The organism is Micromonospora sp. C41 (assembly GCF_018070485.1).
In the GTDB taxonomy this organism is placed as follows: Bacteria; Actinomycetota; Actinomycetes; order Mycobacteriales; family Micromonosporaceae; genus Micromonospora; species Micromonospora chalcea.
In genome coordinates, this window is record NZ_JAGPXP010000010.1 from 1 (window position 1) to 57,671 (window position 57,671).

Genomic DNA, 57,671 nt, shown 5'->3' on the forward strand with positions numbered 1-57,671 from the left:
GGGGCGGTGTGGGGGTGGGGGACATGGACCGGGGGCGGGCGGGCGTGCCAGCATGCGCGGATGCGCAGCGCACGGCTCACGGTCCAGGCCAACGGCATCACCCAGGCGGTCCGCGTGGCCGGTCCGCCGGACGGCGTACCGGTCCTGCTGGTGCACGGCAACGTCTCCTCCTCCGCCTTCTGGGAACCGCTGCTCGCCCGGCTGCCGGACACGCTCCGGGTGGTCGCTCCCGACCTGCGCGGCTACGGCGAGACCGACACCGCACCCGTTGACGCCACCAGGGGGCTCGACGACTTCGCCGACGACGTGGCCGCGTTGCTGGACGTCCCGGGGCTGTTCCCGCCCGGCGCCCGGCCGGTGGTGGCCGGGCACTCGCTCGGCGGCGGCGTGGCGATGCGGCTGCTCGTCGGCCACCCCGAGCGGGTATCCGGGCTGCTGCTGGAGGCGCCGGTGTCCCCGTACGGCTTCGGCGGCACGCGGGACCTCGACGGCAACCCCACCACGCCCGACTTCGCCGGGACCGGCGCCGGTGGCGCGAACCCGGACTTCGTGGCGCGGCTCGCCGCCGGTGACCGGAGCGCCGACGGCCCGACCAGCCCGCGGGCGGTGCTGCGCGCCGCGTACGTGGCCGACCCTGCCTCGCTGGGCGAGCACGAGGACCTGCTGCTGGACAGCATGCTGACCACCGCCACCGGGGACGACAACTACCCGGGCACCGCGGTGGCCTCGGCGCACTGGCCGGGGACCGCCGCCGGGCCGCGCGGCGTCCTCAACGCGTTGGCCCCGGCCCACTTCCGGCTCGCCGACGAGCTGGTCGCCGTGCCGGTCAAGCCGCCGGTGACCTGGGTACGCGGAGACGCCGACGTGATCGTCTCGGACACCTCGCTGTTCGACCTGGCGTACCTCGGTCAGCTCGGCGTGGTGCCCGGCTGGCCGGGCCCGCAGGAGTGCCCGCCGCAGCCGATGGTGGGGCAGACCCGCGCGGTGCTGGACCGGTACGCGGCGGCCGGCGGGACGTACCGTGAGGTGGTGCTGCCCGGGTGCGGGCACAGTCCGCACCTGGAGCGGCCGGCGGAGTTCGTCGCCGAACTGCTGGCGCTGGCCGGGGAGAACGCCACCGACTGAGGCGCGGTGCGTGAAATATCCCACGGCGTCTCGACAACACAGCGTCACGTGGCAGACTCCGGCGCATAACCTTAGCGGCCGTTCATGTCGCGGACGGCGGAGTCGAGCCAGGGGAGGCCGGTCGTGGCGCGGGAGTTCACCAGGGTGGGCGTGGTGGGTCTGGGCACCATGGGTGCCGGCATCGTGGAGGTGTTCGCCCGCAACGGCCTCGACGTCACAGCCGTCGAGATCTCCGAGGCCGCCCTGGAGCGGGGCCGGGTCACGCTGACCGGCTCCACCGACCGGGCCGTCGCCAAGGGCAAGCTCGCCGAGGCCGAGCGGGACGCGCTGCTGGCGCGCGTCGACTTCCGGGTCGGCCTGGACGCGCTGCACGACGTGGACCTGGTGATCGAGGCGGTGCCCGAGCACCTGGACCTCAAGCAGCGGATCTTCGCCGAGCTGGACCGGGTCTGCAAGCCCGAGGCGATCCTGGCCACCAACACGTCCTCGCTGAGCGTCACCGAGATCTCCGTCGCCACCTCCCGGCCCAACCAGGTCATCGGCATCCACTTCTTCAACCCGGCCCCGGTGATGAAGCTGGTCGAGGTGGTCCGCACGGTGGTCACCTCGGCCGACGTGGTCGCCGACGTGGAGGCGCTCTGCGAGCGGCTCGGCAAGGTCGACGTGACGATCAGCGACCGGGCCGGCTTCATCGCCAACGCGCTGCTGTTCGGCTACCTGAACCACGCGGTCGGTATGTTCGAGGCCCGCTACGCCACCCGCGAGGACATCGACGCCGCCATGAAGCTCGGCTGCGGCCTGCCGATGGGCCCGCTGGCGCTGATGGACCTGATCGGTCTGGACACCGCGTACGAGATCCTCGACACGATGTACCGGCGCGGCGGCCGGGACCGCCGGCACGCCCCGGCCCCGCTGCTCAAGCAGATGGTCACCGCCGGGCTGCTCGGCCGGAAGTCCGGTCGCGGCTTCTACACCTACGAGCGGCCGGGCTCGCCGAAGGTCGTACCCGACGAGTACACGCCGCCGGCCGGTGACGCCGCGCTCGCCGACGGCGCCCGCGCCATCGCGAAGGTCGGCGTGGTCGGCTCCGGCACCATGGCCACCGGCATCATCGAGGTCTTCGCGAAGGCCGGCTACGAGGTCATCTCGGTGACCCGGGGCGCGGAGAAGTCCGCGAAGGTCTGCGAAACGGTGAAGACCTCGCTCAACAAGGGCGTGGTGCGGGGCAAGCTCAGCGAGACCGACCGGGACGCCGCGCTGGGCCGGATCACCTGGTCCGCGACGCTGGACCACCTGGCCGACGTCGACCTGGTGGTCGAGGCCGTGATCGAGGAGCTGAGCGTCAAGAAGGCGCTGTTCGCCAGCCTCGACGAGATCTGCAAGCCGGGCGTCGTGCTCGCCACCACCACCTCGTCGCTGCCGGTGATCGACGTGGCGATGGCGACCCAGCGCCCGGCCGACGTGATCGGCCTGCACTTCTTCAACCCGGCGCCGATCATGCCGCTGGTGGAGATCGTGCGGACCATCCGCACCTCCGCCGAGACGTCGGCCACCGCCCGCGCGGTCTGCGCGACGCTCGGCAAGACCGGCGTGGTCTGCGGCGACCGGTCCGGCTTCATCGTCAACGCGCTGCTTTTCCCGTACCTGAACGACGCGGTGCGGATGCTGGAGGCCAGCTACTCGACCGCCGACGACATCGACTACGCGATGAAGCTCGGCTGCGGTTACCCGATGGGCCCGTTCGAGCTGCTCGACGTGGTCGGCCTGGACGTCTCGCTGGCCATCCAGCGGGAGCTGTACCTGGAGCTGCGCGAGCCCGGCTTCGCCCCGGCGCCGCTGCTGGAGCACCTGGTGACGGCCGGCTACCTGGGCCGCAAGTCCGGCCGCGGGTTCCGCGACCACACCCGGCGCTGACCGTCGTCAACAGCCGGGCCCGGTGACGGCGTCTTCGAGGTGTGACCTTCGAGGAGTACGTCGGCAGCCGCGGCCCGGCGCTGTTGCGTCTGGCCCGGCTGCTGACCGGCGACGCGCACCGCGCCGAGGACCTGACCCAGGACGTGCTGGCGCGCGCGTACGTGCACTGGCGCAAGATCGCCCGGGCCGACCGGCCCGACGTGTACGTGCGCCGGATGCTCGTCAACGCCAACACGTCCTGGTGGCGGCGGCGGTCCAGCCATGAGCTGGCCGTCGACACGTTCGCCGACCGGCCCGAACGCGGCGACCTCGGCGGCGAGGCGGCGGACCGGGACGAGATGTGGGGGCTGATCCGCGCCCTCCCGGACCGCCAGCGCGCCGTACTGGTGCTGCGCTACTACGAGGACCTGGACGACGCCACGATCGCCCAGATCCTCGACTGCTCCCCGGTCACCGTCCGCACCCACGCGATGCGGGCGCTCGCCCACCTCCGGGAGCGCTGCGGCGTCCCGATGACCAAGGGGAGCCGGCTGTGACCGACCTCGACCAGCGAATCGTCTCGGCGTTGCGGGAGCACGCCGAGGGCGAGACAGACACCGGACGCCTGCTGCGCCGCTCGCGCGCGCTCGGCCGGCGCCGGCAGGTACGCCGCCGACTCACCGCCGGCACCGCGCTCGCCCTTGTCGGCGTGCTCGGCTTCGTCGGCGTGGTACGCGCGGACGTGGGCGGGCTGGTCGGGCGGATGCCCTGGACGGCCGCGACGCCGGAGGTGGCGCCACCCCCGGTGCCGCCGCTCGCCGACGGGGTGCCCGGGGCGCTTCAGCGTCCCGATCTGGTCGGTACCGATCCGCAGGTGCTGCACCTGGGCGTCGACACCACCCGGGCCCGCTATCTGGGCTGGTCCGTCCACAGCTCGAACGCGGTCGAGTCGATTCGGTTCAGCGTCGGTGACGGGCACCCGGTCCTGCTCGAGGTGAGTCCGGTGGCGAAGGCGCTCGACGACACCTCGATCGAGGGTTTCCCGGTGCAGGCCGTCAGCGGCCGGCTGAAATTCGACGGTGGCGTGCTGCGCGTCGCCGGTACCGACGGTCTGGTCAAGTCATGGCAGCCCTTCCCCGGTCTCTACGCCCGGGCCGCCACGCTTCGCGGTGACGTGGCCGCCTTGGACCGGGTCGCCGGCCTGGTGCGCTGGGACGAGGCCCGGCGATGCACCGGGCCGGTGCGGCTGACCACGTTGCCGGCGAACGCGGCGGTGACGGCATGCGCGGTGGACGCGGCCGCCTTTCCGAAGGGCCTCACGGTTCAGCTCACCGTCGCCCGGGCGCCCTCCTCGACCATGTGGTTGCGGCTGATCTACGGGGCGGAGATGGGGGAGGACACGGGCCGCGCCAGCAACCGCGACCTGGGTGGCCGCCCGGGCTTCCGCTATCCGAACGGCAACCGCCTGGAGCTGCTCGGCCTGCCCAAGGTGCGCTTGACAGTCGACTTCGCCTGGCCCTTCCCCGGCGAGGGACCCCCGGGGCAGGTGAACTTCACCGAGGCCGACGCGGCGACCGTGCTGACCGGAGCGAAGGTGGCGGCAGACCTCACCCGTCCGCAGACCTGGCCCTGACCGGCCACCCGAGCGATCTTGGTACGGAACGGCCCTTGGAAGGGCGTACCCGTACCAAGATCGCTCGGGCCGGTCCGGCCGGCGGCCCGTACGCTTGGTGACCGTGAGCCCCCGTCGCAACCGCCCCCGCCGGGACGAGATCGCCGCCTTGGACGGCGAGCGTGCCCGCCACGGCGTACCGACAGTGCAGCAGTGGCGCGACGGCGACTGGCAGGTACGCGCGATCAGCGGCGGCGCATCGGTCAAGACGTACCGTTGTCCCGGCTGTGACCAGGAGATCCGGCCGGGCGTGGCGCACCTGGTGGCCTGGCCGGCCGACGACCGGGGCGACCTGACCGACCGCCGGCACTGGCACTCCGGCTGCTGGCGGGCCCGGGACCGGCGCGGCCCGAACCTCCAGCGCGGCCGGGGCGCCCCGCGCTACGGCTGAGCGATCTGGATCACCCGGTTCCCGTCCCACTGGGCGGCGGGGCCGCCGACGCGGGAGACTGGCAGGCGTGAGCACTCCGATTCGCGCGTCGTCGATCCTGCCCGGCCGCCGGGAGGACATCGAGCTGCACACCGCCGACGGGCTGACGCTCGTCGGTGAGCTGGCCCGGCCGCTGGAGGGCGAGCCTTCCGCAACCCTGGTCTGCCTGCACCCGCTGCCCACCCACGGCGGGATGATGGACAGCCACGTGTTCCGCAAGGCGGCGTGGCGCCTACCCGCGCTGGCCGGCCTGGCCGTGCTCCGGTTCAACACCCGGGGCACCAGCAGCGTCCGCGGCACCAGCGAGGGCGCCTTCGACGGCGCCGTCGGCGAGAAGTTCGACGTGGCCGCCGCGATCGAGTACGCCGAGTTCCACGAACTGCCGAACATCTGGCTGGTCGGGTGGTCGTTCGGCACCGACCTGGCGCTCAAGTACGGCTGCGACCCGGCGGTGGCCGGCGCGATCCTGCTCTCCCCGCCGCTGCGCTACTCCGCCCCGGAGGACCTGGCGGTCTGGGCCGAGACGGGCAAGCCGCTCACCGCGCTGGTCCCCGAGTTCGACGACTACCTGCGGCCGGAGGAGGCCGGGCAGCGGTTCGCCGCCGTCCCGCAGGCCGAGGTGGTCGGCGTGGACGGCGCCAAGCACCTCTGGGTCGGCGACGCGGAGAAGGTGCTGGACGAGATCGTCCGGCGGGTCGCCCCGGGTGTACCGCTGCCGCTGCCCACCACCTGGGACGGCCCGATGGAGACCGGCGACGTCAGCGCGTACGCGGACCGCACTGTCGCCGCGTTCGCCGACACCCCGGTGCCCGGCCCGGCCCAGCGGCGCGCCGAGTAACGGCTCAGCGGGCGTCCTGGCGGGGTAGCACCACCTCGCGCAGGATCAGCTGCAACGCGGCCACCGTGGGAATCGCGATGAGCGCGCCCACCACGCCCAGCAGCGCCACCCCGAGCAGCGCGGCCAGCAACGCGGCCACCTCGTTCACCGAGACCGCCCGACGCATGATCTTCGGGTAGATCAGGTAGTTCTCCACCTGCTGGTAGACCACGAAGAACACCAGGCAGGCGATGCCCACCGGCAGGTCGGTGGCGAGCCCGACGAGCGTCACCACCACCGCGCCCAGCGTCGCGCCGATCTGCGGGATCAGGTCGGTCACCGCGACCACCACGGCCAGGGCGAACGGGTACGGCAGGCCGACCGCCAGCGCGAACACGAACGTGCTGACCCCGGCCAGCACCGCGATGGCGAGCGCGCCCACCATGTACGCGCCGACCCGGGTCAGGATCTCGTCGCCGATCAGCCGGACCCGCTCCCGGCGCGAGCGCGGCACCAGCGCGTACCCGAGTTCGCGCAGCCGGTCGAAGTACGCCAGGAAGTAGATCGTCAGCACCAGCACGGTGAGCAGGCGGAAGAGCGTCCCGAAGATCAGTTGCGCGCCGCCGAGCACACCGCCGAGCGCCCGCCCGACGTTGTCCGCGTTCGCCGCCGCCTGGACCCGCTCCATCACGTCGTAGCGGATCACCAGATCGTTGACAGTGGGGTTGCGGCGCAGCTCCTCGACGTACCCGGGTAGCTGCTGGATGAACTGGCCGGACTGGGTCACCACCGGCGGCACCAGCGCCAGCAGCCCGGCGACGATCAGCAGCAGCAGGGTGAGTGTCACGACCGCCACCGCCAGCCCGCGCGGCAGGCCCCAGTTGCGCAGCCGGACCACCGCCGGGTGCAGGCCGACCGCGAGGAACAGCGCGATCACCACGAGCACCAGGATGCCGGCCGCGTTCCGCACGCCCAGGAACAGCGCGTACGCCAGCAGCACGCCGAGCGCGCCGGTGAAGCCGATCAGGAAGGCGCTGCGCCGTAGCGGGCGCCCCGGCACGCCGAACCGGCCGCTCGGCTCGAACTCGGCCGGCTCGACGTCGACGGGCCGCTCGCTGCCCGTGTCCGTGCCGGCTCGCGGGTTGCCGACGGCGGTCGTGGCGTCGCGTGCGGGTTCCGCCTCGCCGGTCGGGTTCACGGCCGCCGCCTCGTCATCAGGGGCGGCGGAGACCTCCTGCGACACCCGTGCCTCCCGGCTTCCGCGCTGCCGGCTCGCCCGCCGGTGCCGTCCACGGCCGACGCGCGGCCCTCTGCCCGCAGGGTAGTCCTCGCCGTCCGCCCCGACCATCCCACCACCGCTTCCGGCCGGGCCGTCCCGCCGGGTGCGGCGGGTGGGTCAGTCCTTGTCGACCGTCACCGTGCTGGGCTTGGCGCTGCGCTCGTCGGTGGTCGGCTTGGTCGGGCGCTTGCCGTTCTCACCGGTGCTGGTGATCTTCGTGGGGGTGGCGCCCCGCCCGCCCTCACCCGGCACGGCGGCAACAGTGGGCTCGCCGTCGACGCCCGCCCCGCCGGGGGAGTCCATCGTGGTCACCGGCTCGCCGACCGGCTTCGCCTTGCCCGCCTCGGCGGGCTCGCCGTCACCAGTGGCCGGCCCGGCGCCGTTGGGGACCGCGGTGGCGGTGCCCTTCGCGGCCACCGGCGCACCTCCGCCGGCCGGGGTGTCGCCGGCGCTCTCCGCGCCGCTGGTGACCAACGTGCCCTCGGCGGCCGGCGTGCCGTCGTCCGTGGACCGGCCGGTGGAAGCGGCGGCGAGGTCGTCCGGGTCGACCGGGGTGGCCGTGATGCCGGCCGAGTCGGCGTCGCGCCGCAGATCCGCGAGCTGCCGCTGCAGGTCGTCGGACTCCTGCCGCGACTTCCACGTCTCGGTACGCAGGTCGGCCAGCTCCTGCTGCGCCTTGGCGATCTCCAGCATCACGCCGGCGAGCTGCTGCCGGCCGGCGGCCACCTCCTGCTGGGTCGCGGCCAGGTGCTGCTGCGTCGTGGCGAGGTGCTGCTGGGTGGTGGCCGCGTACTCCTCGAACTGGCGGCGCGAGGCCGCGACGTGCTCGTCGGCCTTGCGGCGCTGCGCGGTGGCGTCCGCCTCGGCCCGGCGCAGCAGCTCGGCGGCCTCCAGCTCGGCCTGCTGCCGCATGCTCAGCGCGTCGGCCTCGGCGGCCTGCCGGACGTCGGCGGCGGTGCGCTCGATCTCGTCGCGGCGCGTGGTGTACGCCTGTTCCAGCTCCTCCTGCCGCTTGGCGTGCTGCTTGTCCAGCTCGTCGCGGCGCTTGGCGAACTCCTGCTCGGCGGCGGCCCGGCGCTGGGCCAGCTCCTTCTCGGCGCTGTCCCGCCGCTCGGCGACCTCCTTCTCCACCCCGGCCCGCCAGGCGCCCAGCTCCTGCTGGGTCTGGGCGCGGGACTGCTGCACGTACGCCTCGGTCTCGGTGCGCATGCGCTGCACGTACGCCTCGACCTCGGCGCGGTTGCGCTTGCCGGCCTCGGCGGCCTCGGTGGTGAGCCGGTTGGCCTCGGTGCGGGCCCGGCCGCGGGTGGCCTTGGCCGCCTCCTCCGCGTCGTCCACGATCTTCTTGGCCTCGGCGAGCGCCTTGGCGTGCGTGGCCCGGCCGGCCTCGGCGGCGGCGTCGGTGAGCCGCTTGGCCTCCTGCTGGCCCTTGGCGTGCACCTCCTTGGCCGCCTCGCGGAGCTGGTTCGCCTCCTGCTGGGCCTTCGCCAGCGCCTCCTTGGCCGTCTCGCGCAGCCGGGCGGCCTCCTGCTGTGCCCGGGAGTGGATCTCCTTGGCGGTGTCGCGGAGCTGGGTGGCCTCCTGCTGGGCCTTCGCCAGCGCGTCCTGGGCGGTCCGGCGCAGCTTCTCCGCCTCGTCCCGGGCGGCGGCGCGCATTTTCTCCGACTCGTCCTGCGCGCTCTTGCGCAGCGTCGCCGACTCGTCCTTCGCGGCCTTCAGCGTGGCCTCGGCCTCGGCCTTGCGGGCGGCGGTGTGCCGCTCCTCCTCGCTCCGGCGGGCGGCCAGCGCGATCTCGAAGTCCTTCAGCGCCTGGGCGGCCTGCTCCCGGGCCTCCTCGACGATGTGCTCGGCGGCGGCCCGGCGGGCCTCGATCTCCTCGTTGGCGGCGGCGAGGATGTCGTCGGCCTGCTCCTCGGCCATGGTGAGGATCTGCTCGACACGCGGGCCCAGGTGCCGGAACGACGCCCGGTCCACCACCGCCGCCTGCTTGCGCACCTGGGCCAGGTCGCGCTGGAGCACCTCGACCTGACCGGCCAGCTTGTGGATCTGCGTGTACGCCTGTTCCCGCTCGGTCGTCAGCGCCGCGATCTCGTGCTCCGCGCGAGCGACGTAGCGGTCGACCTGCCGTTTCTCGTACCCCCGCAGGGCGGACTCGAAGCTGGGCTCCGTCGTCACGTCCCCGCCGAGCGCGAACAGTTCCTCGCCGTGCGACATGACCCCATCCTCACACGCATCCGGCTCTGCTGGGGCGATACGGACGCCCCTTCTGGGAGCTACTTCACCCTCCCGGCGAAACGGGCCCGCACAGCATGACGGCGCGAGGCGACACCGGTCACCCGGTGTCACCCCGCGCCGTGGCTCATGCCCCCGACAGCGGGTGTAACGGTCAGCCGGCCGACTCGGCCGTCACCTTCTGCCCGGAGGCGTCGGCCTTCGGGGTGTCGCCCTTGCCGCCGGCCGGCACGCCCGGCACGATGCCGGCCAGGCCGGACAGCATCTGCCCGAGCTGCGAGGTGACCGCGTCCTTCTGGCGGGTGAGGTCCTCGACCTCGCGGCGGGCCGCCTGCGTGGTCAGCTCGGCCTCGGTACGGGCCTCGTTGAGCACCCGCTGCGCCTCGGCGCGCGCCTCGTTGAGCGTCTTGTCGGCCAGCGCCTTGGCCTTGTCGACGGTCTCGTTGGCGGTGCGCTCGGACTCGACCCGGCGGGCCTCGGCCCGCTGCTCGATCTCCTTGGCCCGCTCCTGCGCGGCGCGGGCGCGCTGCTCGGCCTCGTTCACCAGCTTCTGGGTCTGCGCGACCTGGGCGGCGTGCCGCTCCGACTCCTCGCGCTCGGCCTTCTCCCGCCGCTCGGCGAGCTGGAGCTCCAGCGCCTGCAGGTCCTTGTCGCGCTTGTCGCGCGCGTCGGTGAGCAGCTTGGTCGCCTCGGCGCGCTTCTCCTCGGCCTCCCGGGCGGCCTTGGCCCGCTGCTGGGTGATCTCCCGCTCGGCGGTGGCGCGTAGCGTGGCGACCTCGCGCTCGACAGTCGACTTCAGCTCGGCCACCTCGTGCGCGGTGACCGTACGCAGCTGCTTGGTCTCGCGGTCGGCGTCGGCGCGCAGCGTGTCGGCCTCGCGGCGGGCCTGCACCCGGACCTCGGCGGCCTCGCGCTCGGCGGCGGTACGGACGCTGCCGGCCTCGCGCTCGGCGGTCGCCTTCATGGCGGCGGCCTCGGCGCGGGCCTTGTCGGTGATCTCACGCGCCTCGAGGCGGGCGGCGGAGAGGATGCCCTCCGACTCGCGCTTGGCCTCGTTGCGGTGGTCGTTGGCCTGCTCCTCGGCCAGCCGCAGGATCTGCTCGACGCGAGTGCCCAGGCCGGACAGGGTCGGCCGGCTGTTCTCCTCGAGCTGCTTGTTGGTCTCGGTGAGCTTCTGCTCGAGCGCGCTCTGGCGCTGCTCGGCCTGCCGCAGCCGGCGCTGAGCGTCGTTCATCCGCTGCTCGGCCTCGGCGCGGGCCTGCTCGGACTGGCTCAGGGCGGCGGTGAGGCGGCCGATGAAGTCGTCCACCTGGTTGGTGTTGTAACCGCGCAGGCCAACGGTGAAATCGGGCTGTGAGTTCGCGTTATCGAAGAACGCAAGAGGGGAGGACTGCTGCTGGGGCATTGGGACATACTGGCAGACGCCCCAGGGTGGTTCGCAAGAGCGGTCGGCACCTTTCGCGTCCTGTTTACATGGTCAACTCGGCCGCCCGGCGGGACCGGACCAATAGGCGATCTTGGCAGCTCCCGGGCGGGTCGGGCGGGTCGGGCTTCTGCGGGGAAGGCGGCGCGAAAAGGGCCGCGGGTTCGGCACCCACGGCCCTTTGTGCGTACGCCGGTCGAATGGCGCCCGGGTCGTCCGAAAGGCAATCCGGGACGACCGTACGGTCAGTGACCGCGGAAGCGGTTGATCGCGCTTTCGTGCCGCGCGCGCATCTCGGTGTCCCGGACGCCCAGTCCGTCGGCGGGGGCGAGGCACCGCACGCCGACCTTGCCCTGGTGCGCGTTGCGGTGCACCTCGTACGCGGCCTGGCCGGTCTGCTCCAGCGCGTACGTCTTCGACACGGTCGGGTGCACCTTGCCGAGCGCGACCAGCCGGTTGGCCTGCCACGCCTCGTGGTAGTTGGCGAAGTGGCTGCCGACGATCCGCTTGAGGTGCATCCACAGGTAGCGGTTGTCGTACTGGTGCATGTAGCCGCTGGTGGAGGCGCAGGTGACGATCGTGCCGCCCTTCTTGGCGACGTAGACGCTGGCGCCGAACGTCTCCCGGCCCGGGTGCTCGAAGACGATGTCCGGGTCCTCGCCGCCGGTCAGCTCGCGGATGCGCTCACCGAAGCGGCGCCACTCGTCCTGGTCCTGGGTCTGCTCGTCGGACCAGAACTTGAACCCCTCGGCGGTACGGTCGATGACCAGCTCGGCGCCCATCTTGCGGCACAGCTCGGCCTTCTCCGGCGAGGAGACCACGCAGACCGGGATCGCGCCGCCGTTGAGCGCCATCTGGGTGGCGTACCCGCCGAGGCCGCCGGACGCGCCCCAGATCAGCACCACGTCGCCCTGCTTCATGTTCGCGCCGTGGTGCGAGACGAGCTGCCGGTACGCGGTGGAGTTGACCAGCCCCGGGCTGGCCGCCTCCTCCCAGCTCAGGTGGCGCGGCTTCGGCATCAGCTGGTTGGCCTTGACGATCGCCAGCTCGGCCAGGCCGCCGAAGTTGGTCTCGAAGCCCCAGATCCGCTGCTGCGGGTCGAGCATCGTGTCGTCGTGACCGGCGGAGTCCTCCAGCTCGACCGACAGGCAGTGCGCGACCACCTCGTCGCCGGCCTTCCACTTGGTCACGCCCGGCCCGGTGCGCAGCACGACGCCGGCGGCGTCCGAGCCGACCACGTGGTACGGCAGGTCGTGGCGGCGGGTCAGCTCGGAGAGCCGGCCGTAGCGCTGGAGGAACTTGAACGTGGGCAGCGGCTCGAAGATGCTCGTCCACACCGTGTTGTAGTTGATCGCGCTGGCCATCACCGCGACGAGCGCCTCACCCGGGCCCAGCTCGGGGGTGGGCACCTCCTGCACGTGCAGCGCCTTGCGCGGGTCCTTGTCGCGGGTGGCCATGCCCTCGAACATGCGGGTGTCCTCGGCGCGCACCACCACGCCCCGGTAGCTCTCCGGCACGGGCAGGCCGGCGAGCCCGGCGAGCTCCCGCTCCGGCTGCGACGAACCCTCCGCCGCCATGATCGCTTCGAGGATGTCCTGCACGGTGACCTCCCGTTTGTCCGCACCCGCACACCGCGGGCAGGGGTGCTGCCATCGTCGGCGCCGGTGCGACGGGACCGCCATGTCGGCAATCGACACATTCGGCACCGGTCGCCGCTGCTGTTCGGGCGGACGTTACTTAACGGTAGCTAAAGCAGGAACCCCTCTGTGAAAAACTGCATCGGCCGATGCGTGGAGGTGTACGTGGGAACGTGCAAGCGCGCACTGCCGCGCGCGTTCCCACTTGTTAGGAAGGGCCCCTTCTTAACAGACGTCTGTTAAGAAGGGGCCCTTCCTTGCGCATCAGGCGGGCTGGACCAGCTCGATCAGCACGCCGCCGGCGTCCTTCGGGTGCACGAAGTTGACCCGGGAGTTCGACGTGCCGCGCCGCGGAGCGTCGTACAGCAGCCGCACGCCACGCTCGCGCAGCGCCGCGCAGGCCACGTCGATGTCCGCCACCGTGTACGCGACCTGCTGGATGCCCGGACCGCGCTTGTCCAGGAACTTGCCGATCGTGGTGTCCGGGGACAGCGGCGCGAGCAGCTGCACCATGCCGCCGGACGCGTCCGGCCCGACCGCCAGCATCGCTTCGCGTACGCCCTGCTCCTCGTTCGTCTCGGTGTGCACGCAGCGCATGCCGAAGGTGCGCTGGTAGAAGTCGATCGCGGCGTCCAGGTCGCCGACGGCGATCCCGACGTGGTCGATGCGGCGCAGCCCGATGTCTGTGACAAACTCGGCAGCGGGCTCGACGGGGGAGTTCTCAGCCATGACGCTAGTCTGACCGAACAATCGTTAAGGCGTACAGGTCGGCACCCCCTCGGAGGCAGGCAATGGCTTCGGTGATCGTCAGCGGCGCGCGGACCCCGATGGGGCGCCTGCTGGGCAACCTCAAGGACCTCCCCGCGACCAAGCTCGGTGGCATCGCGATCAAGGCGGCGCTGGAGCGCGCCGGCGTCGCGCCCGAGCAGGTCCAGTACGTGATCATGGGGCAGGTGCTCCAGGCCGGCGCCGGGCAGATCCCGGCCCGGCAGGCCGCCGTCGAGGCCGGCATCCCGATGTCCACCCCGGCGCTGACCATCAACAAGGTCTGCCTCTCCGGGCTGGACGCGATCGCGCTGGCCGACCAGCTCATCCGGGCCGGCGAGTTCGACGTCGTGGTGGCCGGCGGCATGGAGTCGATGACCAACGCCCCGCACCTGCTGCTCGGCCAGCGCTCGGGCTACAAGTACGGCGACGTGGCGGTCAAGGACCACATGGCGCTGGACGGCCTCACCGACGCCTGGGACTGCTGCTCGATGGGCGAGTCCACCGAGCGGCACGGCGCGAAGCACGGCATCACCCGCGAGGAGCAGGACGCGTTCGCCGCGGCCAGCCACCAGCGCGCCGCCGCCGCGCAGAAGAACGGCCACTTCGCCGACGAGATCACCCCGGTGGTCATCCCGCAGCGCAAGGGCGAGCCGCTGGTGATCAGCGAGGACGAGGGCATCCGGCCGGACACCACCGCCGAGTCGCTCGGGAAGCTGCGCCCCGCCTTCACCAAGGACGGGACCATCACCGCCGGCAGCTCCTCGCCGATCTCCGACGGCGCCGCCGCGGTCGTGGTGATGAGCAAGGCCAAGGCCAAGGAGCTGGGGCTCACCTGGCTGGCCGAGATCGGCGCCCACGGCAACGTGGCCGGCCCGGACAACTCCCTGCACTCGCAGCCGTCCAACGCGATCAACCACGCCCTGAAGAAGGGCGGCCTGAGCATCGACGACCTCGACCTCATCGAGATCAACGAGGCGTTCGCGGCGGTCGGCATCCAGTCCGCCCGTGACCTCGGCGTCGATGCCGACAAGGTGAACGTCAACGGCGGCGCGATCGCGCTCGGCCACCCGATCGGCATGTCCGGCGCCCGGCTCGTGCTCACGCTGGCGATGGAGCTGAAGCGCCGGGGCGGCGGCACCGGCGCGGCGGCGCTCTGCGGCGGTGGCGGGCAGGGCGACGCGCTGATCATCCACGTGCCGACCGGTGACGAGAGCTGATAGCTGATACCTGTGAGTGACGTACAGAACGCCCCGGCGGCGGCCACCGGCCCGGTGCGCCGCAGCCGGGACGTACCCATGCTTGTCGAGCGGGCCCGCGCGGGCGACCCCCGCGCGGTGGCCCGGCTGATCACCCTGGTCGAGTCCGGCGACGAGGTGCTGCCGCAGGTCGCGGCGGCGCTCGCGCCGTACGCCGGGCAGGCCCAGGTCGTCGGCCTGACCGGCTCGCCCGGGGTGGGCAAGTCGACCACCACGAACGAGCTGGTCCGGGCGTTGCGGGCGCGCGGTCACCGGGTCGGCGTGCTGGCGATCGACCCGTCCAGCCCGTTCACCGGCGGCGCCATCCTCGGCGACCGGGTCCGGATGCAGGACCACGCGACCGACCCGGGCGTCTACATCCGCTCGATGTCCAGCCGGGGCCACCTGGGCGGGCTCTCCGCGGCCACGCCGCAGGCGGTGCGGGTGCTGGAGGGCGCGGGCTGCGACGTGGTGCTGGTCGAGACCGTCGGCGTCGGGCAGGCCGAGGTGGAGGTGGCCTCGCTCGCCGACACCACGCTGGTGCTGCTCGCGCCGGGCATGGGTGACGCGATCCAGGCGGTGAAGGCCGGCATCCTGGAGATCGCCGACGTCTTCGTGGTCAACAAGGCCGACCGGGACGGCGCCGACGCCACGGTCCGCGACATCCAGGGCATGATCGCGCTCGGCGAGCGCGGGCCGGGGGAGTGGCGGCCGCAGGTGGTGCGCTCGATCGCCGCCCGCGCCGAGGGCATCGACGACATCGCCGCCGCGATCGACAAGCACCGCGACTGGCTGGAGCGCCACGGCGAGCTGCGCCGCCGCCGGGAGACGCGGGCCGCCGCCGAGATCGAGGCGATCGCGCTGGGCGTCCTGCGCGCGCGGATCGGCTCACTGCGCGACGGTACGCAGCTCCCGACGCTCGCCGCCAAGGTGGCCGAGGGCGCCATCGACCCGTACGCGGCGGCCGACGAGCTGCTGGCCCAGCTAGGCTCCTGACCCGCCCCGCCCCGCCCCGCCCCACCCCACAATCCCCGCGATCTTGCAGTTGCGGCCCCGGGAGCGCCTGTTTCGCGGCTTCTGTCGGGGCCGCAACTCCATGATCGACGGTCGATGTACGCTCCCCCGGACGAGGGAGGGTGGGGCGCGTGGAGCACGACGCTACTCAGGAACTGCCGGTGACACCTGGCGTGGTCGCGGGCGGGAGCACTTCGGTGTCGGACGAGGTGGTCGAGAAGATCGCGGTGGCCGCCGCGAAGTCGGTGCCCGGGGTGGCCGAGCTGGGCGGCGACATCGCCCGCTTCTTCAACGCTGTGCTGGACCGGGTCGGGCTGGACCAGGTCGGGGACGCGCGGCGCGGCTGCTCGGCGCACGTCACCGACGGGTCGGCAGTGGTCAACCTCGTCCTCGTGATCGACGCCGGCCACCCGGTGCCGCAGGTGACCAGCGAGGTGCGGGCCGCTGTGGCGTCCGCGATCGAGGCGTACGGACTGCGCGCCGCCGAGATCAACATCCGGGTCGACGACGTGGCGATGGGTACGCCCACCGTCTGACGAGCGCCGCCCGGCTCAGTCGTGTGCCGGGCGGGTCAGCTCCACCTCGTCGCCCGGCAGCAACTCCACGTCGCCCTCCGGACCGTGGATCTCGAGCACCGGTACGCCCTCGTCCAGCAGCATGTTCCGGCGCTCGGCGCCGGTAGGCATCCGCGCGACGACTCTCGCGCCCGCGGCCAGCTCCACCTGCCTGCGCTGCGGCGTCTCCCGGACCCGCGTGCCGAGCGGACGGCTGGTGGTGACGAGCCCTTCCGACCGCAGCAGCGATATCGCCATCCGGACCGCGTCGCGGCCGATCTGGTGTTCCTGGCTGAGCCGCGACTCGCTGCCGACGCTCGCCCCGGGCGGCAGCGCGCCCGATTCGATCTGCTCCCGGATCAGGTCGGCGAGCTGGACGTAGACCGGCGTGTGCGAGCGCGGATCGATGGTCATGACGTAAGCCTTGTGCCCCGATAGATCTGATCCATCAAGGCTTTATGGCAATGATGGATTGTAGCCATGTTGGATTCTTGCTATGGTCGGAGCGTGTTCGCGCGGTAACCGGCGGACATGACTCCTTCGAGTGCGCTCAATCTCGACTGCCCCGGTGCCGTACCGCGAAGTGACGCTGCGGTGGCGGGGCGGGCGGGTCCGCCCGCGCGCGGCGGGCGGGTGGTCCCGCCCTTCCAGTCCCTTCGACCACGAGAGGCAGGCGTTCGTGCGGTGGAACATCCGGTGGCCCGGTCGGCGCGCGCGAGCCGGTCGCGGCACCACCCAGCCGGGCTGCTACCGGGCGGCCAACTACACGCCGTTGCGCCCCTGGCAGGTGCGGGAACGGCGGTTCCGGACGACGCGGCTGGGCCGGCGCGGGCTCGACCCGGCCGAGGTGCACGAGTTCCTCGACCGGGTGGCGCTCGACCTGGCCGACGTCTACCGGGCGCTCGGCGTCAGCCGGGAGGAGACCGCGCGGGTCCGGGACGCGCTGCGGCGCTGGCAGTCCGAGCAGGCGCAGATGCGGATGAACGCGGGAGCGTACCGTCGATGAGTCCCCGCGAGCGGTTCGTCATCCACCTGCCGGTCGTCGCCGGTGACCTGGCCGGCGCCGTACGCCTGGCCCGGGTCGTGGCCCGCTGGTCGGGCGTGCTCGCTCAGGCCGACCCGGGCGAGACCACCGTCTCGGCCGAGGACGAGCAGGGCGTACGCCATCGGGTCTTCTGTGATCTGCGGATGGGCGACGGCCGGCGCTGCCTGCTGCGGGCCGACCACGACGGCCCGTGCGCCCGCCGGCCGCTCCGGTGACCCGCCGCCCGGCCTGCGCACTCGTCGCGACGGGCGGGGGCTGACCACCGCACGGGTCGATGCACCGTACCGTTGTTCCCAGCGGCGCAAGGCCGCCGTGCGTCGGGAGGTTCGCCATGCCGAAGGGTGTCTCGTTCGCTCCAGTGCGAACCGTGAGGGCGTACGAGGGGATCGTCCGGCAGGTCGAGGAGCGGATCGCCGCCGGGGTTCTGCGGCCGGGGGACCGGCTGCCGAGCGAGCGCGAACTGACGACGCAGTTCGACGTCAGCCGGTCCACTGTGCGTGAGGCGCTGCGCGTGCTGGAGAGCAGCGGCCTGATCCGTTCGCGTCCCGGTGACCCGCTCGGGCCGCAGGTGATCGCCTCGACGGCCTCGGCGATGCGCAAGCTGTTCGCCCGGGTCGTGGACAGCCGGCGGCTCGGCGTGGCGGAGTTGCTCCAGTTCCGGATGATCATCGAGTCGGCGGCCGGTTCCGTCGCCGCCCGGATGGCGTCACCGTCCGAGCTGGACGAACTGGAGCAGGCGTTGGCGGGCATGCGGGACGCGGTGGCCGACGGCTACGAGGCGTTCAGCGCGGCCGACGTGCGCTTCCACGAGCACGTCGCCCGGCTGTCCGGGAACGAATTGCTCGTGCTCTGCCTCGACGCGGTCCGGAGCATGGTGCTGGACCTGATCTCCACCAAGCTCGCCGAGGCGCCGGACCGCGAGGCCCTGATGGAGCGCACCCTGGCCCACCACCGCCGCGTTCTCGACGCGATGCGCGCCGGTGAGGCCGACGAGGTCACCCGGCTGACCCGCGAGGAACTGCACCGCTACTACGCCGAGTACGTGCCGGAGGCGCGCCGCTCGATGGTGGACGTATTGCTCTGAATCCGCCTGATGTGGCCTGACCTCGGATTATGAGAGTCGGCCATCAGCTGAGCAGGCTCTTCCCTTCAACTGGTCTGACCAGTAGCCTCCCCCACATCTCGTCGTGTACCACGGGGGACCACCAGTTGCCCAATGCATCGACCGCCCCGGATTGGGGCGGAGGTCGCACCGCTTCACATGGGAGAAGCTGCATGAAGTCGTCCAGATTCGCCGCGATCGCCGCGGCAGCCCTGGTCTGTCCGGGACTCGTGCTCGTCGGGTCGCCCGCGTCGGCCAACCCCGCCGCCGGCGCCCCGGGCGCCCACAACGCCATCACCGACGTTCCCGGAATCCAGGTCGGCCAGGTTCAGTCCGACACCGCCCCGTACCTGACCGGCACCTCCGTCGTGTACATGCCGCAGATGTCTGTGGCCAGTGTGGACCAGCGTGGCGGCGCCCCCGCCACCAAGGAGACCGACCTGCTGAGCCCGCTCAACTCGAACCCGGGCGTCAACGCGATCCAGCTCGGTGGCAGCAGCATGTACGGGCTGTCCGCCACCAACGGCATCATCCGCTGGCTGGAGGACCGTGGCGAGGGCGTACGCGTCGGCGCCGGCGGCGTGGCCCCGATCGTTCCGGCCGCGGACATCTTCGACCTCGGCCGCGGCGGTGACCCGAAGGCGCGCACCTCCGCCGAGTGGGGTTACCTCGCGGCGCAGGCCACTTCGGACGGTCCGGTCCGTCAGGGCGGCGTCGGCGGCGGCACCGGCGCCCGCGGCGGCGGCCTGCGCGGCGGCGTCGGCACCGCCAGCGTCCACCTCGGCGACGGCATCTACGTCGGCGCCATGGTGATCGTCAACCCGGCCGGCTCCCCGGTCGACCCGGCCGACTGCACCCTGTACGGCGTCAAGTTCGGCATCGGCAACGAGTTCGCCGGCTACAAGGCTCCGAAGAAGCAGGAGTGCAACCCGCCGAGCACCGCCGCGCAGCAGCCGGCGAACACCACGATCGCCGTGGTCGCCACCAACGCGCCGCTGGAGAAGGCCGCTGCCCAGCGGATGTCCGGCAACGCGCACGACGGCATGGCCCGCGCGATCAGCCCGATCCACACCCTGGGCGACGGTGACACCGTCTTCGCCGTCTCCACCGGCAAGGGCGAGGCGCTGCAGATCAACGACCCGGCCGACACCCGTCAGCTGAACGCCATCTTCAACGCCGGCGCCAGCACGCTGGCCCGTGCCATCGCCAAGGCCGTTCTCTCGTCCGAGAGCATCGGCAACACCACCAGCTACTGCGACCGCTACCCCTCGGCCTGCAAGGGCATGAAGCAGCTCAAGCAGTGGCGTACGCAGGGCAACGCCCCGGACGTGACCCCGGAGACCTTCGCCCAGGCCACGCAGGCGCTGGCGCAGACCCCGGTCCCCGCGCCGGCCGGTGCCGACAACGGCAAGCCCAAGCCCAAGCCGAAGGCCGCTCCGGCGGGCAACACCACGCAGCAGGAGTCGCAGAACGGCATGGTCCTCGCCTCCGACAACACCGGCGGTCCCACGCTCTCCACGGGCGTGACCACGGGCCTGCTGGCCGCCGGCATCCTGGGCGTCGGCCTGCTGGGCATGCACCTGCGGGGTCGCCGCCGGGGGCAGGCTTCCGACCAGCTCGCCTGACACGCACGCCGTCTCACCCTCGCGCCGGTAGCTAGGCGCGTGTGAACGATCGAGGCGGGTTCCGTCCACTCCGGACGGGACCCGCCTCGCTGCGTTCGTCACCCCACCCGCCCCCGCGCGGCGCGCCCGGCGTGCGCCCGGCGTGCGCCTTGCCGATCTTGGACTTGTGGTGGCTCACAAAAGTCGCCACTCGGGCATCCTGGGCGCCACAACTCCAAGATCGGCGGAGTGGGCCGTCACGGCCCGCGCACCTCGAAGCAGGGCAGATGCTGGGCGCGCCGGACGCAGCCGGCCAGGCGCGGGGAGCGTGCCGCCTCGGCGGGTTGCTGCGCAGCGCTGTCGCCGGACTCCAGGGCCGGGCGTACGCAGTTCAGCCCCGGCTCGGCGACGATCGTCGACGTCCCGCGTCCGGGCAACGCGAACCCGGCTCGGCGATGCTCGTGCCCCGGGCGTTGCCCTAGAGGCCGTCGGCCGGCCCGAGCCGCTGCCGGGCCAGCCGGTGTCGGGGCGACCCGAGGCACGCCTGCACCATCACCTCGACCTCCTCGCGGGTGCAGGCACACGTAGAAGGACCTGGTGGGCGGGGCCCACCAGGTCCTTCTGGGTCGTGGTGCTGGCTACTTCTTGGAGACCTTGGTGACGTCGAACGACTGGGTCACCGCGTCCTTCGGGTAGCCCTCGACGCCGTCGCGGATCACCGCCAGGTTCGGCAGCAGGAACAGCCAGTCGCTGGCCGCCTCCTGCGAGATGACCTTCGCGGCCTCGGCGAACTTCTTGTCCCGGGTGGCTGCGTCCAGGGCCGTGTCGGCCTCGTTCATGAGCTGCGTGACGGCCGGGTTCTTGTACCGGTAGTAGTACTCCGGCTGGCCGTAGCGGACCAGGTCACGGGGCTCGACGTGGGCGATGATCGACATGTCGTAGTTGGCCTTGCCGAGCACCTTGTCCAGCCACTGCGGCATCTCGACGTTGTTCTGGGTCACCTTGATGCCGACCTCGGCGAGCTGCGAGGCGACGAACTGCGCGGAGGCGCGGGCGTAGCCGGGCGGCGGGACGTCCATGGTCAGGGTGAGCCCGTTCGCGTGACCGGCGTCGGCGAGCAGCTGCTTGGCCTTGGCGGGGTCGTGCGGGAAGTCACCGGTGCGGTCCTCGTACCACGGGTCGCTCGGCGGCACCATGCTGCCGATCTTCGTGCCGTAGCCGGACCACACGGTCTTGATCAGCGCGTCGTGGTCGATCGCGTGGCGGATCGCCTGGCGCACCCGGACGTCGGCCAGCGGGCCCTTGCTGTTGTTCATCGACAGGACGACCTCACCGGTCGTCTTGCCCTCGATCACCTGGAACTGCTTGTTGCCCTTGAACACCTCGAGCAGCTGCGGCGCCTGGATGTTCGCCACGATGTCGAGCTGGCCGGAGAGCATCGCGTTGTTCAGCGCGTTCGCGTCGGTGATGTAGCGGAAGACGGCGGTGGCGACCTTCGCCTTCTCACCCCAGTAGCCGTCGTTGCGCACCAGGGTGATGCTGTCGCCGCGGTTCCACTTGTCGAACTTGAACGGGCCGGTGCCGTTCGGCTTGGTCCCCAGGTCGGTGGCGTTCTCCTTGAGCACCACGCCGACGCGGCCGGCGACGTCGAACAGCCAGCTCTGGCTCGGCCGCGACAGCGTCACCTCCACCGTGGACGCATCCGGCGCCTCGACGGTCTTCACGACCGTCATCTGGGACTTGAACGGGTTCGTCGAGCCCTCCGCGGTCACCCGCTTGAAGCTCCACACCACGTCCTGCGCGGTGAGCTTCTGGCCGTCGTGGAAGGTCACGCCGTCGCGGAGCTTGAACGTGTACTTGGTGCCGTCGTCGGACATCTTCCATTCGCTGGCCAGCAGCGGCTCCACCTCACCGGTGTCCGCGTTCTGGCGCACCAGGCCCTCGTACACGTTGTAGAGCAGGACCTGCGGGATCGCGGCGCCGGCCTCGGCGGTCAGGTCGAGGCTCACCGGCTCGAGGTAGGCACCGAGGGTGACCGTACCGTTGCCGGAACCGCCACCGCCGGTGGTGGTCTCGGAGTCACCATCGCTACTGCACGCGGTCAGAGCCAGCGCCGTGGCGAGCAGCACGGCGGGCAGCGTTATCTTCAGCCGATTCATTCGTGTGTCCCATCGCGAAGAACGCCAAGGGCGCTCGTAGCCTGTGAGGCGGGACACTAGGAGTGTGGTACCCGATGCAAAAGGGCCAGTTCAGCGGGGTCGGCAGGTACCAATCGGCGTCTGACTACCGGGCCACCCGGAATCCGGTGTTGCCACTTGAGGAGTCAACGGTGGTTCGACTCCGTGCGGCCACGCGGTAACGGTTGCAATAAGAGTCGTGGCAGAGGTACGAACCACCTCTGATGACGCTCTCACCTGGTGAGACGTGTCCTCGGCGGTCGCGCCAGGGTTCGGCCGTGAGTTCCCAAACGTTGCCCGCGACGTCGTACAGGCCGTAGCCGTTCGGCGGAAACGTGGTCACCGGAGAGGTGCCCACGAACCCGTCGTCCGCGGTGTTGACAGTGGGGAAGGCGCCCTGCCAGATGTTGCACAGGTGCCGCCCGCCCGGGGTCAGCTCGTCGCCCCAGGCGTAGCGGGCCTGGGACAGCCCGCCGCGTGCCGCGTACTCCCACTCGGCCTCGGCCGCCAGCCGCGTCCCCGACCACTCGCAGTACGCCTCGGCGTCCCGGTGGGAGACGTGGACGACCGGATGCCGCTCGCGTCCGGACAGGCCCGAGCCGGGCCCGTCCGGGGCCGCCCAGCGCGCCCCCTCGACCGCCAGCCACCAGGGCGCGCCCGGCACCGTGGCGTCGAGCACCCACGGGCGCGCGGACGGCGCGAGCAGCAGGTGGAAGACGAAGGACCAGCCGTACCGTTCCGCGTCGGTGCGGTAGCCGGTGGCCTCGACGAAGCGGGCGAACTGCCGGTTCGTCACCGGTGTCGCGGCGATCTCGAACGGGGCCACGGTGACCGGGCGGACCGGCCCTTCCAGGTCCTCCGGGAAGCCCTCCGGATCGTCGGTGCCCATGAGGAAGGTACCGCCGGGCAGCGCGATCAGGTCGTCCGTACCGGCGGGGCCGGCGCGGACGGCACTGGGGCCGGCCGTCGATCCGGCGGCGGCGGGCGGGCGTTTCGGCGCGCAACACGGCGACGGCGGAGGGCTTCCTCCGCCGTCGTCCGGTTCAGCCGATTCGGTGCTCACATCCGCGCTACGCCGGCAGGGCGTCCGCCTGGTACGCGTCCTCGCTGATGGCGGCGGCGACGGCGTCCCCGAAGTCCTCCGTCGACATGCCCATCTCCGGCCCGCGCATCGCGCCCAGGCGCGGCAGCACCGCCTTCACCCCGTCCTCCAGGCTGCGGGCCGCCTCCGGGTGGCCCAGGTGCTCCAGCATCAGCGCGGCGCTGAGGATCGACCCGGCGGGGTTGGCCCAGCCCCGGCCCGCGATGTCGGGCGCGGAGCCGTGCACCGGCTCGAACATGCTCGGCGCCGACCCGGTCGGGTTGAGGTTGCCGCTCGCGGCCAGGCCGAGACCGCCCTGCACGGCCGCGCCGAGGTCGGTGATGATGTCGCCGAACAGGTTGTCGGTGACCACGACGTCGAACCGCTCCGGCTGGGTGACCAGGTAGAGGCACATCGCGTCGACGTGCACGTACTCCACCGAGATCTCCGGGTACTCCGCCGCGACCTCCTCGAAGGTCCGCTGCCACAGGTCGCCGGCGTACGTGAGGATGTTCGCCTTGTGCACCAGGGTCACGTGCTTGCGGCGGGTCAGGGCCAGCCGGAAACCGTGCCGGATGAGGCGTTCGACCCCCTTGCGCGTGTTGACCGACTCCTGGGTGGCGATCTCGTCCGGCCCGCCCCGGTGGATGAAACCGCCGGCACCGACGTAGGCGCCCTCGGTGTTCTCCCGCAGGATCACCAGGTCGCACTGCTCCGGACGCAGCCCGCCGATGGGCGAGGGCACACCTGGTAGCAGCTTGACCGGCCGCAGGTTGACGTACTGGTCGAAAGCGGTCCGCAGATGGATGACCAGGCCGCGTTCCAGCACCCCGGGTGGCACCGAGGGGTCGCCGACGGCGCCGAAGAGAATGGCGTCCGCCTTGGCCAGTTCCCGCTCCACGTCCGGCGGCACGACCTGGCCGGTGATCCGCCAGTAGTCCGCGCCGAGTTCGTAGTCTTCCCAGACCAGGTCCAGCCCGAACCGCTGGGCGGCGGCGTCGCACGCCTTGACCGCCTGCGCGGTGACCTCCGGTCCGATGCCGTCGCCGGGCACCAGCGCGATTCGCTGGGCGCTCATTAGTCCACCTCTGTCCGCGTGCAGGAGACCCTCACCTGCCATCGTCGGCCAAGAGTGGCGGGATCGGGCCCTCCGCAACAGGTCCAGGTCTCCGGCTAGGCTGGTACCAGCGGGATGCGGATGGTGTGCGCAGGAGTGCGACGACGGGACGAGGCGAGATCCCCGCGAGAGGTGGGGAGGTCGAGATGGCGGATTTTCTGCTGCCGGTCAACCCGCAGAGCTCGGTTCCGCTCTACGAGCAGATCATCACGGGGCTCGAGGACGCGATCCTCGCGGGGCAGTACGACGACGGCCCGCTGCCCAGCACCCGCCGTCTGGCCGAGGCGCTGGGCGTCTCCCGGAACACGGTGCTGACCGCGTACGACCGGCTCATGGAGCAGGGCCTGATCGCGACGATTCCCCGGCGCGGCCTCTACGTCTCCTCCGAGGCGGTGGTCCGGATGCGGGCCGCGCGCCGGACCTCCCGCTCCGCGACACGGCCCATCGACTGGGAGGCACGGCTGCCCGAGCCGCCGCCCACCCCCGTACACCGGGACCCGGCGTGGTCGCGGGCGCCGTTCCCCTTCGTCGTCGGCCAGCCGGATCCCGGCATGTTCCCCACCGGCGCGTGGGAGCGGGCGCAGCGCGAGGCGGTACGGCAGGACGGGCTGTCCCGGGTGATCGGGGACGCCGGCCAGGCCGACGACCCGCAGCTCGTCCGCCAGCTCTGTGAGCACGTGCTGCCGTCGCGGGGCATCTCGGCCGAGCCGAACCAGGTGATGATCACGCTGGGCTCGACGCACGCGCTGCACCTGCTGGCGAGCGTCCTGGTCCGGCCGGGCAGCGTCGTGCTGGTGGAGGACCCGGGCTACCCCGACGCGCGGACGATCATGCAGATGGCGGGCGCCGACGTGGTGCCCGGCCGGGTGGACGAGGACGGCCTCGTCGTGGAGGACCTGCCGGCCGACCTGCACGGCGCGGAGCTGGTGTACGTCACGCCGAGCCACCAGTACCCGACCGGCGCGACGATGTCGGCGTCCCGGCGTGAGGAGCTGCTGCGCCGGGCCGGCGCGGCGGACGCGGTGGTGATCGAGGACGACTACGACCCGGAGATGACGTTCCGGGGCATCCCGGCGGTCGCGGTGCGGGCGCTGGACGACGAGGACCGCGTGGTCTACCTCGGCAGCTTCAGCAAGCTGCTGGCGCCGGGCCTGCGGCTCGGTTACGTGGTGGCGTCCCCGGCGCTGGTGGAGGCGATGCGGGCCCGCTCCCGCTACGTGCTGCGCCACCCGCCCGGACCGATGCAGCGCGCCCTGGCCCGGATGATCGCCAGCCGGGACCTCGCCCGCCACGTGCGCCGTATCCGCGCCCACTACCAGGGGCTGTACGAGGAGATGACGCGCGCGATCGAGCGCCACGTGCGCTGGGGGCCGCAGCCGGTGCCGCGCGGCGGCCTGGCCCGGTGGATCACCGGCCCGCCCGGTCTGGACGCCGGGCAGCTCGCCGTCGACCTGCGCCGCCAGGGTGTCCTGCTCGACCCGGGCGAGCCGTACTGGACCACCCGCCCCACCCCGCGTCACCACTTGCGGCTGGGGTACCAGGTGATGCCGCTGGACCGGATCGACGAGGGGGTCCGGCGGGTCGCCGCGGCCGTAGAAGACCAGGTCCGGCCACGGCTGGTACCCCCACCGACCCGGAAACTGGACGTTCCCCTCCGGGGTCGGAGTTCGTAACCTCCGACGCCATGACGTCGGACACCCATGCCTCCCTCCGCGCCGGCCATCTCGTGGACGAGCAAGCCGTCGTGTCGCTCACCCAGGACCTGGTCCGCATCCCCTCGACCTGGGACGCCGCGCAGGGGCGGAGCGAGCAGCCAGTGGCGGAGCTCGTCGCGCAGGTCATGCGGGGCTTCGGCTGGCGGCCGGAGGTCACCGAGGTCGTTCCCGGGCGGCCCAACGTGGTGGCGGTGGTGGAGGGCGGCCTGCCCGGCCCGACGCTGATGTTCGAGGGGCACACCGACGTCGTCACCGAGGGTTCTCCCGAGGAGTGGACGGTCGACCCGTTCGGCGGCGACATCGTCGACGGGCGGCTGTACGGTCGCGGCTCCGCCGACATGAAGGCCGGCGTCGCCGCGATGATCCACGCGGCCCGGGCCGTCGAGCTGGCCGGACCGTTCCCGGGCCGGATCGTGGTGGCGGCCCTGGTGGACGAGGAGGGCCAGATGCTCGGCGCGAAGCACTTCACCACCACCGCGCTGGCCCGCGAGGTGGACGCCGCGATCATCTGCGAGCCGGAGGCGGAGGAGATCTGCGCGGTCGCCAAGGGCGCGGTCCGCCTGCTGGTCACCTGCACCGGCAAGATGGCGCACGGCGCGATGCCGCAGCACGGCCGCAACCCCGTACCGGCGGTGGCGGAACTGGTGGCCGCGCTCGGCCGGTACCAGAAGGAGCTGCAGGCCGACCCGGGGGAGCACGAGCACCTCGGCCTGACGTTCCTGACCCCCACGGTCCTGGACGCCGGCTCCGCCGACCAGCTCAACGTCATCCCCGGCCGCGCCGTGCTCGGCGTGGACTGCCGGACCGTCCCCGGTGTCGACCACGCCGCGCTCGCCGCGCGCGTGCGCTCCGACGCCGACGAAATCGGCGCCCGGCACGGTGTCAGCTTCGCCGTCGAGGTCGTCGACGACCGGCCGTGCGCGGTCACCCCGGAGGACCACCCGATCTCGCTCGCGGTGGCGCAGGCGCACAGCGCCGTCACCGGTACGGCGCCGGTCTTCGGCGGTGTGCCCGGCGCGACCGACGGCACCATCCTGTGGCGCGACAGCGGCATCCCGAACGTGGTGTACGGCCCCGGCCCGAAGTGGATCGCCCACCAGCCCGACGAGTACGTCGAGGTCGACGACATCGTCCGCAAGACCAGGGTCTACGCCGAGGCGGCGCTGGCCTTCCTCACCGGCGCCGCGACGGGTGCGGCGTCGTGACCGCGCAGGAGCTGCTGGGCGCGCTGCCCGCCGGCCTGCCGATCGGCGCGGGCTGGGCCACCACCGCGCAGACCGCGCCGGTCCGTTTCCCGTACGACGGCAGCACCGTGACCCAGGCGCCCTGGGGTGACACCGCCGACGCGGAAGCGGCTGTCGACGCCGCGCACGAGGTCGCCGCGGAGATGGCCGGCCTGCCCGGTCACCGGCGGCGCGCCATCCTCACGACAGTCGCCGCCGAGGTCCGCGCCCGCGCCGACGACCTCGCCGAACTGCTGGTCCTGGAGACCGGCAAGCCGCTTGTCGACTGCCGGGTCGAGGTCGCCCGCACGCTCGTCACGCTGGAGACGGCGGCCGAGGAGGTCGGACACCTCACCGGCGAGACGGTGGCACTGGACATGCAGCCGGCCGGCGAGGGCATGCTCGGCTTCTGGGTACGCCGACCGGTCGGCGTCGTCGTCGGCATCACCGGGTTCAACTACCCGCTGCTGCTGGCCGCCCACAAGGTCGCGCCGTCGGTGGCGGCGGGCTGCCCGGTGATCGTCAAGCCGGCGCCGAACACGCCGCTGGCCACGCTGGTGCTGATCGACCTGTTCCGCCGGGCGGGCTGCCCGGCCGCCGGCGTCCAGCTCGTCACCGGCGGTGTCGAGGTCGGCAAGCTCCTGACCACCCACCCGCGCGTCGCCGCCGTGTCGTTCACCGGGTCCGCGCACGTCGGCCACCAGATCGCCCGCGCCGCGGCCCCGCGCAAGGTGCTGCTGGAACTCGGGTCCAACGCGGCGCTCGTCGTCGGCCGCGACGCCGACCTCGACCGGGCCGCGGAAGCGGTCGTACGCGGCGGGTTCTACGCCTCCGGCCAGGCGTGCATCAGCGTGCAGCGGGTGATCGTCGAGGAGCCGGTCCGCGAGGCGCTGCTGGACCGCCTCCGGCCGCTGCTGGCGAACGTCACCACAGGTGATCCCCGGTCCGCCGACACCCGCGTGTCCGCCCTGGTGGACGAGGCGTCCACCGAGCGGGTCCACTCGTGGGTGGACCGCGCGGTCGCCGCCGGGGCGCGCTGCCTGGCCGGCGGTACGGCGCAGGGCCGGGTGCTGCAGCCGACGGTGCTCGTCGACGTCCCCGAGGACGCCGAGTGCTGGGCGGAGGAGATCTTCGGGCCGGTGGTCTGCGTCCGGTCGGTGCCGGACATGGACGCGGCAGTCGAGCTGGTCAACCGGTCCCGCTACGGGCTCCAGGCCGCCGTCTTCACCCGCGACCTGGCGGTGGCGCTCGACGTGGTGCGCCGCCTCGACGTCGGTGGCGTGCTCGTCAACGAGGTGCCCGGCTTCCGCGCCGACAACATGCCGTACGGCGGCGTCAAGGACTCCGGCATCGGCCGGGAGGGACCGCGCTTCGCCATGGAGGAGCTGACCGTGACCAAGATGGTGATGATCAGGCCATGATTCGGAGTGGGAGCACACAGGCATGGTGATCTACTTCGTCCGGCGGCTGGCCATCCTCGCGGTATCCCTGTTCGCCGCGTCGATCCTCGTCTTCACGATGCTGTCGCTGCTGCCGGGCGACCAGGCGCAGGCGATGCTCGGCGTGAACGCCACCCCGGAGGCGCTGGAGGCGCTGCGGGAGCAGTTCGGGACGAACCGCCCGTTCACCGAGCGGTACCTCGACTGGGCCGGCGGCCTGATCCGCGGTGACTTCGGCATCTCGCCGCTCAGCGGGGTGTCGGTCGGCTCGGAGATCGGCGACAAGCTCGGCGTGACGGTGCCGCTGATCCTGGCCGGGATGACGCTGGCGCTGCTCATCGCCGTACCGCTGGGCATCCTCGCCGCGGTGAAGAGCCGGACCGCGATCGGCACGGCGCTGTCCGCGCTGAGCCAGGTCGGCATCGCCGTTCCGTCGTTCTGGCTCGGCATCCTGCTCATCACCGTGTTCGCGGTGAAGCTGCAGTGGCTGCCCGCCGGCGGGTTCACCGGATGGGACGACTTCGGCGGCGCCGTGCGGGCCCTGCTGATGCCGGCGCTGGTCCTCGGCGTGGCCCAGGGCGCGATCCTGATGCGCTACGTCCGGTCCGCGGTGGTCGAGGTCATGCAGGAGGACTTCATCCAGACCGCGCGGGCCAAGGGGCTCAGCCGCTCGCAGGCGCTGACCCGGCACGCGCTGCGCAACGCGGCCATTCCGGTCATCACCGTCCTCGGTCTGCAACTCGCGACGCTGCTCATCGGCACCGTCGTGATCGAGAACGTCTTCGGCCTGCCCGGTCTCGGCCGGATGCTGCTGCAGGACGTGGGCAACCGCGACCTGCTGAAGGTGCAGGGCACGGTGATGGTGCTGACCGCCGCGGTGCTTCTGATCAACTTCGTCGTCGACGTGGTGTACCACGCGGTCGACCCCAGGCTGAGGAGCAAGGCATGACATCAGTCGCCGACGCCCCACCGGACGCCACCGCCGACGTCGTCGCGGCCGGCCCGGTCAAGCCGCGCCGCCGCTGGAACCTCACGCTGGTGATCGGCGCCGGCCTGGTGGGCCTGGTCGTCCTCACCGCGCTGGTGTCGTTCCTCTGGACGCCGTACGACCCGACTCGGGTCGACCCGTCGCAGACGCTGCTCTCCCCGGGCGGCGACCACTGGCTCGGCACCGACCACTTCGGCCGGGACATCGTCAGCCAGCTCCTCGTCGGCGCGCGGACCACACTGTTCGTCGGCGTCGTCGCCGTGGCGATCGCGGCCGTCGTCGGCGTACCGCTGGGTCTGCTCGCCGCCACCGGGCACCGCTGGCTCAGCGAGCCGGTGATGCGGGCGCTGGACATCGTGTTCGCGTTCCCGGCCATCCTGCTGGCGATCATCCTGGCCGCAGGCTTCGGCGCGTCCACGCTCACCGGCATGATCGCGATCGGCGTCGCCAACGTCCCGGTGTTCGGCCGCCTCACCCGGGCCGGCGCGATGCAGGTGCTGCAGAGCGACTTCGTGCTGGCCGCGCGCAGCTACGGCCGCCGGGGCGTGGTGCTCATGGTCCGGTACGTGCTGCCCAACATCGCGGCCCTGCTGATCGTGCAGGCGTCGGTGTCGTTCGCGCACGCGGTGCTCGCCGAGGCGGCGCTGTCCTACCTCGGGTACGGCACCCCGCCGCCGACCCCCACCTGGGGCCGGATGCTCCAGGAGGCCCAGAACTACTTCGTCGTGCAGCCGATGCTGGCCGTCTGGCCCGGTCTGGCCATCGCCCTGTCGGTGCTCGGGTTCAACCTCATGGGCGACGGGCTGCGCGACGCCCTCGACCCGCGGCTGAGAGGACGGTGACCGGCGTGAGCGGGCTCGTGGTGGAGGACCTCGTCGTCAAGGTCCACGACATCCAGGCCGTCAAGGGCGTCTCGTTCGAGATCGGGCGGGGCCGGCGGATGGGGCTCATCGGCGAGTCCGGCTGCGGCAAGTCCCTGACCGCGCTCGCGCTGATGGGCCTGCTGCCGCACGGTGTGACGGCGTCCGGCCGGGTGCTGCTCAACGGGCGGAACCTGCTCGACCTGTCCGACAAGCAGATGTGCGCGGTCCGCGGCAACGACATCGCCATGGTGTTCCAGGAGCCGATGACGGCGCTGAACCCGCTGATGCGGGTCGGCAACCAGGTCGCCGAGTCGCTGCGGCTGCACAAGGGGATGAGCCGCGCGGCGGCCTCCGCCCGCGCCGTCGAACTGCTCGAACGGGTCCAGCTGCCCGAGCCCGACCGGACCGCGCGCAAGTACCCGCACCAGCTCTCCGGCGGTCAGCGCCAGCGCGTCGTGCTGGCCATCGCGCTGGCGTGCGACCCGGCCGTGCTGGTCGCGGACGAGCCCACCACCGCGCTGGACGTCACGGTGCAGGCGGAGATGCTGCGGCTGATGGACACGCTGGTGCGCGAGGAGGGCGCGTCGCTGCTGCTCATCACGCACGACCTGCCGGTGGTCGCCAGCATCTGCGAGGAACTGCTCGTCATGTACGGCGGCTCGATCGTCGAGCACGGCGACGTGACGACGGTCTTCGACTCGCCCCGGCACCCGTACACGGCGGGCCTGCGGGCGTCGACGGTGCTGGAGAGCACCGACGGCAGCGGCCGGCTGTCGACCATCCCGGGCCGCGTGCCGTCGCTCGGGTCGTTCCCCACCGGCTGCGTGTACCGCAACCGCTGCCCGCGCGCCGACGACGTCTGCGGCACCGTGCCGCTGCTGACGGCGCCGCCCGGCAGCACCCAGCGGGCCGCCTGCCACCACCCGATCGAGAGCGACCAGCCCCTAGGAAGCGGGAAGGCCAGCGCATGACCACCACCCCGTTGCTGGAAGCCGTCGACGTGGTGCGCGAGTACCGCGCCCCGCGGCGGTCGCTGCGTACGCCGGGCCAGCCGATCCGCGCGCTGGACGGCGTGAGCGTGCAGGTCCACGAGGGCGAGGCGTTCGGCATCGTGGGGGAGAGCGGCTCCGGCAAGTCGACGCTGTCGCGCATCCTCATGGCCCTCGACCAGCCGACGTCGGGCACCGCGTTCTACAACGGGCAGCGCATCAGCGGCGTACCGGAGCGGAAGCTCGCGTTCCTGCGGCGCGACGTGCAGATGGTGCTCCAGGACCCGATGTCGTCGCTGAACCCGCGGATGCGCGTCGCGGACATCATCGCGGAGCCGATGCGCGCGCTGCGCCTGCCCGGCGACCACCGGGCCCGGGTGGCCGAGCTGATGCACTCCGTCGGCCTGCCCGAGGAGGCGGTGACCCGCTACCCGCACCAGTTCTCCGGCGGTCAGCGGCAGCGCATCGCGATCGCCCGCGCCCTCGCGGCCGGGCCCAAGGTCATCGTCGGGGACGAGCCGGTCAGCGCGCTCGACGTGTCGGTGCGCGCGCAGATCCTCAACCTGCTCACCGACCTGGCCGAGCAGTTCAAGCTGACCCTGATTCTGGTCTCCCACGACCTGTCCGTGGTCCGGTACCTCTGCGACCGGATCGCGGTGATGAACCAGGGCCGGATCGTCGAGACGGGTGACACCGAATCGATCTACTCCGACCCCCAGCACCCCTACACCCAGAGGCTGCTGTCCGCGGTGCCCACCCTGAGCGGCGACCTCCTGGACCGATTCAACAGGAGCAGCACATGAGGTTGGTTGACCGCGTCGCCGTCGTCACCGGAGGCGCCAGCGGCATCGGACTGGCCACCGTCGGCCGGCTGGTCGAGGAGGGCGCGCGCGTCGTCATCGCCGACCTCGACGGCGACCGCGCCGCCGAGGCGGCCGCCGGCTTCGGGTCCGCCGTCGTCGGCGTGGCCTGCGACGTCACCCGGGCCGCTGACTGCCGCGCCGCCGTCGAGACCGCCGTCGAGCGGTTCGGGCGGCTCGACCTCATGCACGCGAACGCCGGTACGCCGTTCACCGGACCGGTCGACGAGGTGGACCAGGCGACGCTGGACCGCGTGATCGACGTCAACCTCAAGGGCGCGTTCTGGACCGCGCAGGCGGCCACGCCCGCGCTGATCGAGGCCGGCGGCGGCTCGATCGTGTTCACCGCGTCCCTGCAGGCCGTCATCGCCCGCCCCCGGTACGCGCCGTACACCGCCGCCAAGCACGGCGTCATCGGCCTGATGAAGGCGCTGGCGCTGGAACTCGCGCCGCACGGCATCCGGGTCAACGCGATCGCCCCGGCGGCGACCGAGACGCCGATGCTGTCGGCGTTCCTCGGTGGCATGGGCGACGTGCCGGACAGCGCCCGGGAGAACTTCCGCGCGTCGATCCCGCTGGGCCGCATGGCGACGCCACGGGACTCCGCCGACGCGGTGGTGTTCCTCGCCAGCGAGGAGGCGCGGATGGTCACGGGCCACACGCTCGTCCTCGACGGCGGCACGACGGCCGGCTGAGGCGTACCGTGACCAGTTCGCTGGCGGACCCTCCGTACGAGGGCACGATCGGACGCACCTACCACGATTCCACGGAGCACTGGAGCGCGCCGCCGTCGGCCGCCCCGGGCACCCCGAACGTGGTGTACGTGCTGCTGGACGACGTCGGGTTCGCCGACTTCGGCTGCTTCGGCGCCGAGATCGACACCCCGACGATCGACCGGCTGGCCGCGTCCGGGCTGCGGTACACCAACTTCCACACGTCGCCGCTGTGCTCGCCGACCCGGGCCAGCGTGCTCACCGGCCGCAACCACCACAGCGTCGGCATGCGCATGCTGTCCAACTTCGACAGCGGCTTCCCCAGCGGCCGGGGCCGGATCACCCACGCCGCCGCCACCGTCGCGGAGATGCTCGCCGACGCCGGGTTCAACACCATGGCGGTCGGCAAGTGGCACGTCGCGCCGCTGGAGCACACCACGCCGTCCGGGCCGTACGACCAGTGGCCGCTGGGCCGTGGCTTCGAGCGGTACTACGGCTTCCTGGAGGCGGAGACCGACAACTTCTATCCGGAGCTGGTCCACGACAACCACCAGGTGGACCCGCCGGCCACCCCGGAGGAGGGTTACCACCTCACCGAGGACCTGACCGACCGGGCCATCGGGTTCGTCCGGGACCAGACGTCGTTCACCCCGGAGAAGCCGTTCTTCCTCTATCTGGCGTACGCCGCGGCGCACGCCCCGCACCAGGCCCCGCCGGAGTACCTGGCGAAGTACCGGGGCCGCTACGACGCCGGCTGGGACGTCGTCCGCGCGGACCGGCACCGGCGGCAGATCGGGCTGGGCATCATCCCGCCGGACGCGCCGCTGCCACCGCACAACCCCGGCGTCGTGCCGTGGGACGACGTGCCGCCGGAGCAGCGCCGCCTGTTCGCCCGCATGCAGGAGGCGTACGCGGCGATGGTCGACCACACCGACGCCCAGCTCGGGCGCCTGGTCGACTTCCTGGAACGGATCGGCCGCCTCGACAACACGATCTTCGTGGTCATGTCGGACAACGGGGCCAGCCCCGAGGGCACGCCGCTCGGCACGCTCAACCCCACCGCCTTCCAGAACCGGGTGCCGGAGAACCTCCAGGACAGCCTGGACCGGATCGACGAGATCGGCGGCCCGCGGGCGCAGAGCAACTACCCGCTGGGCTGGGCGCAGGTCAGCAACACCCCGTTCCGCCGCTACAAGCAGCACACCCACGAGGGCGGGGTCCGGGTGCCGTTCGTGCTGAGCTGGCCGGCCGGTGACGTGCCCGGCGGGCAGGTGCGCACGCAGTTCCAGCACAGCATCGACGTCACCGCGACGGTGCTCGACCTGGTCGGGGTGCAGCCGCCCGCGGTGCGCCGGGGCGTACCGCAGATGCCGCTGCACGGCCGCAGCTTCCGCGACGGGCTGCGCGACCCGGCGGCGCCGCCGTCGCGGGACCGCCAGTACTTCGAGATGTTCGGCCACCGGGGCATCTACCACCAGGGCTGGAAGGCGGTCGCGTTCCACGAGCGCGGCACCTCGTGGGACGAGGACCGCTGGGAGCTGTACCGGATCGACGAGGACCCGACCGAGAGCCGGGACCTCGCCGCCGAGTACCCGGAGGTGCTGCGGCGTCTCATCGAGGAGTTCTGGATCGAGGCGGCCCGCTACGACGTGCTGCCGCTGGACGACAGGGGATTCGCGGTCCGGGCCCGGGTGCCACGCCCCGGGTCGGTGCGGGACCGGCTTGTCTTCACCTACCTGGCGGGCGTACCGACTGTGTCCGGCGCGGCGGTGCCGCCGACGATGAACCGCTCGCACGCCATCACCGCGCGGGTGCGCCGCACCGACGCGGCGCAGGGCGGCGTGATCGTGGCGCTCGGCAACGTCAGCGGCGGCTACGTGCTGCACATCAAGGACAACCGCCTGGTGTACGAGTACAACTACCTCGGCGAGCACCACGTGCTGCGGTCCGAGGGCGAGCTGCCGCTGGGCCCGGTGGAGCTGACGTTCGAGCTGACGAAGACCGCCGACTGCCAGGGCGTCGGCCGGCTGTACGTGGACGGCGAGGCGGCGGGCGCGGCGCTGTTCCCGCGGTTGCTGCCGTTCTTCCACGGGTTCGCCGGCATGGACATCGGGCGCAGCATCCACTCGCCGGTGTCGCCGAGCTACCCGGCCCGGCACGAGTTCTCCGGCGAGCTGGAGTACGTGCGGTTCCGGCTGGCCGCGTCCGAGGAGGTCGGCGAGCCCATCGCGGCGGCGGACGACGTCGCGCCACGGCCGTCGGCCGGCGTGGGGTTCGAGGTCGTGGACTGACGCGCGCGGCGCGTACGGCGACGGCGCGTGGACGGACCTCGTTGTCCGTCCACGCGCCGTCTGTCTGCGGGGGCCTCAGCGCAGGGCCAGGCCCCACAGCGGGTCCTCCAGGAACCGCCCGACGTGGGCGAGCACCCGGCTGCCCAGCTCCCCGTCCACGAGCCGGTGGTCGAACGACAGTGACAACTGCACCGTCCACCGGGGAACGACCTGCTCGTCGACGACCCACGGCATGCGGCGCAGCGCGCCGAGGCAGAGGATCGCCGCCTCACCGGGGTTGAGGATCGGGGTGCCCGCGTCCACCCCGAACACCCCGATGTTGGTGATGGTGACGGTGCCGCCGGCCAGGTCGGCGGGACGGGTGCGGCCCTCCCGCGCGGTGGCCGCCAGCTCGTTCAGCGCGACCGCGAGGTCCCGTACCGGAAGGGTCTGCGCGGCCTTGACGTTCGGCACCAGCAGGCCGCGCGGCGTCGCGGCGGCGATGCCGAGGTTGACGTCGGCGAACCGGACGATCTCCTGGTTCTCCTCGTCCCACCGGGCGTTGACGTCCGGGTGCCGGCGGATCGCGTCCAGCAGCGCCAGCGACGCCACGAGCAGCGGGCTGACCTTGATGCCCTGGAAGGACGGGTCCCGCTTCAGCCGGTCCACGAACTCGACGGTGCCGGTCATGTCGACGGTGAGGAACTCCGTGACGTGCGGCGCGGTGAACGCGCTGGCGACCATGGCGGCGGCCGTCGCCTTGCGCACCCCGCGTACGGGCAGGCGCTCGTCCCGCCGGGCGTCGGTCGCCGCTGCCGGGCCGGTGGTGTGGTCGAGCAGGTCCTGGCGCGTGATCCGGCCGCCGGGGCCGCTGCCGCGCACGTCGGCCAGTTCCACGCCGAGGTCCTTCGCGAGCTTGCGCAGCGGCGGCTTGGTGAGCACCGGCGGCCGGGACGTGTGCGGCCGGCGGGCCGGCTCGGCCGGGCGGACCGACGGCGTGGCGCGGCGGGGCCGGCGGGTCCGCGCCTGGGCGGACACCCCGTAGCCCACGAGCACCGCGGTACGTTCCTCGGCGGGCTCCTCGGCGGGCGGCGATGCGGCATCCGGCGCGGCGTCCGCGTCACCGCCGGTCCGGATCGCGATGATCGGCGAGCCGACCTCGACGGTCTGCCCCTCCTCGGCGAGCAGGCGGTCCACCACCCCGGCGTACGGGCTGGGCAGCTCGACGACGGCCTTTGCCGTCTCGATGTCCACCAGGATGTCGTTGAGGCCGACTGGATCGCCCGGAGCGACCCGCCAGGTGACGATCTCGGCCTCCGTGAGGCCCTCGCCGACGTCGGGCAGGCGGAACTGCTGAACGCTCACTGGTACCTCTCCCTTCACGCGGCCAGGACGCGGTCGACGGCGTCGAGGATCCGGTCCAGGTCGGGCAGGTACTCCTCCTCGACCTTGGCCGGCGGGTACGGCAGGTTGAACCCGCCGACCCGCTCGACCGGCGCCTCCAGCGAGTAGAAGCACCGGCTCGTCACCTGCGCGACGACCTCGGCGCCGAACCCGGCGAACGTGGGGGCCTCGTGGACCACCACCGCCCGCCCGGTACGGCGGACCGACTCCTCGATGGTCGCCACGTCCAGCGGGGAGATGGACCGCAGGTCGATCACCTCGATGTCGCGGCCCTCCTGCGCCGCGGCCTCGGCGGCGGCGACGCAGGTGGCGACGGTGCCGCCGTACGTCAGCAGCGTGACGTCGGCACCGGGACGCACGACGCGGGCGCGGTGAAGCGGCATCGGCGGCCCGGCGTCCTCCGGTGTCACCTCGCCCTTGACCCAGTAGCGGCGCTTCGGCTCGTAGAAGATCACCGGGTCGTCACCGGCGATGGCCTGGCGGATCATCCAGTGCGCGTCGTCCGGGCTGGCGCAGTAGACGACCCGCAGCCCGGCGGTGTGCGCGAAGTACGCCTCGTTCGACTCGCTGTGGTGCTCCACCGCGCCGATGCCGCCGCCGACCGGGATGCGCACCACCACCGGCAGGGCGGTACGGCCGCCGGTGCGGGCCCGCATCTTGGCGAGCTGGGAGACGATCTGGTTGAACGCGGGGTAGACGAAGCCGTCGAACTGGATCTCGCAGACCGGGCGGTACCCGCGCAGCGCCAGCCCGATGGCGGTGCCGATGATCCCGGACTCGGCGAGGGTGGTGTCCACCACCCGGGCCTCGCCGAAGTCCTTCTGCAGACCGTCGGTGACCCGGAAGACGCCGCCGAGCCGGCCGACGTCCTCGCCCATCAGGAGGACCTTGTCGTCGTCCTCCATGGCGCGGCGCAGGCCGCTGTTCAGTGCCTGACAGAGAGTGAGCATGAACGAGTTCTCCGATCGGGGCGGACGTCAGTCGAGGAAGGAGCCGCGGTAGGCGACGAACGCGTCGCGCTCCTCCCGCAGAAGCTGGGGCACGTCGGACAGCACCGTGGCGAAGGCGTCCGCGAGGTCCGGGGCCGTCAGGGCCAGGCACTCCCGGCGGGTCCGGTCGGCGAGTTCGTCCGCCTCGGCCTGGATCTGGCCGAGGAACGTCTCGTCGCTCCAGCCCTCGGCGCGCATCAGCGCCTCGACCCGGGCCAGCGGGTCCCGCGCCCGCCAGGCTTCCAACTCGTCGTCGGTGCGGTACCGGGTCGGGTCGTCGGACGTGCTGTGCCCGCCCATCCGGTACGTGGTGGCCTCGACGATCGCGGGGCCGCTGCCTGCGCGGGCGTGCTCGGTCACCGCCGACGTCACCGCGTACACCGCCAGCACGTCGTTGCCGTCGACCCACTCGCTGCGCAGGCCGAACCCGGCGCCGCGCCGGTGGATCGGGGTACGCGTCTGCGACGCGGTCGGCGTGGAGATGGCCCACTGGTTGTTCTGGCAGAAGAACACCATCGGGGCGGCGTTCACGGCGGCGATGTTCATTGCCTCGCTCGCGTCGCCCTCACTGGCCGCGCCGTCACCGAAGTACGTCACGACCACCGTGTCGCTGCCGTCGCGCTGCACGCCGAGCGCGTACCCGGTGGCGTGCAGCAGCTGCGCGGCCAGCACCAGCGTGTAGATGTGGAACGAGTACGGCTCCGGGTCCCAGCCGCTGTGCGCGACGCCGCGCCACTGCCGGAGCAGGTCGGCCGGGCCGATGCCGCGCCACAGCGCCGCCGCGTGCTCGCGGTAGCTCGGGAAGACGTAGTCGTCGGCGCGTACCGCCGCGACGGAGCCGACCTGTGCGGCCTCCTGGCCACGGCACTGCAGCCACAGGCCCAGCTCGCCCTGTCGCTGCAACGCGAACGCCTCGTCGTCGAGGCGGCGGGCCAGCCGCATCCCCCGGTACAGGTCGCGGGTGAGGCGGCCGAGGGCGTCTCGGTCGACGTCCACGTCCGGGTGCAGGCGTCCGTCCGGCGTGACGAGCTGGGTCCAGCCCTCGGCGGCGCGCGGAAGGTCGGTGGTGCCGGTGAAGGGGTTGGTGACCGGTGGGTCGGCGAGATCTACGGTAGTCATTCGTCACCTTCTGGGTGCGTCGGTCTCCGCGTCACCGGGGTCGCCGGCCGTCTCGCGGATCTCGGATATGGGACCGCCCGCCGGGGTGGACCCGGCGGGCGGTGATGGGCGTACGTCTAGACCGTGTGCCGGTCGGCGAGTGTCAGCGCCTCGTCGAGGACCGCCAGTCCCGCCTTGGCCTCCGTCTCCGACACGGTGCAGGGCGGCACCACGTGGATCCGGTTGAAGTTGGCGAACACGACCAGGCCGCCCCGCTTGCACTCGGCCAGCACGTCGTTCATCTCCGGCGACGAGGCCCCGTACGGCGCCAGCGGCTCCCGGGTCTCGCGGTCGCGGACCAGTTCCAGCGCCCAGAAGACGCCGAGCCCGCGTACGTCCCCGACGCTCGGGTGCCGCTCGGCGATCTCGCGCAGCCCCGGGCCGAGCACGTCCGCGCCGATCCGGGCGGCGTTCTCGACGATGCCCTCGTCCCGCATCGCGTTGATGGTCGCGACGGCGGCGGCGGTGGCCAGCGGGTGGCCGGAGTAGGTCAGCCCGCCGGGGTAGGGGCGGGTGGCGAACGTGTCGGCGACGTGGTCGGCGATCACCACACCGCCGAGCGGCACGTAACCGGAGTTCACGCCCTTGGCGAAGGTGATCAGGTCGGGCGTCACGCCGTAGTGGTCGATGGCGAACCAGGCGCCGGTACGCCCGAACCCCGCCATCACCTCGTCGGCGATGTAGAGGATGCCGTGCCTGTTGCACAGCTCGCGTACGCCGGCGAGGAAGCCCGGCGGCGGCGGCATGATGCCGGCGGTGCCCGGCACGGTCTCCAGCACGATCGCGGCGATGGTGGACGGGCCCTCCATCTCCACGACCCGTTCGAGGTGGCGCAGCGCGAGCCGGCTCTCCTCCTCCTCGGTCGTGGCGCCGAACTCCGACCGGTACAGGAACGGGCCGAAGAAGTGCACGACCCCGGCGGTGCCGTTGTCGCTGGGCCAGCGACGCGGGTCGCCGGTCAGGTTCACCGCGGTCTGGGTGCCGCCGTGGTAGCTGCGGTACTGGGACAGCACCTTCGGCCGGCCGGTGTGCAGCCGGGCCATCCGGACGGCATGCTCGATCGCGTCCGCGCCGCCGTTTGTGAAGAACACCTTCTCCAGGCCCGCCGGGGTCCGCTCGGCGATCAGCCGGGCCGCCTCGCTGCGGGCGTCGTTGGCGTACGACGGCGCGATGGTGCACAGCTTGGCGGCCTGCTCCTGGATCGCCGCCACGACCGCCGGGTGCTGGTGGCCGATGTTGGTGTTGACGAGCTGGGAGGAGAAGTCCAGGTAGCGGTTCCCGTCGCCGTCCCAGAAGTACGAGCCCTCGGCGCGCTCGACGACCATCGGGTCGAGCAGGGCCTGGGCCGACCAGGAGTGGAAGACGTGGGCGCGGTCGAGTTCGTAGGTGCGGCGTGCGCTGGTGCTCATTGTCGCGTCTCTCCCGCTGCTCAGACGTTCTCGGGGAAGCCGAGGTTGATTCCGCCGTGGCTGGGGTCGAGCCAGCGGGAGGTGACGACCTTGCCGCGGGTGAAGAAGTGCACGCCCTCGGCGCCGTGGGCGTGGGAGTCGCCGAAGAGGCTGTCCTTCCAGCCGCCGAACGAGTAGTAGGCCATCGGCACCGGGATCGGCACGTTGACGCCGACCATGCCGACCTCGACCTCGTTCTGGTACCGGCGGGCCGCGCCGCCGTCGTTGGTGAAGATGGCGGTCCCGTTGCCGTAGGGGTTGGAGTTCACCAGCTTGAGCGCCTCGTCGTAGCTGCCGACCCGCACCACGGACAGCACCGGCCCGAAGATCTCGTCGGTGTACACGCTCATCTCCGGCGAGACCCGGTCCAGCAGGCTCGGCCCGAGCCAGAACCCGGACTCGTCGCCGTCGACCTGCACCTTCCGCCCGTCCACCACCAGTTCGGCGCCGGCCTCGACGCCCGCGTCCAGGTACGACGCGACCCGGTCGCGGTGCTCCCGGGTGACCAGCGGCCCCATGTCGCAGGAGCGGCGGCCGTCACCGATCTTCAGGCCGGCGATGCGCTCGCGGATGCGCGCCACCAGGTCGTCGGCGACGGGCTCGACGACCACCAGGGCGGAGATCGCCATGCACCGCTCGCCGGCCGAGCCGAACCCGGCGTTGACCGCCGCGTCGGCGGCCAGGTCGAGGTCGGCGTCCGGCAGCACCACCATGTGGTTCTTCGCGCCGCCGAGGGCCTGTACGCGCTTGCCGTTGCGGGTGCCGGTCTCGTACACGTACCGGGCGATCGGGGTGGAGCCGACGAACGACACGGCCTTGACCTCGGGGTGCTCCAGCAGCCGGTCGACAGCGACCTTGTCGCCGTGCACCACGTTGAACACGCCGGCGGGCAGGCCGGCCTGCTCCCAGAGCCGGGCGACGAGCAGCGACGCGGACGGGTCCTTCTCGCTGGGCTTGAGCACGACGGCGTTGCCGGCCGCGATGGCGATCGGCACGAACCACATCGGGACCATCACCGGGAAGTTGAACGGGGAGATGACGGCGCAGACGCCGACCGGCTGCCGGATGGAGTAGACGTCCACGTTCGTGGACACGCCCTCGGAGTAGCCGCCCTTGAGCAGGTGCGGGATGCCGCAGGCGAACTCCACGACCTCCAGGCCGCGGGTGACCTCGCCCAGGGCGTCCGAGACGACCTTGCCGTGCTCGGCCGTGATCAGCTCGGCCAGTTCCTGCTTGTGCTGGTTCACCAGCTCCCGGAACGCGAACAGCACCTGGGTGCGCTTGGTCAGCGACGAGTTCCGCCAGGAGGCGAACGCGGCGGCGGCGGAGGCGACCGCCTGGTCCACCTCGTCGGCGGAGGCCAGCGGCACCTCCGTCCGGACCGCGCCCAGCGCCGGATCGTAGACTGGGGCCGTACGCTCGGTGACGCCGGCGAACGCCTTGCCGTCGATCCAGTGGGTCACCCGCTCCAGCGGGACGGGAGCGGGCACGGTGCCGGGTGCTGTCTGGGTCATGCCCGGATCATCTGCGCTTCCCCAGGCCCGGGCAATGGGCACTGTGTCGTTCCAGCCCGGGAGAAGCACACATACTGTGCGCCGGAGCGAGGAGGGAGACGGTCTGATGCCGATGACGGTTCGCGACGTGCTCGAACTGCCGGCGTTGCAGCAGGCCGGGCCGCGTGTCATGGCCGGGCGGGACCGCCTGGACGCTCCGGTGCGCTGGGTGCACGTGGCCGAGATCCCGGAGATCGCCGACCTGCTCCGCGGCGGGGAGCTGGTGCTGACCACCGGTATCGGCCTGCCGCCGGACGACGACGGGCTGCGCCGGTGGATCGACGGCCTGGCGGCGGTCGGCGCGGCCGGGGTCGTGGTCGAGCTGGGCCGCCGGTTCGGCGGGACGCTGCCGGCCGCGCTCGTCGAGCAGGCCCGCAGCCGGAACCTGCCGCTCGTCGCGCTCCAGCGGGAGATGCGGTTCGTGGCGGTGACCGAGGTGGTCCACTCGGTGATCGTGGAGGAGCAGACCGCCGAGCTGCTCGCGAAGGACGAGATCCACCGGATCTTCACCGAGCTGTCGGTGGAGGGCGCGGAGCCCCGGCAGGTGCTCCGCGAGGTCACCCGTCTGTCCCGGCGTCCCGTGGTGCTGGAGAACCTCTCCCACCAGGTGCTGGCGTACGAGACCGGCCCGCTGTCGGCCGAGGAGCTGCTCGACCGCTGGGAGACCCGCTCACGCGCGGTCGAGGTCCCGTCCGGCACCGGCTACGAGCCGCGTTCGGGCTGGCTGGTGACCGGCGTGGAGGCGCGGGGCAACAGGTGGGGGCGGCTGGTGCTGCTGTGCGACCAGGAGCCGCCGGCCCGGACGAGCGTCCTGCTGGAGCGCGCCGCGTCCACCATCGCGCTGAACCAGCTCGTCGCCCGGGACGACTCGTCTGTCGAACGGCAGGCGCGCAGCAGCCTGCTGTGGAGCATCGTCAACCACTCCGCGCCGACCCGGGACGTGGCGCTGCGGGCGCGCGGGCTCGGTGTGCCGCTGGAACAGCGGCGACTGCTCGGGGTGGTGGTCCGCCGGCGCCGGCCGGGCCCGGGGCCCGGCGCCGAGATGAACGCGCGCCGCCGGGAACTGCTGGACGCGGTGGAGACGGCGGTGCGCGCCTGCGGGCTGGCGGCGCTGGCCGGGGACGTCGACGGGCTCGGTGGTGCGGAGGTCACCGTGCTCGTCGCCCTCACCGACGCCGAGTCCGACGAGGCCGCGTTGCTCGGCCTGTCCACCGCGCTCACCCGGGCGGGCCTGCGGGCCGGGTCGGACGTCGTGGTCGCCGCCGGATCAGTGGTCAGGTCGCTGGACCTGGCGCGGCGCTCGCTGATCGAGGCGGCCCAGGTGGCCGACGCCACGGCGCACACCGCCGAGCCCCGGCCCTTCTACCGGCTCCTCGACGTCCGCCTCCGGGGCCTGCTGTACCTGCTGCGCGACGACGTGCGTCTGCAGACGTTCGTCGAGCGCGAACTGGGCCCGCTGCTCTCCTACGACGAGCGGCACGGCACGAACCACGTGGCGCTGCTGGAGGCGTACCTGGTCGAGGGGCGCAACAAGCGGCGTGCGGCGGAGGAGATGTCGCTGTCCCGGTCCGCGCTGTACCAGCGGTTGCAGTTGATCGAGCGGGTGCTCGGCGTCGACCTGGATTCGAGCGAGCGGCGCCTGTCGCTGCACGTGGCGCTCACCGCCCGCGACGTCATGCGCGGCGGCGGCATCTCCGGTGCCGCGGGCTGACTGTCACCTGCCGCGACGGGCCCGGGGGCGCCGCACACCGTCGCGGGTGGGCGAGGTGTGCACGCTGACGCTGACGACCGGGATCGCCCTCGCGACGCTCTTGCGTACCGTCTCCAGCGACGCCGTGGCGGGGGAGCACTCCACGATCATCACCGCCGACCGGTCCGGGCACTGCACGTACTGGACGTGCGTCACCGCGACCCGGCGTGAGTGCAGGACGGACAGCACCTTGAGCAGGCCGGTGGTGGAGTGCCCGGGGCCGAGGTGCACCACCATCGTGCACGCGCCGGCGGGGGAGTCGTCGTGCGGCCGGACGGCCGGGCCGGGAAGCCGGCGATCGACGGTGACGGGGGGAAACGGGAACGTGGTCACGGGAGCCTCACAGTGTCGAGCCGACAGGGTGGCTTGGCCGGCGACGCACGCGAAGGCGTACGCCGCCTAGGTAATCGGCCCGATCGCGATGTGCATGCCCACGGCGGGGAGTGTGGCACGTCTCCGGGCCGCCGGGGAGGCTCCGGCGGCAAGCCGTCCGGCACGTGAGACAGCGCTCTGACCTGCGGATCGACGATCGTGGTGGGGCTTCGCGCCGGGCGCCTGCGAGTTACCAGCCGGTACGCATGCACTTAAGGATCGTTCAGGATCTCGCTCTACACTCGGGCTTGGGACGACGACTTGAGAAGGAGCTCCGCGCATGGACGCTGACGAGATCGCCGCCGGTCGGGCCCGCTGGCAGGCCCGCTACGACGCCGCCCGCAAGCGCGACGCGGACTTCACCACGCTGTCCGGCATGAGCGTCGAACCGGTGTACGGCCCGCCGGAGGGCGCGGCGTACCCGGGCTTCGACCGGATCGGCTGGCCGGGCGAGTTCCCGTACACCAGGGGTCTGTACCCGACCGGCTACCGCGGGCGGACCTGGACCATCCGGCAGTTCGCCGGTTTCGGCAACGCCCGGCAGACCAACGAGCGGTACAAGATGATCCTCGGCGCCGGTGGCGGCGGGCTCTCCGTCGCCTTCGACATGCCGACGCTGATGGGACGCGACTCCGACGACCCGCAGTCGCTCGGCGAGGTCGGCCACTGCGGTGTCGCCGTCGACTCGGCCGCCGACATGGAGGTGCTGTTCGACGGCATCGACCTGGCCGGCGTGACCACCTCGATGACCATCTCCGGTCCGGCCGTGCCGGTCTTCTGCATGTACCTGGTCGCCGCCGAACGGCAGGGCGCCAATCTGTCCACACTGGACGGAACGCTCCAGACGGACATCTTCAAGGAGTACATCGCGCAGAAGGAGTGGCTGTTCGACCCCGAGCCGCACCTGCGCCTCATCGGCGACCTGATGGAGTACTGCGCCCGGGAGATCCCCCGGTACAAGCCGCTGTCCGTCTCCGGCTACCACATCCGCGAGGCCGGCTCGACCGCCGCGCAGGAGCTGGCGTACACGCTGGCCGACGGGTTCGGGTACGTCGAGCTGGGTCTGTCGCGCGGGCTCGACGTGAACACGTTCGCCCCCGGCCTGAGCTTCTTCTTCGACTCCCACGTGGACTTCTTCGAGGAGATCGCCAAGTTCCGCGCCGCCCGCCGGATCTGGGCCCGCTGGCTGCGCGACGTGTACGGCGCCACCAGCGAGAAGGCGCAGTGGCTGCGGTTCCACACGCAGACCGCCGGAGTGTCGCTCACCGCGCAGCAGCCGGTCAACAACGTGGTACGGACCGCCGTGGAGGCCCTGGCCGCGGTGCTCGGCGGCACCAACTCGCTGCACACCAACGCCCTCGACGAGACGCTCGCCCTGCCCACCGACGAGTCGGCCGAGATCGCCCTGCGTACCCAGCAGGTGCTGATGGAGGAGACCGGGGTGACCAATGTGGCCGACCCGCTCGGCGGCGCCTGGTACGTCGAGGCGCTCACCGACCGGATCGAGGCCGAGGCGGAGGAGATCTTCGCCCGGATCAAGCAGCTCGGCGGCGAGGGCCCGCACGCCATCGGCCCGATGACCTCCGGCATCCTGCGCGGCATCGAGGACGGCTGGTTCACCGGGCACATCGCCGAGTCGGCGTTCGCCTACCAGCAGGCGCTGGAGAAGGGCGACAAGAAGATCGTCGGCGTCAACTGCCACACCGGCACCGTCGCCAAGGACCTGGAGATCCTGCGCATCTCGCACGAGGTGGAGCTGGAGCAGCGCCGGGTGCTGGCCGAGCGCAAGTCGGCCCGCGACGACGCCGCGGTCACCGCCGCCGTGGCGCGGATGGTCGAGGTGGCCCGCAGCGGCGAGAACATGATCCCCGCCATGCTCGACGCGGTCCGCGCCGAGGCCACCCTCGGCGAGATCTGCGACGCCCTCCGCACCGAGTGGGGCGTCTACCGCGAGCCCGCCCGCTTCTGACCGCCGCTTTGTAAGGAAGGGCCCCTTGTTAACAGCTGCTGTTAACAAGGGGCCCTTCCTCTACCGCAGGCGTTAACAAGGGGCCCTTCCTTACGGGCGGGCTGAGCTGGGGGAGAGTGGTGACTGTCGCCGTCGCGGCTGGTCGGAGATCCGTCGCGTACGTGCGAGACTAGACAACCATGAGCGACCCACGGATCACCTCGTCGATCTTCACCCGCGGCGCGGTCGACCTCAGCGCGCTGCGCACCCCCGCACCTGCCGACACCTCCACCGCCACACCGTCTCCGGGCGGCACGCCCGCCGGGCTGCCGGGCAGCCCCGCCGGCTCCGCCGCCGTGATCGACGTGACCGAGGCGAACATCCAGTCCGAGGTGCTCGAACGCTCGCTCACCACACCGGTAGTGGTCTTCTTCGGCGCCGCCGGTTACCCGGAGAGCGACCAGTTCGCCCCGGTGCTGGAGAAGCTGGCCGCCGAGGGCGGCGGAGCGTGGCTGCTGGCCCGGGTCGACGTGCAGCAGCAGCCGCGGCTCGCGCAGATGTTCCAGCTCCAGGCGCTGCCCACCACGTACGCCATCGTCGGTGGCCGCCCTATCGACGCCTTCCCCGGCCCGGTGCCCGAGTCGCAGTTGCGACAGTGGCTTCAGGCCGTGCTCAAGGCCGGTGGCGTCACCGTCGCCGAACCGGAGGACCCGCGCCTCGACGCCGCCGACGACGCGCTGATGAGCGGTGACCTCGACGCGGCCGAGGCGGCGTACCGAAAGATCCTCGCCGAGTCCCCGGCCGACGCGGCGGCGGAGGCGGGCCTGGCGCAGGTCGGGCTGGCCCGCCGGGTCGCCGGCGCCGACCCGCAGGGCGCGCTGGACGCCGCGGCCGCCGCCCCCGACGACGTGGACGCCCAACTGCTGGCCGCCGACATCGAGGTGCTCAGCGGCCTCGCCGACCAGGCGTACCAGCGGCTCGTCGGCCTGGTCCGGCGCACCGCCGGGGACGACCGGGACCGGGTACGCCAGCACCTGCTCGGCCTGTTCACCATCGCCGGCCCGGACGACCCCGCCGTGGCCTCCGCCCGACGCGCCCTGGCCAGCGCGCTGTTCTGAGTCAACCCGCGCGGGCCGGCGCACCGCCGGCCCGCCCGACCACCGAGGACGGGAGCCCATGATGCGCCGGATCGCCGTCCTCGACGCGCCGACGAACCTCGGGCTGCGCCCACCCACCGCCAGCTCCGTGCCCGGATGCGCCAAGGCGCCGGGCGCGCTGCGCGACCACGGCCTGCTCGCCCGGCTGCGGGCCCGAGACGCCGGCTGCCTTACCCCGCCCCGGTACGACCCGGGGGACTGGCGACCCGGCGACGGCGTCTGCCACGCGCCGGAGATCTCCGCGTACTCGCTGGCGCTCGCCGACCGGATCGGCGCGATCATCGACCGGGGCGAGTTCCCGCTGGTGCTCGGCGGCGACTGCTCGGTGCTGCTCGGCTCCGGGCTGGCCATGCACCGCCTCGGCGAGGCGGTCGGCGGGCGGATCGGCCTGGTCTTCGTCGACGGCCACTCCGACTTCCGGCACCCCGGCAACGCCTCCTACGTCGGCGCGGCCGCCGGGGAGGACCTGGCGCTGGTCACCGGGCGGGGGCAGCCCGACCTGGCGGCCATCGAGGGGAGGCGGCCCTACTTCCGGGACATCGACGTGGTGGTGCTCGGCATCCGCGCGCAGGACGAGTACCGCCTCGACCTGCAGGCCGCCGGCATCACCACCCGGCCGGTGCCGGCGCTGCGCGCCGAGGGCGCGGCCCGGACCGCCCAGTGGGCGCACGAGCAGCTCGTCGACTGCGCCGGCTACTGGGTGCACATCGACGTCGACGTGCTCGACCCGGCGGTGATGCCCGCCGTGGACGCGCCCGACCCCGGTGGCATCGCCTTCGCCGAGCTGGAGATCCTGCTGGCCGGGCTGGTCGACACCCCGCACTGCCTCGGCGTCGAGCTGACCGTCTTCGACCCCGACTACGACCCGGACGGGGCGTACGCGGCCGAGATCGTGAACACGGTGGTGGCCGGGCTCGCCCCGGTCGTAGCGCCGGGCGCCGTGCCGCCCCGTCTGCTGCCGCCCGGCCCGCCGCCCCAGCGCGCACGGTACGCGGAGGCAACCCGGGCGGGCAGCTTCCTATCGCCGAACGGCGACGCCGCAGAGCGGGACGCGGATCCGGCGGCCGGGACCGCCGGGCTCGGCTCCGGCCTGGCGGCGGACGAGCCGGATCTCGCCTCAGCGCCGACGTCCGGAGGGCTCGCCTCGGCGTCGTTGGAGACGCCGGTGCCGGCCGTCGCCGTTGAGCCGATCGGGCCAGCCGCCGCGGTCTCCTCCGGGCTGCTGCGTCGGGTGCCCCAGACCGACGAGGACGCACCGAAGGACACCCCGCCGTCGTCCGCGGGCATCGACTGATCGCGCGGCAGTTCAGCCCGGCCGTCGGAACACGAACGCCGCCGCCTTCCGCTGCACGGCGGTCACCTCGGCGACGCTCAGATGGAGCAGCCTCGCCGCCGACGCCATCTCCTCCGGAAGCGTAGCCCCGCTCTCCAACGGGACGTCCGTGTTGAAGCAGACCGGCACACCCGCGTCGAGGAAGGTCCGCACCGGGTGGGCGTGGGCCGCGTCGACCGCGCCCAGGGCCAGATTCGATGAGATCGACACCTCGACGAGCACACCGTCGTTTCCCAACCGCTTGAGCAGCGACGGGCTGCGGGCGGCGGCGACCGCGTGGCCCAAACGCTGCGCGCCGAGTTCGTCCAGGGCACGCCATACGCCATCCAGGTGCCCGAACTCCCCGGCGTGCACCGTGACGCCGAGCCCCGACTCGCGGGCGGCGCGGAACAGGCCCCGGAACGGAGCCGTGTCGTCGTACCTGCTCTCGTCGCCGGCGAGGTCGATGCCCACGAAGGTGGCCGGAAGGTCGGCCAGCGCGCCCGTGCAGGCGCGAACGAACTCCTCGTCGCTGTCCCGGTTGATCAGGAGAATCCCCCGGACCGACGGGCGCTCCAGCGACTCCATTGTGGTGTGCGCGACGCGGAGGAACGCGGCCAGTGGCATGCCGTCCCACACGAACCGCCGCGGCGAGAGCCGGAGTTCGACGTGATCCACCCCTTCCCGGCGCTGCTCCTCGTGCATCTGCCGGATGAACGATCGCAAGTCGTCCGCCGACACCGGGAGCCGTCCGCGATTGCCGACGTCGTGCGCGGCGAAGAAGGCCGCCGGATCCCGGCGATGCTCGGCGGGAGTCAGGCCCACCTGTAGACGTTTGCGCTGCTGGGGTTCGAGGTGCAGATGGAGGTGGGGCAGCACGGTCAGTACCTCCTCGTAGCCAGCACCTTTACCCAGCTCTGCGCGGATCGGCCCGAGTTGCTCTCCTCCTCGGTCCAGGCCCGGGTCACCTCGAAGCCGGCCTCCTCTACCAGAGCGCGCAGCTCGGGCAGCTCGTACAGGAAAAAGTGCCGGACCTCGCCCGATTCGCCCAGCTGCTCGCTGACGAGCCCTCGGCCCTCCTTGACCGAGATCTGCATGATGCCCCCGGGTCTCAGCACCCGGTGCAGCTCGTCGAGCGACCGTCGTACGTCCGCACCGCCGAGATGCAGCAGGACCGCCGAACACCAGATCGCGCCGACGGAGCAGTCGGCCAGTGGGATGTCCCTGATGTCGGCCACCAGCCGTGAGAACGGGGCGCTCCACTTGACCTGGGTGAGCAGGGAGGCAGAGGCGTCCATGGCGACGACGGGACGGCCCCTGGCCGCCATGTAGTGTGCGTCCCGACCCGCGCCCGCCCCGGCGTCCAGTACCGGACCGGTGGTCGCATCGAGCAGGTGGTCGATCTGGTGGGGAAGCGCGGAGTCGTCCGCGAACTGTTCGGTGTCCGCCGCGTAGCGCGCGGCGTTGTTCTCGTAGGTGGCCAGCGTCTCGTCCAGGACCTCGGCACCAATCGTCTCGTTCATCCGCGCCTCGTCCCGTCGGAGTTCCCTAATGGTGATGTGGCAGTTCTCAATATAGGGAAAAGCGGCCCAGTCCCAGGTGTCCGGCAGGCCCACGATTTCGGCCCAGACACGTCGCGCGTACTGCGAAACCGCAGGAGGTTCGAGGGTCAGATAGTGGAAGGACGGTGCCCACGAGCAGTAGTAGTAGTTCCTGCGGGCGTCGGCCGCCTTGATCAATGGGCCGAGGCCGTCGACGGGGTGGGCGCCGGGCGGAACCAGCGCGCGGGCATCCGCCTCCGGCGGGAGCGGAAACAAATGGATGTGACAGTGGGTGATGCAGCCGCCGCCGCGGTGACCGGCCTCCTTGCCCGACGAGCCGTGTTCGACCAGAGTCACCCGGCAGGCGAAGACGCGCTCGATCTGGGCGGCGACGGCGCGGGCCAGGACGTGCAGCCGGGACCGTTCCCCGGCGGGGAGGTCGCCGCTGCTCGGCGCGTGACGGTGCGGTACGACCAGGGCGTAGCCCGGAGTCAGGGAGCCGAGTCCGGCCATGACGTCGAGGCCCGACCACCGCATGACGAGCCGGGGCGGCGAGGGATCGTCGAGGCCGGACGCGCCAACGGTGTTGCGCCTGACCTCCCGGCACATCTCGCAGCTGTCGGCCGGTCCGCCCGTCACTGCCCTTGCCCTCCGCGCCGCCGGCGTGCCCCCCAGATCAGTTGGAAGATCAGCAGCAGCGCGGGGAGGATGAGACCGACCAGAAACTCGGTGCGATCGACGGCTCTGGTCAGGTAGAGGACCACCGCGCCGATCGAATAGACGACCCCGATCGACCACAGTGCGAGCGTCACCTTGCGTCGGCGTACCCAGTTCAGCAGGAAGTTGCGCATCAACAGGGCGCTGGTCAGCCTCCTCGCGCTCACCTGTGTCTGTACCAGGGCGCAACCCGGGTAGAGGAGCTGAGCCTCGCCGGTCCGTCCGGGGAACACCGCCTCCCGCATCTTCGACAGGGCCGAGACGAAGGGCCAGATCGCCCAGATGGACTCCCGTAACGGGCTGCGTGGCAGTTCCCAGGCGCCGGTCGGACCCTGATCCCGCATGATCGCGGAAGCCGCCGTGAACAGTTTGGGTTGCAGCGGGTCGACGCCGGCCGCCAGGAGAGCGGTGACGGCGATCGGGCCGGCGAAGTGCGGCAGGACATTCTGGAACACCGTCTGGCGGTCCCCGTCCGGGTACGGGACGTCGAACTCCTCCACCGTCGACGACCGCTCGACGTGCTCGCCCGCCTCCAGCCGTTCGAGGATCCAGTCGGTCGTCTTGCTGATCGTGTTGACGCTCAGCGCGCCCTCGAGTTGGGAGAGGGCGAGCAGTGCGAAGCTGGTGTGCAGGAGGGTGGGCGGAGCGCCGGGCAACGGGCCCCAGGCCGGCGCGTCGGGGCTCTGCGCCCCGATCAGCCACTTCTTGGCGTTGTCGATGACGTGCGGCGGGCCGCCGCACTCCTGGAGCGCCAGCATGCACAGCGCGGTGTGGAAGACTCGTGAGGGTTGACCGGCGTATGAGGCCCAACCGAAGTCGGTGTTCTGGTTCTCTTCCAGGAAGCGCACGCCACCCCGCAATGCGTCGGACGCGGCGAGCCGACCCGTGCCGGGAGGGCTCAGCGCGCGTACCACCCACGCGGTGGCCTCGATGATCGGGAAGCCGTTGGTGGTTCTCACGGCCCAGCCACCCGCTCCGCCGTCCGGATCGACGATCTGCTGGTCGACCAGGTATTTGATGATCTCGTCAGCCCGTTCGAACTCCTGACCCGCGATGCGGAAGGTGAACAGCCCGACGGCGGAGGCGGTGATTCCCGGATTGGGATCGTCCAGGAAGTGATACCAACCAGCCGTGCCCTCGGGCGACCGGAAGTTGACCCGAAGGCAGGACAAGGCGCGGTCGATGGATTCGGACAGGGATTTTCCCGAGAGCGCTGCTACTGGGTGTGCCAATTCATCTCCACAGCGATGATGGGCGGATCGCCGCCTGTGGGCGCGTGTCGGCACCGTACAGCGCTGTCTTGATGTTCACCACCCGTCATGACGGGAGTCGATGGCCGTCGGTTGCGGTAATGACCCGATCGACGACTGTCCGAGAAAAAGCGCAAGGGATTTGCGAGGGTGTGTCGGAGTTTCGTCGCCGCGTCGGCCGCCGCTTCCCCACCGCAAGTGAATGCCGGACATCCGACAGTGCTGCGCCCGGTGCGCGTACGGCGGGGCAGGCGGGCTAGCGGGCGAGGCCCCGCAGGAACTTCTCGGCGATCGGCGCCGCCACCTTCGAGCCCGCCCCGCCCTGCTCGACGAAGACGGCGAAGGCCACGTCACCCTGCCACCCGACGAACCAGGCGTGCGTGTTCGCCGGGTTGTTGTCGTACTCCGCGGTGCCGGTCTTGCCGTGCACCGGCTCGCCGGGCACATCCGCCAGCGCGCTGCCACTGCCCGCGGTGACCACCCCGCGCATCAGCGACTTCAGCGCCGCCACCGACTCCGGCTTGAGCGCCTCGCCGGCCGGCGCGGGCTTGGCCGGCGCCGGGTCGAGCAGCAGCTTGGGCTGCTCGAACTTGCCCCGGGCCACGGCCGCGGTGGCGCTCGCCATGGCCAGCGGGCTCACCAGCGTGGTGCCCTGGCCGATCGCGGCGGCGGCCTGCTCGGTGGCCGGGCCGTTGGCGGAGACCTTGCCGGTGAACGCGTCCGCGCCGAGGTCCCACGCGGCCTCCAGGCCGAGCGTACGACCGGCCTGCGCCAGCCCGTCTGGGCCGAGCTTCGGCGCCAGCGCCACGAACGCGGTGTTGCAGGACTTGGCGAAGTCGGTGGCGAACGGCACCGCGCCCAGCTCGAAGTTGTCCGAGTTCTTGAAGCTGCGGCCCTCGACCGTCGCCGTCTTCGGGCAGTTCACAGTGGTCTGCGGGGTCACCGCGCCCCGGTCGAGCAGGCCGAGCGCGCTGACCATCTTGAACGTCGAGCCGGGCGGCACCTGGGCGGTGAACGCGAGGTTCTCGCCGGCCGCCCCGGGACCGTTCGCGGCGGCCAGCACCGTGCCGTCGCTGATCCGCAGCGCCACCAGCGCGGAGCGGCGGGTCTGCCCGCGCAACGCGGCGTCGGCAGCGTTCTGGGTCGCCACGTCGATGGTGGTCTTCACCGGCTGACCGGGCTTCGGGTCGGCGCGGTACAGCTCCGTGCCGGTCGGCTCGACCTTGCCGTCCGGGGTGGTCCGCTCGGTGATCACGGTGACGCCGGTGACGCCGCGCAGCCGCTCGTCGTACCGGCCCTGGAGGCCGCCGTGGCCGACCAGGTCGCCGCGCGCGTACCGCTCGGGGTGGGCCTGCAGGTCGTCGGCGGTGGCCTGGTCGACCGAGCCGAGCAGCGCCCGGGCGAACTCGCGCGTCGGGGCCAGCATGAGCTGGTCGGTGGCGAACCGGGTGCCGGGCAGCTCGTAGATGCGTGGCTTGATCTGCCGGTATGCGTCCTCACGCAGCGTCACCACCTCGACGAGCCCGTCCGGCTTCGCCTCCTTGAGCCGCTTGGGCAGGTCGCCCAGGTCGACCGGCGGGCTGAGCGCGGGCCGGATCGCCTTGAACGCGGCGTCCAGCTTCTTGACCAGGCCGGGCACGTCGGTGACCTCGCCGGGAACGACCTGCACCCGGACCACCGGGCGCGGCGCGACGATCGGCTGGCCGGCGGCGTCCAGCACGCCGGCGCGCTGCGCCGGCTCCCGCCGCAGCGCGATCCGGTCGCCGCTCTCCAGCTTCTCGTGCACCACAGCCGGTTCCCAGATCACCTGCCACTGGTCGTCGCCGCCGCGCTTGAGGCGTACCGGGTTCTCGTAGGCCCAGCGGGCGCCGCCGGGCAGCGCCCAGCTCACCTTGACCCGGGCGGTGGCTACGTCGCCCTTGGTGGTGATCTCGCCGGTGCGCGTCAGCTCCGGCGGGTTGGCGGCCAGCTCACCGGCGAGCGCCTGGAGCTGCTTGGTCACCTCGCCGGCCGCCACCCGCCCGCCGGCCGGCTGGATGAAGCCGACCGCCTGCAGGTCGCCGGAGCGCCAGCCGCCGAGGAACGCCTCGACGGCCGCCTCCGGGCCGTCGTCGCCGGAGCATCCGGTCAGCGCGCCCGCTGTGACCAGGGCGGCGGCCAGCCCCGCGAGGAGGCGACGACGGGTGTGACGGCTGGGGCGGACGGGGTACGACACGGGCATGAAGCGGTCCCTCCGGTGCTCAACTGCCCTGCACGCTAGTACGGCCCGGCGCTCGCCACCGCCCCGCCACGGCCTCCGGCAGCGCGGAAAGCCCCGTGTGGCAGTGTGATGAACATCGCCAGTCGGGGTACTCCGCGGGCGGCCGACCACGAACCCGCAACGGGTGAAAGGACAGAGTCCCGATCCGGACGTCCGGCCGGTGGTCCGCCGCGGGAGGTACCACGCGGTAGGGCCTAGGCTGGGCGGCAGAGTGACCCACAGTGCGGTGGGTCGAGGGGAGTGGCACCGATGGACCGGCGTCCGGCGATCAAACCGGGACCCGACCTCCGGCAGGCTGACACCGGCCGGGACGACGACAGCTTCGATTCGGCGACCGACGGGGACGGTTTCAGCCGTCTCGACACAGGAGTGACCGGGATGACCGGTTCCAGCATCGACACCCTCTACGACCTGGGCCTGCCTACGCAGGCACTGGCCGACGAGTCGGAGGACGCCGAGCTGGACGAGCCCGTTCCCAACGCGGAGCGGCTGGTCGCCCAGGCGGTCGCGCTGGCCGGCGACGACCACGACGCGGCCACACTCGTGGACCGCTTCTGGCGGTTCGCGCCGGACGAGGAGCTGATCGGCTTCACCGCCGAGGAGATGCTGGAGGCGGCCCGGGCCCACCGGGACCTGGCCCAGCAGCGGGTTCCGGGCGAGCTGAAGCTGCGCATCCACGAGCCGGACGCCGAGCAGCACCACACGGTCGTCGAGATCGTCACCGACGACATGCCGTTCCTGGTCGACTCGGTGACCGCCCTGCTCAACTCCCGTCACCTCGACGTGCACCTGCTGGTGCACCCGCTGGTCGTGGTGCGGCGCGAGCCGCTGGGCCGGCTCACCGAGGTCTCGGCGGACGTGGAGCCGGACGACGCCATCGCCGGTGACCTGGTCGAGAGCTGGATGCGGATCGAGATCGACCCGGTCCGCGACCCGGCCGAGCGGGAGGCGCTGCGCCGCGAGTTGCAGCGGGTGCTCACCGACGTGCGCGAGGCGGTCGAGGACTGGCCGAAGATGCGGCAGCGGGCCCTCGCGCTCGCCGACGAGCTGGCCGCCGCCCGGACGTCGGACAACCGCCCGCCGGTGCCGGAAAAGGACATCACCGACTCGGTGGAGCTGTTGCGCTGGCTGGCGCACGACCACTTCACGTTCCTCGGCTACCGCGAGTATCGCCTGGTCGACGCCGACGGCGCGCGCGGCAGCGGGCAGGCCCTGGAGGCGGTGCTCGGCACCGGCCTGGGCATCCTGCGCTCCGACTCGCCGGAGGCCCGGTCGCTGAACTCGATGACGCCCGAGGCGCACGAGAAGGTGCTGGAGAAGCGCCTGCTCATCATCACCAAGGCCAACTCGCGTGCCACCGTGCACCGCTCGGCGTACCTCGACTACATCGGCTTCAAGATCTTCAACGAGGCCGGCGAGGTGGTCGGGGAGCGGCGCTTCCTGGGCCTGTTCTCCACCGCCGCGTACCGGACCAGCGTGCAGGAGCTGCCGGTGGTCCGGCGTAAGGTCGCCGAGGTGCTCGACCGCTCGGGCCTGAGCCTGCGCAGCCACTCCGGCAAGGACCTGTTGCAGATCCTGGAGACGTACCCGCGCGACGAGCTGTTCCAGATCAAGACCGACGACCTCTACCACGCGGTGATCGGCGTGCTGCGGATGGCGGGCCGCCGGCAGCTGCGGGTGTTCCTGCGCCGCGACGCGTACGGGCGGTTCATCTCCTGCCTGATCTACCTGCCGCGGGACCGGTTCACCACGCAGAACCGGCTGCGCATGCAGGACATCCTGCTGCGCGAGCTGAACGGCGTCGGCGTCGACTACACCACCCGGGTGACCGAGTCGATGCTGGCCCGCGTGCACTTCATCGTGCGGACCGACCCGAACAACCCGCCCGGTGACATCGACGCCGACCTGCTCGCCGAGGAGCTGGCCGACGCGACCCGCCTCTGGGACGACGACTACCGGCTGGTGCTGGAGCGCAAGCTCGGCGACGAGCAGGCCAAGCACCTGTTCGCCCGGTACGCCGACGCGTTCCCGGAGGGCTACAAGGACGGGCACACGCCCTACGAGGCGATGAAGGACCTGGCGAAGCTGGAGCTGCTGGAGGAGCCCGGCCAGCTGGAGATGCACCTGTTCCGCAAGCAGGCGCCGCCGCGTCCGTACGCCGCCCGCGCCGCCGACGCCGACGAGGCGATGGACGTGCGGTTCAAGGTCTACCGGTACGGCGAGCCGATGATGCTCTCCGCCGTGCTGCCGGTGCTGCACTCGCTCGGTGTGAAGGTGGTCGACGAGCACCCGTACGAGGTGGAGCGCGTCGACGGCCGGATCTGGCTCTACGACTTCGGTCTGGAGCTGCCCGAGCGGCACCAGGACCTGGCCGAGGTACGTCCGCACGTGGAGAACGCCTTCGCCGCCGCCTGGCGGGGCGAGGCCGAGGTGGACGGCTTCAACGAGCTGGTGCTCCGGGCCGGGCTCACCTGGCGGCAGGTCGTCGTGCTGCGCGCGTACGCGAAGTACCTGCGCCAGGCCGGCACCGTGTTCTCCCAGGAGTACATGGAGCAGACGTTCATCGCGTACCCGCAGATCGCCGAACTGCTGGTGAAGCTGTTCGAGACCCGGTTCGCCCCGGGCGCCACCACGCTCGACGAGCGGCGGCAGCGCAGCGGTGAGCTGGTCGACGCGATCGGCGAGGCGCTGGACGAGGTGGCCAGCCTCGACCAGGACCGCATCCTGCGGGCCTACCTGACGCTGATCCAGGCCACGCTGCGCACCAGCTTCTACCAGAAGCCGGTGGGCGGGCGGCCCAAGCCGTACGTGGCGTTCAAGCTGGACCCGCAGGCCATCCCGGACCTGCCCGCGCCGCGACCCAAGTTCGAGATCTTCGTCTACTCGCCCCGGTTCGAGGGCGTGCACCTGCGCTACGGGCCGGTGGCCCGCGGCGGCCTGCGCTGGTCCGACCGGCGCGAGGACTTCCGGACCGAGGTGCTCGGCCTGGTCAAGGCGCAGATGGTGAAGAACGCGGTGATCGTGCCGGTCGGCGCCAAGGGCGGCTTCGTGCTCAAGCAGAAGCCGGGCGACCGGGACGAGGCGGTGATCTGCTACAAGGAGTTCATCTCCGCGCTGCTGGACGTCACCGACAACATCGTCAGCGGCGAGATCGTGCCGCCCGAGGACGTGGTCCGGCACGACGGCGACGATCCGTACATGGTGGTGGCCGCCGACAAGGGCACCGCGACGTTCTCCGACATCGCCAACGAGATCTCCGAGGCGCACAGCTTCTGGCTGGGCGACGCGTTCGCCTCCGGCGGCTCGGCCGGCTACGACCACAAGAAGATGGGCATCACCGCCCGGGGCGCCTGGGAGTCGGTCAAGCGGCACTTCCGGGAGCTGGGGCACGACACCCAGACGCAGGACTTCACTGTGGTCGGCGTCGGTGACATGTCCGGCGACGTGTTCGGCAACGGGATGCTGCTGTCGAAGCACATCCGGCTGGTGGCCGCGTTCGACCACCGGCACATCTTCCTGGACCCGGATCCGGACTCGGCCCGGTCGT

47 protein-coding genes (1 of these 47 running past the window's edge) are annotated in these 57,671 nt (G+C 72.2%); 27 read left to right on the top strand and 20 right to left on the bottom strand.

Features of this window, described 5'->3' with window-relative positions:
• Positions 1-60 precede the first annotated feature (60 nt).
• The 6 genes from KBX43_RS13175 to KBX43_RS13200 all read left to right on the top strand — a co-directional run bounded on the left by KBX43_RS13175 (position 61) and on the right by KBX43_RS13200 (position 5,958).
• Positions 61-1,125, top strand: a complete 1,065-nt coding sequence (locus tag KBX43_RS13175; RefSeq protein ID WP_187694749.1) for an alpha/beta fold hydrolase — start codon at positions 61-63, stop codon at positions 1,123-1,125.
• Positions 1,126-1,248: 123 nt separating this feature from the next.
• Positions 1,249-3,039, top strand: a complete 1,791-nt coding sequence (locus KBX43_RS13180) for a 3-hydroxyacyl-CoA dehydrogenase family protein (RefSeq protein WP_064447821.1) — start codon at positions 1,249-1,251, stop codon at positions 3,037-3,039.
• 41 nt (positions 3,040-3,080) lie between these two features.
• Positions 3,081-3,575 (top strand): SigE family RNA polymerase sigma factor, encoded by a 495-nt coding sequence (locus KBX43_RS13185; protein ID WP_064447820.1) that lies wholly within the window; start codon positions 3,081-3,083, stop codon positions 3,573-3,575.
• On the top strand, positions 3,572-4,651 hold the full coding sequence (locus tag KBX43_RS13190; protein WP_210884607.1) for a hypothetical protein: 1,080 nt from the start codon (positions 3,572-3,574) through the stop codon (positions 4,649-4,651). The genes KBX43_RS13185 and KBX43_RS13190 overlap by 4 nt, the downstream gene beginning before the upstream one ends.
• A gap of 97 nt (positions 4,652-4,748) precedes the next feature.
• Positions 4,749-5,081 (top strand): hypothetical protein, encoded by a 333-nt coding sequence (locus tag KBX43_RS13195; protein ID WP_064447818.1) that lies wholly within the window; start codon positions 4,749-4,751, stop codon positions 5,079-5,081.
• A 67-nt stretch (positions 5,082-5,148) separates the two neighbouring features.
• Positions 5,149-5,958, top strand: a complete 810-nt coding sequence (locus KBX43_RS13200) for an alpha/beta hydrolase (RefSeq protein ID WP_064447817.1) — start codon at positions 5,149-5,151, stop codon at positions 5,956-5,958.
• 4 nt (positions 5,959-5,962) lie between these two features.
• Here KBX43_RS13200 and KBX43_RS13205 read toward each other — a convergent pair whose 3' ends face one another.
• From KBX43_RS13205 to mce, 5 genes are all read right to left on the bottom strand, one after another.
• On the bottom strand, positions 5,963-7,180 hold the full coding sequence (locus KBX43_RS13205) for an AI-2E family transporter (RefSeq protein ID WP_210884608.1): 1,218 nt from the start codon (positions 7,178-7,180) through the stop codon (positions 5,963-5,965).
• A 153-nt stretch (positions 7,181-7,333) separates the two neighbouring features.
• Complete coding sequence (locus tag KBX43_RS13210; RefSeq protein ID WP_210884609.1) at positions 7,334-9,430, bottom strand: hypothetical protein; 2,097 nt, start codon at positions 9,428-9,430, stop codon at positions 7,334-7,336.
• A gap of 172 nt (positions 9,431-9,602) precedes the next feature.
• A complete protein-coding gene (locus KBX43_RS13215; protein WP_043328731.1) occupies positions 9,603-10,853 on the bottom strand; it encodes a DivIVA domain-containing protein in 1,251 nt (416 codons plus the stop codon).
• A gap of 263 nt (positions 10,854-11,116) precedes the next feature.
• A complete protein-coding gene (gene ccrA / locus KBX43_RS13220) occupies positions 11,117-12,472 on the bottom strand; it encodes a crotonyl-CoA carboxylase/reductase (protein ID WP_043328733.1) in 1,356 nt (451 codons plus the stop codon).
• 300 nt (positions 12,473-12,772) lie between these two features.
• Positions 12,773-13,237 (bottom strand): methylmalonyl-CoA epimerase, encoded by a 465-nt coding sequence (mce, locus tag KBX43_RS13225; protein ID WP_064447814.1) that lies wholly within the window; start codon positions 13,235-13,237, stop codon positions 12,773-12,775.
• 62 nt (positions 13,238-13,299) lie between these two features.
• Here mce and KBX43_RS13230 point away from each other — a divergent pair, with 62 nt between their 5' ends.
• From KBX43_RS13230 to KBX43_RS13240, 3 genes are all read left to right on the top strand, one after another.
• Positions 13,300-14,493, top strand: coding sequence for an acetyl-CoA C-acetyltransferase (locus KBX43_RS13230; protein WP_043328737.1), 1,194 nt, complete (start codon positions 13,300-13,302; stop codon positions 14,491-14,493).
• A gap of 78 nt (positions 14,494-14,571) precedes the next feature.
• A complete protein-coding gene (gene meaB, locus KBX43_RS13235) occupies positions 14,572-15,507 on the top strand; it encodes a methylmalonyl Co-A mutase-associated GTPase MeaB (protein WP_240925857.1) in 936 nt (311 codons plus the stop codon).
• A 149-nt stretch (positions 15,508-15,656) separates the two neighbouring features.
• Positions 15,657-16,061, top strand: coding sequence for an Asp23/Gls24 family envelope stress response protein (locus KBX43_RS13240; protein ID WP_210884611.1), 405 nt, complete (start codon positions 15,657-15,659; stop codon positions 16,059-16,061).
• 15 nt (positions 16,062-16,076) lie between these two features.
• Here the strand turns inward: KBX43_RS13240 and KBX43_RS13245 are convergent, their stop codons facing one another.
• Positions 16,077-16,493, bottom strand: a complete 417-nt coding sequence (locus KBX43_RS13245; protein ID WP_030503874.1) for a winged helix-turn-helix domain-containing protein — start codon at positions 16,491-16,493, stop codon at positions 16,077-16,079.
• 265 nt (positions 16,494-16,758) lie between these two features.
• Here KBX43_RS13245 and KBX43_RS13250 point away from each other — a divergent pair, with 265 nt between their 5' ends.
• From KBX43_RS13250 to KBX43_RS13265, 4 genes are all read left to right on the top strand, one after another.
• On the top strand, positions 16,759-17,085 hold the full coding sequence (locus KBX43_RS13250; protein ID WP_369799366.1) for a DivIVA domain-containing protein: 327 nt from the start codon (positions 16,759-16,761) through the stop codon (positions 17,083-17,085).
• The gene (locus KBX43_RS13255) at positions 17,082-17,339 is read left to right on the top strand and encodes a hypothetical protein (RefSeq protein WP_043328742.1); all 258 of its coding nucleotides are present in this window, start codon (positions 17,082-17,084) and stop codon (positions 17,337-17,339) included. The genes KBX43_RS13250 and KBX43_RS13255 overlap by 4 nt, the downstream gene beginning before the upstream one ends.
• Positions 17,340-17,491: 152 nt before the next feature.
• Complete coding sequence (locus tag KBX43_RS13260; RefSeq protein WP_233514810.1) at positions 17,492-18,208, top strand: FadR/GntR family transcriptional regulator; 717 nt, start codon at positions 17,492-17,494, stop codon at positions 18,206-18,208.
• A gap of 191 nt (positions 18,209-18,399) precedes the next feature.
• Positions 18,400-19,851, top strand: coding sequence for a P1 family peptidase (locus KBX43_RS13265; RefSeq protein ID WP_043328746.1), 1,452 nt, complete (start codon positions 18,400-18,402; stop codon positions 19,849-19,851).
• 236 nt (positions 19,852-20,087) lie between these two features.
• Here the strand turns inward: KBX43_RS13265 and KBX43_RS13270 are convergent, their stop codons facing one another.
• From KBX43_RS13270 to KBX43_RS13285, 4 genes are all read right to left on the bottom strand, one after another.
• The gene (locus KBX43_RS13270) at positions 20,088-20,267 is read right to left on the bottom strand and encodes a hypothetical protein (protein ID WP_140946394.1); all 180 of its coding nucleotides are present in this window, start codon (positions 20,265-20,267) and stop codon (positions 20,088-20,090) included.
• 201 nt (positions 20,268-20,468) lie between these two features.
• On the bottom strand, positions 20,469-21,989 hold the full coding sequence (locus KBX43_RS13275; protein ID WP_064447812.1) for an ABC transporter substrate-binding protein: 1,521 nt from the start codon (positions 21,987-21,989) through the stop codon (positions 20,469-20,471).
• A gap of 124 nt (positions 21,990-22,113) precedes the next feature.
• Positions 22,114-23,070, bottom strand: a complete 957-nt coding sequence (locus KBX43_RS13280) for a formylglycine-generating enzyme family protein (RefSeq protein WP_210884613.1) — start codon at positions 23,068-23,070, stop codon at positions 22,114-22,116.
• A gap of 7 nt (positions 23,071-23,077) precedes the next feature.
• On the bottom strand, positions 23,078-24,166 hold the full coding sequence (locus KBX43_RS13285; RefSeq protein WP_064447810.1) for a 3-isopropylmalate dehydrogenase: 1,089 nt from the start codon (positions 24,164-24,166) through the stop codon (positions 23,078-23,080).
• Positions 24,167-24,351: 185 nt separating this feature from the next.
• On the opposite strand from KBX43_RS13285, the gene KBX43_RS13290 reads away from it, so the two are divergent.
• The 9 genes from KBX43_RS13290 to KBX43_RS13330 are packed head-to-tail and all read left to right on the top strand — an operon-like array spanning position 24,352 to position 35,286.
• Positions 24,352-25,878 carry a PLP-dependent aminotransferase family protein gene (locus KBX43_RS13290; protein ID WP_064447809.1) on the top strand — a complete coding sequence of 509 codons (1,527 nt, stop codon included), beginning with the start codon at positions 24,352-24,354 and terminating at the stop codon, positions 25,876-25,878.
• An 11-nt stretch (positions 25,879-25,889) separates the two neighbouring features.
• The gene (locus tag KBX43_RS13295) at positions 25,890-27,125 is read left to right on the top strand and encodes a M20 family metallopeptidase (protein WP_043328753.1); all 1,236 of its coding nucleotides are present in this window, start codon (positions 25,890-25,892) and stop codon (positions 27,123-27,125) included.
• Positions 27,122-28,564, top strand: coding sequence for an aldehyde dehydrogenase family protein (locus KBX43_RS13300; RefSeq protein ID WP_210884615.1), 1,443 nt, complete (start codon positions 27,122-27,124; stop codon positions 28,562-28,564). The genes KBX43_RS13295 and KBX43_RS13300 overlap by 4 nt, the downstream gene beginning before the upstream one ends.
• Positions 28,565-28,586: 22 nt before the next feature.
• Positions 28,587-29,531 (top strand): ABC transporter permease, encoded by a 945-nt coding sequence (locus tag KBX43_RS13305; RefSeq protein WP_069087252.1) that lies wholly within the window; start codon positions 28,587-28,589, stop codon positions 29,529-29,531.
• On the top strand, positions 29,528-30,412 hold the full coding sequence (locus KBX43_RS13310; RefSeq protein ID WP_043328759.1) for an ABC transporter permease: 885 nt from the start codon (positions 29,528-29,530) through the stop codon (positions 30,410-30,412). The genes KBX43_RS13305 and KBX43_RS13310 overlap by 4 nt, the downstream gene beginning before the upstream one ends.
• Before the next feature lie 5 nt (positions 30,413-30,417).
• Positions 30,418-31,404 (top strand): ABC transporter ATP-binding protein, encoded by a 987-nt coding sequence (locus KBX43_RS13315; protein ID WP_231915594.1) that lies wholly within the window; start codon positions 30,418-30,420, stop codon positions 31,402-31,404.
• Complete coding sequence (locus tag KBX43_RS13320; RefSeq protein ID WP_030503861.1) at positions 31,401-32,225, top strand: ATP-binding cassette domain-containing protein; 825 nt, start codon at positions 31,401-31,403, stop codon at positions 32,223-32,225. Before KBX43_RS13315 ends, KBX43_RS13320 begins: the two co-directional genes overlap by 4 nt.
• Positions 32,222-32,977 carry an SDR family NAD(P)-dependent oxidoreductase gene (locus tag KBX43_RS13325; protein ID WP_113974631.1) on the top strand — a complete coding sequence of 252 codons (756 nt, stop codon included), beginning with the start codon at positions 32,222-32,224 and terminating at the stop codon, positions 32,975-32,977. Before KBX43_RS13320 ends, KBX43_RS13325 begins: the two co-directional genes overlap by 4 nt.
• A gap of 8 nt (positions 32,978-32,985) precedes the next feature.
• On the top strand, positions 32,986-35,286 hold the full coding sequence (locus KBX43_RS13330; protein WP_210884617.1) for an arylsulfatase: 2,301 nt from the start codon (positions 32,986-32,988) through the stop codon (positions 35,284-35,286).
• Positions 35,287-35,361: 75 nt separating this feature from the next.
• On the opposite strand, the gene KBX43_RS13335 is transcribed toward KBX43_RS13330, so the two are convergent.
• The 5 genes from KBX43_RS13335 to KBX43_RS13355 form a co-directional block, all read right to left on the bottom strand.
• Positions 35,362-36,630 (bottom strand): dihydrolipoamide acetyltransferase family protein, encoded by a 1,269-nt coding sequence (locus KBX43_RS13335; protein ID WP_210884619.1) that lies wholly within the window; start codon positions 36,628-36,630, stop codon positions 35,362-35,364.
• A 14-nt stretch (positions 36,631-36,644) separates the two neighbouring features.
• Positions 36,645-37,619, bottom strand: a complete 975-nt coding sequence (locus KBX43_RS13340; protein WP_064447802.1) for an alpha-ketoacid dehydrogenase subunit beta — start codon at positions 37,617-37,619, stop codon at positions 36,645-36,647.
• 27 nt (positions 37,620-37,646) lie between these two features.
• On the bottom strand, positions 37,647-38,777 hold the full coding sequence (locus KBX43_RS13345; RefSeq protein ID WP_166457020.1) for a thiamine pyrophosphate-dependent dehydrogenase E1 component subunit alpha: 1,131 nt from the start codon (positions 38,775-38,777) through the stop codon (positions 37,647-37,649).
• A 116-nt stretch (positions 38,778-38,893) separates the two neighbouring features.
• A complete protein-coding gene (locus KBX43_RS13350) occupies positions 38,894-40,225 on the bottom strand; it encodes an aspartate aminotransferase family protein (RefSeq protein WP_069087255.1) in 1,332 nt (443 codons plus the stop codon).
• A gap of 20 nt (positions 40,226-40,245) precedes the next feature.
• On the bottom strand, positions 40,246-41,778 hold the full coding sequence (locus tag KBX43_RS13355) for a CoA-acylating methylmalonate-semialdehyde dehydrogenase (protein ID WP_374226005.1): 1,533 nt from the start codon (positions 41,776-41,778) through the stop codon (positions 40,246-40,248).
• 106 nt (positions 41,779-41,884) lie between these two features.
• Between KBX43_RS13355 and KBX43_RS13360 the strand changes: the two genes are divergently transcribed.
• The gene (locus KBX43_RS13360) at positions 41,885-43,528 is read left to right on the top strand and encodes a PucR family transcriptional regulator (protein WP_210884621.1); all 1,644 of its coding nucleotides are present in this window, start codon (positions 41,885-41,887) and stop codon (positions 43,526-43,528) included.
• Between the two features lie 3 nt (positions 43,529-43,531).
• Here KBX43_RS13360 and KBX43_RS13365 read toward each other — a convergent pair whose 3' ends face one another.
• Positions 43,532-43,900, bottom strand: a complete 369-nt coding sequence (locus KBX43_RS13365) for a hypothetical protein (RefSeq protein WP_247677388.1) — start codon at positions 43,898-43,900, stop codon at positions 43,532-43,534.
• A gap of 319 nt (positions 43,901-44,219) precedes the next feature.
• Between KBX43_RS13365 and KBX43_RS13370 the strand changes: the two genes are divergently transcribed.
• The 3 genes from KBX43_RS13370 (at position 44,220) to KBX43_RS13380 (ending at position 48,338) form a co-directional block, all read left to right on the top strand.
• Positions 44,220-45,908, top strand: coding sequence for a methylmalonyl-CoA mutase (locus KBX43_RS13370; protein WP_043328778.1), 1,689 nt, complete (start codon positions 44,220-44,222; stop codon positions 45,906-45,908).
• Between the two features lie 179 nt (positions 45,909-46,087).
• Positions 46,088-47,005, top strand: a complete 918-nt coding sequence (locus KBX43_RS13375) for a tetratricopeptide repeat protein (RefSeq protein WP_043328779.1) — start codon at positions 46,088-46,090, stop codon at positions 47,003-47,005.
• A 58-nt stretch (positions 47,006-47,063) separates the two neighbouring features.
• The gene (locus KBX43_RS13380; RefSeq protein WP_043328780.1) at positions 47,064-48,338 is read left to right on the top strand and encodes an arginase family protein; all 1,275 of its coding nucleotides are present in this window, start codon (positions 47,064-47,066) and stop codon (positions 48,336-48,338) included.
• Between the two features lie 12 nt (positions 48,339-48,350).
• Here KBX43_RS13380 and KBX43_RS13385 read toward each other — a convergent pair whose 3' ends face one another.
• The 4 genes from KBX43_RS13385 to KBX43_RS13400 all read right to left on the bottom strand — a co-directional run bounded on the left by KBX43_RS13385 (position 48,351) and on the right by KBX43_RS13400 (position 54,085).
• The gene (locus KBX43_RS13385; RefSeq protein ID WP_051611373.1) at positions 48,351-49,181 is read right to left on the bottom strand and encodes a hypothetical protein; all 831 of its coding nucleotides are present in this window, start codon (positions 49,179-49,181) and stop codon (positions 48,351-48,353) included.
• A gap of 56 nt (positions 49,182-49,237) precedes the next feature.
• A complete protein-coding gene (locus tag KBX43_RS13390; protein ID WP_181373767.1) occupies positions 49,238-50,410 on the bottom strand; it encodes a methyltransferase domain-containing protein in 1,173 nt (390 codons plus the stop codon).
• A 122-nt stretch (positions 50,411-50,532) separates the two neighbouring features.
• Positions 50,533-51,846 carry a prenyltransferase/squalene oxidase repeat-containing protein gene (locus tag KBX43_RS13395; protein ID WP_158629869.1) on the bottom strand — a complete coding sequence of 438 codons (1,314 nt, stop codon included), beginning with the start codon at positions 51,844-51,846 and terminating at the stop codon, positions 50,533-50,535.
• Positions 51,847-52,120: 274 nt separating this feature from the next.
• Positions 52,121-54,085: a penicillin-binding transpeptidase domain-containing protein gene (locus KBX43_RS13400; RefSeq protein WP_210884622.1), complete on the bottom strand. Its 1,965-nt coding sequence runs from the start codon at positions 54,083-54,085 to the stop codon at positions 52,121-52,123.
• 288 nt (positions 54,086-54,373) lie between these two features.
• On the opposite strand from KBX43_RS13400, the gene KBX43_RS13405 reads away from it, so the two are divergent.
• On the top strand, positions 54,374-57,671 hold the 5' portion of the coding sequence (locus KBX43_RS13405) for an NAD-glutamate dehydrogenase (RefSeq protein WP_166457024.1). The gene runs 1,769 nt beyond the window's last position; 3,298 of the gene's 5,067 nt are visible here — the first part of the coding sequence; its start codon is at positions 54,374-54,376; the stop codon falls past the right edge of the window.

Bases quoted from the DNA above. Each gene is read 5' to 3' on its own strand.
- KBX43_RS13175 (WP_187694749.1), top strand. From the start codon at position 61: ATGCGCAGCGCACGGCTCACGGTCCAGGCCAACGGCATCACCCAGGCG.
- KBX43_RS13210 (WP_210884609.1), bottom strand. From the start codon at position 9,430: ATGTCGCACGGCGAGGAACTGTTCGCGCTCGGCGGGGACGTGACGACG.
- KBX43_RS13215 (WP_043328731.1), bottom strand. From the start codon at position 10,853: ATGCCCCAGCAGCAGTCCTCCCCTCTTGCGTTCTTCGATAACGCGAAC.
- mce (WP_064447814.1), bottom strand. From the start codon at position 13,237: ATGGCTGAGAACTCCCCCGTCGAGCCCGCTGCCGAGTTTGTCACAGAC.
- KBX43_RS13230 (WP_043328737.1), top strand. From the start codon at position 13,300: ATGGCTTCGGTGATCGTCAGCGGCGCGCGGACCCCGATGGGGCGCCTG.
- meaB (WP_240925857.1), top strand. From the start codon at position 14,572: ATGCTTGTCGAGCGGGCCCGCGCGGGCGACCCCCGCGCGGTGGCCCGG.
- KBX43_RS13245 (WP_030503874.1), bottom strand. From the start codon at position 16,493: ATGACCATCGATCCGCGCTCGCACACGCCGGTCTACGTCCAGCTCGCC.
- KBX43_RS13255 (WP_043328742.1), top strand. From the start codon at position 17,082: ATGAGTCCCCGCGAGCGGTTCGTCATCCACCTGCCGGTCGTCGCCGGT.
- KBX43_RS13265 (WP_043328746.1), top strand. From the start codon at position 18,400: ATGAAGTCGTCCAGATTCGCCGCGATCGCCGCGGCAGCCCTGGTCTGT.
- KBX43_RS13275 (WP_064447812.1), bottom strand. From the start codon at position 21,989: ATGAATCGGCTGAAGATAACGCTGCCCGCCGTGCTGCTCGCCACGGCG.
- KBX43_RS13285 (WP_064447810.1), bottom strand. From the start codon at position 24,166: ATGAGCGCCCAGCGAATCGCGCTGGTGCCCGGCGACGGCATCGGACCG.
- KBX43_RS13290 (WP_064447809.1), top strand. From the start codon at position 24,352: ATGGCGGATTTTCTGCTGCCGGTCAACCCGCAGAGCTCGGTTCCGCTC.
- KBX43_RS13295 (WP_043328753.1), top strand. From the start codon at position 25,890: ATGACGTCGGACACCCATGCCTCCCTCCGCGCCGGCCATCTCGTGGAC.
- KBX43_RS13305 (WP_069087252.1), top strand. From the start codon at position 28,587: ATGGTGATCTACTTCGTCCGGCGGCTGGCCATCCTCGCGGTATCCCTG.
- KBX43_RS13310 (WP_043328759.1), top strand. From the start codon at position 29,528: ATGACATCAGTCGCCGACGCCCCACCGGACGCCACCGCCGACGTCGTC.
- KBX43_RS13320 (WP_030503861.1), top strand. From the start codon at position 31,401: ATGACCACCACCCCGTTGCTGGAAGCCGTCGACGTGGTGCGCGAGTAC.
- KBX43_RS13325 (WP_113974631.1), top strand. From the start codon at position 32,222: ATGAGGTTGGTTGACCGCGTCGCCGTCGTCACCGGAGGCGCCAGCGGC.
- KBX43_RS13340 (WP_064447802.1), bottom strand. From the start codon at position 37,619: ATGCTCACTCTCTGTCAGGCACTGAACAGCGGCCTGCGCCGCGCCATG.
- KBX43_RS13345 (WP_166457020.1), bottom strand. From the start codon at position 38,777: ATGACTACCGTAGATCTCGCCGACCCACCGGTCACCAACCCCTTCACC.
- KBX43_RS13350 (WP_069087255.1), bottom strand. From the start codon at position 40,225: ATGAGCACCAGCGCACGCCGCACCTACGAACTCGACCGCGCCCACGTC.
- KBX43_RS13355 (WP_374226005.1), bottom strand. From the start codon at position 41,778: ATGACCCAGACAGCACCCGGCACCGTGCCCGCTCCCGTCCCGCTGGAG.
- KBX43_RS13360 (WP_210884621.1), top strand. From the start codon at position 41,885: ATGCCGATGACGGTTCGCGACGTGCTCGAACTGCCGGCGTTGCAGCAG.
- KBX43_RS13370 (WP_043328778.1), top strand. From the start codon at position 44,220: ATGGACGCTGACGAGATCGCCGCCGGTCGGGCCCGCTGGCAGGCCCGC.
- KBX43_RS13375 (WP_043328779.1), top strand. From the start codon at position 46,088: ATGAGCGACCCACGGATCACCTCGTCGATCTTCACCCGCGGCGCGGTC.
- KBX43_RS13380 (WP_043328780.1), top strand. From the start codon at position 47,064: ATGATGCGCCGGATCGCCGTCCTCGACGCGCCGACGAACCTCGGGCTG.
- KBX43_RS13390 (WP_181373767.1), bottom strand. From the start codon at position 50,410: ATGGCCGGACTCGGCTCCCTGACTCCGGGCTACGCCCTGGTCGTACCG.
- KBX43_RS13400 (WP_210884622.1), bottom strand. From the start codon at position 54,085: ATGCCCGTGTCGTACCCCGTCCGCCCCAGCCGTCACACCCGTCGTCGC.